Genomic DNA, 57,671 nt, shown 5'->3' on the forward strand with positions numbered 1-57,671 from the left:
GCGGCCAGTGGAAGTCGGTGTACCAGGGCGGCTACGTCGGCGTCTGAGCGCCGGCGACCCGCGCGATCGATCCACCGGGGTAGGAGCGGCGTAAGCCGCGATCCCCGCAGCGGTTCGCGCAAGCGCCGCCTCCCGAAGCCCGCCTTCCCAAGAAGCGGGCCTTCCCGCCCCGCGCACCGCGGCGAATCCCCCTCTGTAGGAGCGGCGCGAGCCGCGACCGCGACAACGCAGCTACGACGCAACTTTCGTCGTGATTGCGTTGTCGCGGTCGCGGCTCGCGCCGCTCCTACAGTCGGGTGCCGACGCTGCGCGTTACAGCTCGCCCAATCCCTCGGCCGCGCCGCCCTCGCCCACCTGCAGCAGCCGCAAGGTATTCGTCGCGCCGTGCTGCTCCATCGTGTCGCCGCTGGTGAAGATCACCCGCTCCGCCACGCCGAGCATGCCCGAGTCGAACAACTGCTTGACCACGTTGCGCGCGGCGTCGCGCGAGGCCATGCCGCGGCTGTCGAAGTCGATGGGGTACACGTCGCGCATCAGCGCCATGCGCCGGCGCGCGCCGGCGTGGCGCGAGAAGGCGTAGATCGGCGCGTTCGAGCGGAAGCGCGAGAGAAAACGCACGGTGCCGCCGGATTCGGTCATCGCCACGATCGCGCGCACGCCGATGTGTTCGGACAGGAACATCGCCGCCATGGCGATGGCCTGATCGGCGCGCTCGAGGTTGCGCGGCGCGGCCTCGAAGTCGGTGTCGTGGTCGAACTGGCGCTCGGCGCCGAGGCAGATGCGCGACATCGCCTCCACCGCCTTGACCGGGTAACGGCCGGCGGCCGATTCCTGCGACAGCATCACCGCGTCGGTGCCGTCGATGACGGCGTTGGCGACGTCGAGCACTTCGGCGCGGGTCGGGATCGGGTTGTCGACCATCGACTGCAGCATCTGCGTCGCGGTGATCACCACGCGGTTGCGCGCCAGCGATTCGCGGATGATCTTCTTCTGCAGGCCCGGCAGTTCGGCGTCGCCGATCTCCACGCCCAGATCGCCGCGCGCGACCATGACCACGTCGCTGGCGTCGACGATCTCGGCCAGATTCTCGATCGCCTCGGCGCGCTCGATCTTCGACACCAGCGCCGCGTCGCTGCCGGCTTCGCGGGCGATGCGGCGGGCGTCGTTCATGTCCTGGGCGTTGCGGCAGAACGAGACGGCGATGAAGTCCACGCCGATCTGCGCGGCCACGCCGATCAATTCCTTGTCGCGCTCGGTCAACGCGCCCAGCGACAGGCCGCCGCCGAGCTTGTTGAGGCCTTTGCGGTCCGACAGCGCGCCGTCGTTGAGCACGGTGGTGACGATGCGGTCGCCGTCGACCGCGCCTACGCGCAGTTGCAGCAGGCCGTCGTCGAGCAGCAGCACATCGCCTGGAGCGACGTCGCCCGGCAGGCCGAGGTAGCTCACGCCGACTTCGCGCAGATTGCCCGGCGGCGGATTTTCCGCGGCGATCAGGTCGAAGCGGTCGCCGGCCTTGAGCAGCACGCGGCCCTCGGCGAAACGCTCGATGCGGATCTTCGGCCCCGGCAGGTCGGCGAGGATGCCGACTTCCACGCCGACCCGCTGCGCGGCCTCGCGCACGGCCTGGGCGCGGGCGACTTGCGAGGACGGATCGCCATGAGAGAAATTCAGGCGGACTACGTCGACGCCGGCCTTGAGCAGGGCGTCGAGCACGCCCGGCGGGTCGGTGGCCGGGCCGAGCGTGGCGAGGATCTTGGTGCGTCGCGGGCTGTGAGACTGAGACATGGCGGACTCTCTGGACTGCCGGCCACGCTAGCATAGCTTGGGCGCATTGCGCGGCCTTGGCCGTGCTATGGGCGACACGTTCGCACGACCTCGACGCTGCAACGTCCGTGCAATCATCGGCGCGGAAGTCCGGGCCCGTCCTCACGTACCGCACCGCATCGTCGCCGCGCAGCCACCGACTCATCCTCCACTTCTTCCGTATCGGAACTCCCATGTCGTCACCGCTTTCGCCGCGCAGTCAGGCCATCTCCGATTTCATCTCCGCCCTCGACGGCTTTCCCGAGCTGCAAGGCCCGCGCGTGCGCCTGCGCGGCCCGCGCGAGAGCGACGACGCGGCGCTGTTCGCGATCTTCGGCGACGAACGCGTCGCCCGCTATTGGAGCCGCCCGCCGATGCAAGACATCGGCGAAGCGCAAGAGCGCATCGCCCAGATCCTCGCCAGCGCGGCCGAACGCAAGCTCATCAACTGGGCCATCGCCGACGAGAACGACGCCCTGGTCGGCACCTGCACCTTGTTCCGCTTCGACCCCGCGCACCGCCGCGCCGAGATCGGCTACGCCCTCAATCCCGCCCACTGGGGCCGCGGCCTGGCCAGCGAAGCGGTGCGGCTGGCGCTGGATTGGGCGGTCGACGCGGCCGGCTTCCACCGCATCGACGCCAGCATCGATCCCGACAACCTGCCCTCGCGCGCGCTGCTGCACCGCCTGGGGTTCGTGACCGAAGGCGTGCTGCGCGAAAGCTTTTTCGTCGGCGACAAGGTCACCGACAGCGAGCTTTTGGGCTTGCTCGCGGCCGATTGGCTGAAGCTGCGCGAAAACGCGGCGGCGACGGCGCGCTGAGAACGCGGCAACGCGGGATCGCCGGAGCCCGCGCGTTTGCGCGGGCCCCGGCGCAATCTCAGCCGTGCCAATGCGAGCAACGGATGACCTCGCAAAAATTGCCGCGCCGGAACTGCGGATCCTTATCGGCCAGCACATCGGCCTTGACGTTGCCGAAGGTGGTCTGCGGCTTGTGCCGGATGCCGTCGTAGAACGCCTGCAGGATGTCCTCCTTGAACTTCGGCGTGCGCGGGAACGCGCGCACGACCGCCTCGCGCTCGGCTTGCGGGTAGCGCTCGTAGGCCAGCCCGAGCACGTCCATCTCCACGCCGGCGGTGACCAGGGCCACGACCGGGTGCATGTGCTGGGGAATCCCCGGCGTCGTATGCAGCGCGATCGCGGTCCACACGGTGTAGGCGTCCTGCTCGCCGATGCCGTGGGCGAGCAGGAAATCGCGCGCGGCATGCGCGCCGTCGACCTCGAAGCGCTCATCGGCGCTGCTGTAGCTCGGCATCAGGCCGACGTCGTGGAACATCGCGCCAGCGTAGAGCAGTTCGCGGTCGAACTTCAGGCCCTCGCGCAAACCGGCGAGCGCGCCGAACTGGTAGACGCGGCTGGAATGGTTGAACAGCAGTTCGGTTTCGGTATCGCGGACGAACTCGGTGATCGCGCGCGCCAGCGCGCTGTCGGGAACCGCGGCGGCGGCGGGAAGGACGGACATGGCGGGAATCCTGCGACTGGGGATTCCAGCTTAGGAACGCCTCCGCCCGTCCTCAATTCGCGCAATACTTAAATTTAGGACAAACCCGGACGAAGCGGACGCCGATGCGCGCGAAGACCAAAACCGTGGCGATGCTGGCCCTGCCCGGCGTCCAGTTGCTCGACGTGTCCGGGCCGCTGGACGTGTTCGCCGAAGCCAACGCGCAGGCCGGGCGCGAGGTCTATCGACTGTGGATCGTGGCCGCGCAGGCCGGCCCGCTCGCGAGTTCCTCGGGCGCGCGCTTGCTGCCCGACCGGGTGATCGGCCGCGATGCCGACGAGCCCATCGACACGCTGCTCGTCGCCGGCCGCCCCAACGCCGCGGAACTGCCGTCCGACCGCCGCCTGATCGACTGGCTGCGCCTGCGCGCGCCGAAGACGCGCCGTTACGGTTCGGTGTGCAGCGGCGCGTTCCTGCTCGCCGCGGCCGGCTTGCTCGACGGCCGCCGCGCGACCACGCATTGGGCGGTGGCCGCGCAGCTCGCGCAGCGCTTTCCGCGCGTCGCAGTCGAAGCCGACGCGATCCAAGTGCGCGACGGCCCGGTGCGCACCGCCGCCGGCGTCACCGCCGGGCTCGATCTGGCCTTGGCCTTGGTCGAAGAAGATCTCGGCCGCGACCTCGCCATGCGCGTGGCCAGCCAGTTGGTGATGTTCTTCAAGCGGCCCGGCGGGCAACTGCAGTTCAGCCGCGGCGGCGACGCGGTGCCGGCCGGGCGCGCGGCATTGCAGGAGTTGCAGCGCTGGATCGCGGCGCATCCCGCGCTCGATCACAGCGTGGCGCGGCTGGCCGAACGCATGGGCTTGAGTCCGCGGCATTTCTCGCGCTTGTTCCGCGCCGAAGTCGGGGTGTCGCCGGCGTCGTGGGTCGAGCAGGCGCGCGTCGGCGCGGCGCGGCAGCGGCTGGAACAAGGGCGCGAGGCGCCCAAGCAAGTCGCCGCGCACTGCGGCTTCTCCGATGCCGACGCCTTGCGGCGCGCGTTCGCGCGGCAGGTCGGAGTGACGCCGGCGGACTACCGCAAGCGCTTCGCGGGCGGCGCGGCGTAAGCGCGCGCCGAGCGAAACCGGCGCGGCGCCGACCGGCGAAATCGTGGGAGGAGCTTCGCTCCGACGCGCTCGTTCCCGCCTTCGCGGCTCGGGACCGAAGCATCGGGACCGAAGCCCCTCCCATCGCGCCGGTCCCTTGGCGGTCCGCTCCTGGCCCCTCCCCAAAACGACAAGGTCGCGCCGCGCGCCGGCGCCGCGATCACGGGCTCGCGGCGGGCGCGCGGCAGCGAAACGGTCAGTCGCAGACCCAGGTCGTGCGCTCGTAACGTTCGGTGGTGATGCCCCATTGCAGATACTGCCCGCTGCATTGCGCGGAGGCCCCGCCGACGAGTTCGCCGGCGGCGTCGTAATACCGGATCGTGTATCCCTGGTAGGGCGGTGCGGCGTGTACGCCGAGGGCGGCGCCGGCGGCCAGGACCAGGGCGAAGACTGCGAGAGCGGCTTTGCGCATGACTCGAACTCCTTCGATCAGTAGGAAGAAACCGGCCGCACGCGCACCGCCTCGTCGCGGCGATGGCGGGCGCGGCCGGCGGACGGGCTCAGCTTTCGACCGCGCAGCCCTGAGTGAAGCGCTTGTTGCTGCCGCTGGTGTCGCCCCAACGGCCGTCGGCGGCGCCGCAACCGGCGGTCCACTTGCCGATCTGCGCGCCTTCGGCGTTGTAGTAAATCCAGGTGCCCTGCCAGCTGTTGGCGACGGCGGCGAACGACACGGTGCCCGCCAGCGCCACGGCGAAGGCCGCGGCGAAGAATCCGATACGACGCATGCTGTTGCTCTCCCGAGTTCGCGGCGCTCATTCGCCGCGCAAGCAACCTAGCCGAGCGCGGACGCGCCGGGGGAACGCGGCTGTCATGCGCGCTGTCATGCGTTTGTGCAAGCGTGATTGGTTTGGCTTTTGGCCGCGTTGGCGCATGCGCAAAACGCGCGAATGCGGAAGGGGCTCGAATCGCGATGCCGCATTGCGGCATCGGACTCGAGCCCCTTTCCTGTCGCAAAGCTTACAAACAGATCGTCGGCGAATCTTTCCAGCGCCCGGTGGTGACGCCCCACTGGCTGAAGTGCTCGTTGTCGCAATCGTTGACCCAATGGCCGACCACGCGTCCCTGGTCGTCGTAGAAGTCGCGCTCGTAACCCGGCGCCAGCGGCGGATAGCGCGGCAGCGATACGGCGCTGGTCGCCATCAGCGACACCAGCACGCTCAGGGCGGCGGCTTGAAGCATACGGCTCATCGCTCGTTACTCCGGTAGGCGGCCTCCTTGGCCGCCCACCGACGCTAGCACGCGCGTTCGCATCGCCGCGCGCGGCGGCGGCGTGACCGCAATCGCACAACCGCTGCGGCGCGCGCGCCCGGCGACGAACGGGCGGTTGCGCAAAAAAAAAGCGGCCGCGATGCGGCCGCTTCGTTATTTCCACGCTCGCGCGGAACTCAGGCGGCGAGCAATTCCGGCAACTGCGCCGGCGCGGCGGCGATACTCCGCGCACCGGCTTCGCGCAGCTCCTGCTCGCTGCCGAACCCCCACAGCACGCCGACGCCGGCCATGCCGTGCTGGGCCGCGCCTTCGATGTCCATGCGCCGGTCGCCGATCATCACGCACTGCGCCGGCGCCAGGCCGAAGCGGCTCAGCGCTTCGGCGATCAGCTCGACCTTATGGGTCAGACGGCCGTCGTCGGTGCAGCCGACGATGTCCTCGAAGTGCGCGCCGAACGGCAGATGCTGGAGGATCTTGCGCGCGTTGTTCTCGTTCTTGGCGGTGACCACGGCCATGCGGTAACCGGCCGCGCGCAAGCCGTCGAGCAGATCGGCGATGCCGTCGTAGACGCTGTGCTCGGTCCAGCCTTCGCGGCCGTAGCGCTCCAGATACAGCGCCACGGCCTGCTCGACTTTGTCCTCGTCGCCCAGCAGCGGCAGAAAGCTGGTGCGCAGCGCCGGACCGATCCACGCGCGCAGCGCCTGCGCGTCGGGGACCGGATGGCGCATGGTTTCCAAGGCATACGCGATCGAGCGGGTGATGCCGACCGAAGAGTCGATCAGGGTGCCGTCGAGATCGAAGAACAACACCGGTTGCGTCGCGCTCATCGCTCAGCCCGCGCGCTGCTTGAGCGCGGCCACGGCCGGCAGTTCCTTGCCTTCCAGGAATTCCAGGAACGCGCCGCCGCCGGTGGAGATGTAGCTCACCTCCTCGGCGATGCCGTACTTGTCGACCGCCGCGAGCGTGTCGCCGCCGCCGGCGATGGAGAACGCCTTCGACGCGGCGATCGCGCGCGCCAGCACTTCGGTGCCCTTGCCGAACGCGTCGAACTCGAACACGCCGACCGGGCCGTTCCACACCACGGTGCCGGCCTGGGCGATCATTTCGGCGTAGCGCGCGGCGGTGTCCGGGCCGATGTCGAGGATCATGTCGTCCGCGCCCACCGCGTCGACCGCCTTGACCGTGGCCGGCGCGTCGGCGGCGAAGGCCGGGGCGACGACCACGTCGGTCGGCACCGGGATGTCGGCGCCGCGCGCCTTGGCGTCGGCCATGATCTTCTTGGCGGTGTCGATCAGATCGTTCTCGACCAGCGACTTGCCGACGCTGTGGCCCATCGCGGCGATGAAGGTGTTGGCGATGCCGCCGCCGACGATCAGCTGATCGACCTTAGACACCAGCGAGGACAGCAGTTCCAGCTTGGTCGAGACCTTGGAGCCGGCGACGATCGCCAGCAGCGGCCGCGCCGGGTTGTCCAGCGCCTTGGCCAGCGCGTCGAGCTCGGCCATCAGCAGCGGGCCGCCGGCGGCGGTCTTGGCGAAACGGATCGCGCCGTGGGTCGAGGCCTGCGCGCGGTGCGCGGTGCCGAACGCATCCATGACGAACACGTCGCACAGCGCGGCGTATTGCTTCGACAGGGCTTCGTCGTCCTTGCCCTCGCCGACGTTCATGCGGCAATTCTCCAGCAGCACCAACCGGCCCGGCTGGACCTCGACGCCGCCGACCCAATCCTTGATCAGCGGCACCTCGATGCCGAGCAGTTCGGACAGGCGCTTAGCCACCGGCGCGAGCGAATCGGCCTCGCTCCACTGGCCTTCCTTCGGCCGGCCCAGGTGCGAGGTCACCATCACCGCTGCGCCTTTCTCCAGCGCCAGCTTCAGCGTCGGGAGGGCGGCGAGGATGCGCTGCTCGGAGGTGATGCGGCCGTCGTCGATGGGGACATTGAGATCTTCGCGGATCAACACTCGCTTGCCGGCGAGATCTAGGTCGGTCATGCGGACGATGGACACGGGGCCTCCAGGGGCGATGCGGCGGGGATGGGGGGTACGCGGCCGGGCCGCGGCCGGCTCGGGGGCGCGGCTTGGGGTGGCTATTGTCGCGGGCACAGGGGGCGAAATAAACCTCGCGCTGCTGAATGGCCGGCTTTGCTGGCCGCGCGTTGGTCCCCCGCCACAGTCCGCGCGCAATGATCCGTGGCCGATAGCAGGCGAAAATCCAGATCAATCGTGGGGTTCGGGCGTCGCCAAGCGCAGGCTGCGCACCACGATATAACGCGACGGCACCTCATCCGGCACGAATTCAAACGTCCCGGAAACTTCGATTTGTGTTGCTTTCGCCGACGGCTGGGGATACCCGGCCCATACCCGTTTCATGACTTCGTCCACATCGGCGCGACCTTGCAACCTGGCCGGAATGTCGAGCGCCACGACCGATTCCGAGCATCCCTCGTCGTACATCACGGCAGCGTAGTGGCTCGCGCCCCTGATCTTGGCGAGCACATCGACCCGCCGTCCGGAATGCGCTGCGGATTGCGCGATCAGCGCGCAGAGATCGACCCGCGCATCATCCTGCGACACGGGCCGCAGACCGCTGCATGCGCAGAGGCCCGCAACGGCCGCGACCCCAAGGAACCGGCGCGCGCACCGCGTCAACATGCCCCGCCCTGCTGACACCAGTCCTGCACCGATTTCTCCGCCATCTGCTCGACTCGAGCATCGTCGATGCCTTTATACGAAGACCACAGGCGGTAACTGGAGCCGTTGTACTGCATACCGCGATGGACTTGTCCGTGCAAATTGAAGGCGCTGGTCTCCATACTCTTGGCTTGTTCCCGATTCTTCGGCATGCCATTGGCACGCTGCCATAAACCGTGATCGCCTTCGTGGCCCATGATCCCGGCCAACTCGGGCCGGAACTTGTCGGAGCCCGTGCCGCCCGACTGCTCGGAAATCGCCTTGAGCGAGACGTTTATCCTGACAACGCCATTGGTGGTGCGGGTCCCTGCCAGGCGGCTGACATCCCTCACGGTGACCTCTACGCCATTCTTCTTGCCGGCCTCCCCGAACATATCGACGACCTGGGTTAGCCTCGTGCGCTCGCTGGAGCCTTCTGGCAACCCTTCGGCCGCCTGGCGCGCCTTTTGCAACGCGTCTTCGACCGTCGCGCAAGACGGCTTCGACCCAGCGCAAGTGTAGCGGCCGTCCGGATCCACGAACCGATAGGGGTTGTTGTTTGCATACCAATAACGGTTGAAATTGACACCGGATCCGGCTCCCACAACGACCGGGTCGGGCGAAACAAACCGGCCGATCCCCGGATCGTAGTAGCGCTGCTGCATATACCACAGTTGAGTCGATTCATCGCCGACATGTCCGGTATAGCCGGGGCCACTTTGCATGCCCCCTTGCTCTGTCGCTCCGAACGGTTCGTAGATGCGCCATTCGACTACGTTTTGATTCGCGTCGGTTATCGCCATCGGCGAACCCAGCGCATCGGTATGAATGTATTCCACCACGGTCTGCGCGGAAGAATTCAATGAAAAAAGCATTCCTATTGTGATTGCTGCGCTCACTGCCGTCTTCATGCCGAATCCCATGCGATTCTGCGTCACGCAACGATATCGCAATCGACAAACTACGCGACGCGCAGCCCGTCACTGGCCATCTGATGTCGATTACAGCCGGCGCGAACAGCGGTGTTATTAATTCGCCGACGCCTTTCCCGACCGCAACAAACTCATCGCAAACCCCACCACGATCAACGCCCCACCCACCAACACCGCCCACAACAGCCACGAACGCCAATCGCGCACCGGCTCCGGCGCCGCCAACGCCGCGGCGCCGGCCAAGTCGCTGGCCGCGCCCAAGGTCGCATCGGCCGGCCGCCATTCCGCGCCGCGCGAACCGCGCAGCGCTTCGACCAGTTGCGCCAACGGCGAATCCGCGCGCGCGGCGCGGCCGCTGCCGGCCACCAAGGCATACGGCGCTTGGCCTTGGGCCAAAAACACCGCCACTTCCGGCCGATAGCCCAAACGCAACACCGGCTCGCCCGGCACCGCGCCGCTCGCGCGCAAGCGCCACAAGCGGTCGCGCGTGGTTCCGGCGAGCTGTCGCGCGGCGGAACGGTCGCCCGCGCCCTGCCCCGCCACCGCATACGCCATCCACGGCCCGGCCTGCGCCTGCCAGCCGTCGTCTTCGCTGTCGCGGCTGTCCAGGCGCCATTGCAGCGCGTGGTTGCCGGGCAGCGCGACGTCGGCCTGTTGGATCGGGAAACGTCCGTCGAGGCGATACTCGAACGCGACGCTGCCGTCCTTGAGCTCGACCCGCGCGCCCTTGAGTTCGCGCCATTGCAGCGGCGCGGCGGCCGCGCCCGCGGCCAGCTCGGCTTCGACCGCGACGATCTTCGCCGCGCGCTGCGGATCGTTCGGCGTCAAACGCAGATAGCGCGCCTGTTCGCCGACCGCGTCGAACGCGATGCGGCGCTGTTGCAAGCGACGCCCGCCCTGCTCCAGATCGACCAGTCGGCCGCTGCTGCCGACGCTGCGCCAATGATCGAGATCGTCGCTGGCTTCGACCGAGTACGCCGCGTCCAGCGCCGCGCCCGGCGTCCATTGCAGTTGCAGCGCCTGGATCGGCCCGCGCAGCGCGCTGGCGTCGATCAGCAGCGCGGTCTGCGGCAGCTTCGCCGCGTCGCCGGCGGTGCTGCGCGCTTCGACCCGGCGCAGGCGGCCGTCGGTTTCCACTTCGCTGATCAGCTCCCACCCCTGCGCCGCGCCCGACGCCGCGGCCGGCAGCGGGAACCACGGCAGCGATGCGCGCTGCGGCGCGCGCGCCAGCGGCTGTTCGGGCGCGAACACTTCGGTGGGCACGCTGGCGCCGCTGGCGTCGATCACGTCGAGGTCGCGCAACTGCGCGCTTTGCGCTTGCGCGTACACGGCCGGATCGAGCACGACGCGGTAGGCGCCGCCGTCCTCGCGGCTCAGTTGCAGCGGCCATTGCCGCGCGTAGTCCTGACGCGGCGCGGCCGTCAGCGGCAGGGCCAAAGTCAGCAGGGCGAGAGCGAGAAAGCGAGGCTTCATGCGGAGGCGTCCTGCGCGCGGCGTTCGTCGGAGTCGGAGTCGGAGTCGGGATCGTGTTCGGCGAGCGCCTCGCGCGCCGGCGGCGCCGGCGCGAAGTAACCCACCAGCGTGCACAACAAACCGTAGGCGATGAACGAGGCGATGCCGAGCAGATTGCCCAGATGGCTGCGGTCGACGAACACCAGCTTCGCCAGCACCACGCCCATCAGCACCGCGCCGGCCAGCCACAGCCCGCGTTGGCCGCGGCGCGAGCCGGCGATCCAGCCGGCCACGCCGAGCACGCTCCACACCACGGTCAGGCTGGTCTGTACCAGGCTGGCAGAGAACATCGACGGCCCCCAACTGGTGCCGCCCCAGAAGTGCGCGCTACGCAGCACTTCCACGGTGATCAGCACGAAGCCCGCCAAGGCCAGCAGCGGCACGCGGCGCTGGCGCAGCGGCGCGCCCACCAGCGGCGAGCCCAGCCACGCGCCCAACAGCAGCAGCGTCGCCCACTGCGCCAAGCTCAAGGGATTGAGCAGCGGCAGCCACATCAGCGGACGCGGATCGCCGTCGGCGCTCAGATACACCGCCACCGCCAGCGTCAGCACCACGACGAAGGACGCGGTCGCGCCGGCGCGCCATTGCGCGAAGCGCTGCGCCACCGGCGCGCCGATCCACTGCGGCCGCCACAAGCAAGCCGCAGCGATCGCCAAGGCCGGCAGCATCACCGCCGCCGCGATCCAGCCCAAGCCGAAGGCCTCGCCGCGGTCGAGCCAGATGCCCAGGCTCATGCCCAGCGCCACGGCCCACGACCACAACCAGCCCAGATGCGCGAACGCCAGTTCGCCCTGCGCGCGCTCGCGCAACGCCGACAGGCTGCGCCAGCCCAGCGCCGCGTACGCCGCCCAGGCCAGCCAGCCCCAATCGCGCAGCGGCCACTGGTGGTCGGCGATCTGGCCGAGCGCGAACAGCAGCGCCGCGCCCATCGCCAGCATCGCGGTCGCCGACAGCGCCTTCCACGTATGACGGGCGTAGGCTTCCGCGGCGAGCCAGCCGGTCGCGGCCACCAGCACCAGCCCCGCATCGATGCGCGAACCGTCGCCGACGAAATCGACGATCTGGCTGACGAACGCGCCCAGCCACCAGGCCAGACCCCACAGGTAATAGAGCGCCGCCAGCGCCTTGACCTCGACGCTGCGCCGGTAGCTCGCCGCGCTGGCCAAGCCCGCCAGCGCGATCAACAGCGCGCCGGCGAAGTTGGCGTTGAGCAGCGGCTGCTGCGCCTCCCACACGGTGTCGCTGGCGCCGATGGCGAACGCCATCGCCGCGGCCACTTGCAAGCCCGCGCCGGTCAGCTGCGGCAGCAAGCGCTGCTGGCGCAAGCCCAGCCACGCCAGCGCCGCACCTTCCAGCGCGAACACGCAGGCGGTGGCTTCCGCGGCCAGCGCCAGCGGCACCGCCAAGGTCGCGAAGCCGACCGCGAGCAACGCGTACGGCGTGCTCAGCGCAAGGAAGCGCCGGTCGCGGCGCAGCCACCACGCCAACGCGGCGTACAGCGCGCCCAGGCCGAGCGCACAGAACGCCAGCGGCATGCGCGCGCCTTCGAGCAAGCCGGCTTGCAAGGCGAAAGCGACCAGCGGCGTGCCGAACACCAGACAGCCGTCGATCAGATCGCGCCGGCCGGCGGCGCGGCGGCGCGCGTACAGCACCGGGATCAGCAGATAGAAGGCGAAGAACAGCAGCAGGAACGGTTCGGTGGTCGAGTAGTGCTCCGGCCGGTACTTGAGCACGCCCCACACCGTGCCGATGCCCCAGGTGAAGGCGAAGCCCAGCAAGTTCAGCGCGCGCCACGGCCGCCACCAAGCGATGGCGAAGATGCCCGCGTTGAGCACGGCGTAGTAACCGAACAGCGCGACGTGGCTGCCCGAACCGGTGGACAGCCAGATCGGCGCGAGGAAGCCGGCGAGGATCGCGAACACCGCCAGCGCCAGCGCGTTCTGCTTCACCGACAGCACGCCGGTGCCGGCCACCAGCACCACGCTCAATGCGAACGCGGCGCCGGCCGGGATCATGCCGTAGAGCTTGAACGCGGCGAACACCACCAACAGCAGCACGCCGATCGCGCCGCCTTGCAGGCTCAGCGCGAAGATCCGCTTGCGTTCGCGCTGGCGCCAGCCGAACACCAGCCCGGCCATCGCGGCGAAGGCGACGCCGGCGAGGCGCAGTTCGACCGGCACCCGCACCCAGCCTTGGTCGCTGGCGTACTTGAGCAGCGCGGCGACGCCGGCGAGCAACACCAGCATGCCGACCTTGACCGGCACGTTGCCCTCGGTGAACCAGCGCCGCAGCCAGCGCGCGCCGACGGTGAAGATGTCCGGCGGCGGCGGCGGAACGGCCGGCGCGCGCGGGCGCGGCGGCGGCGCGGGCTGGGCCGGCGCGGCGGCGGCGGGCAGCGCCGGCGGCTGCGCGGGGCGCGGGGCGGGCGGTTCGGGCGGCGTCGCGCCGGAGGGAAGCGGCGGCGGCGATGCGGATGGAATCGGTGCGGCGGATGGCGCCACGGGTTTCGCGGCCAGCGACGGCGCGGCGGCCTGCGCCGCGGCGTCCGCCTGCGCGCGCGCCGCGACCTCGCGCGCGGCGCGCTTGATCCGGTCGTCCAGGGTCTCCTCGCTGCCCGCCGGTTCGGCCAATTCGCTCAGGCGCTCGACTTCGCGCTCCAGCCCGCGCACCCGCCCGCGCAGAGACGCGAGCTGGACCAGCGCCACCACCAGCAGCACCGGCACCGCCAACACGACGAGCACGAGCAAGACAATCAGCGATTCCATCACGGTTTCCCCTATCCTTATGCGGGGCACGTTACACCAAGCGCGGCACGCTGCGGGGGTGTCCTTCACCCCATGCAGATCTTGCTGACTCACCACATATCGCGTTGACGAAATCGACGAACCCCACTATGTTGTGTCCGTCGGTGCCGGTCGAGAGACCGGCTGAAAAGGGAAGCCGGTAGGGAAGCGGCCGCGGAACATCGCGGCGGCCTCCGAAGCCGGCGCTGCCCCGCAGCGGTATGGGAAACGAACGGGTCATGGCACTGGGCGCGGCTAGCGTCTGGGAAGCGGCCCGTAAGGAACCGGAGGCCCCAGAGCGCAGAACGGTGAGAAGTGGACGGGCGAGTCGTCGCCTACTGCTCACCGCTCTGCGCTCTTTAGTCTCCGCCGGTCCCGAGCCCGAAGACCTGCCGACAGCCGCGCGTCGCACAACCGCGCGGTCCCGGCCCAATGGAGTCTTCGGGGGAAGACCGGCCGGTGTCGCGGCACGACGGAGCCACCGTCGCGTCCGACCGCTTCGGCGCCATGCGCGGAGCGGCACGTGCCCGGAACGGTCCGGCGCGCGCGACACCCAGCCAGCGCTCCGATGCTCCGCGCCCGCGGGGGCGCGGCCGTGCCGTTCGCGACGCCGCCCTGCGGCCCGTCGCCGATGGCGCGTCCGTGTTCTCCGCACCGTGCACCCACGCCCCGGAGCAATGCCATGACCACTCTCGCAACCGATCCGTCCGTCGCCCCCGCCGCGGACGCCGCCACCGTCCCCGCGTCCCCGTCCGCGCGCGCCGCGCAGGACGCCCCCGGCTTCGCCCTGACCCCGCCGGCCGCCAACCTCACCATGAGCGTGACCAAGCGCAGCGGCCGCCGCGAACCGGTCGACCTCAACAAGATCGTGCGCGCGGTGACCCGCTGCGCCGAAGGCTTGTACTCGGTCGATCCGATGCGCGTGTCCACCCGCACCATCTCCGGCCTGTACGATGGCGCGACCACGCGCGAACTCGACGAGCTGTCGATCCGCACCGCCGCGCTGCTGACCGCCGAGGAACCCGAGTACGGCCGCCTCGCCGCGCGCCTGCTCGCCGGGGTGATCGAGAAGGAAGTCGCCGGGATCGAAATCCACGCGTTCTCGCAGTCGGTCCAGCGCGGCTTCGACCTGGGCCTGATCAACCAGCGCCTGCTCGACTTCGTCCAGGCCAACGCGCGCAAGCTCAACGACGCGATCGACCGCAACCTCGACGCCAAGTTCGACTACTTCGGCCTGCGCACGCTGTACGACCGCTACCTGCTGCGCCACCCGACCGCGCGCACCGTCATCGAGACCCCGCAGCAGTTCTTCCTGCGCATCGCCTGCGCGCTGAGCGAGGACGTGGCCGACGCGTTGGCGCTGTACCGGCGCATGGCCCAGCTCGATTACATCCCGTCCTCGCCGACCCTGTTCAACTCCGGCACCACCCACGAGCAGCTGTCGAGCTGCTTCCTGCTGGATTCGCCGGAAGATTCGCTGGAAGCGATCTACAAGCGCTACATGGACGTGGCCAAGCTGAGCAAGTTCAGCGGCGGCATCGGCCTGAGCTACACCCGCATCCGCGCGCGCGGCTCGCTGATCCGTTCCACCAACGGCCTGAGCAACGGCATCGTGCCGTGGCTGAAGACGCTCGACGCCTCGGTCGCCGCGGTCAACCAGGGCGGCAAGCGCAAGGGCGCGGCCTGCGTGTACCTGGAGCCGTGGCACGCCGACATCGAAGAGTTCCTGGAACTGCGCGACAACACCGGCGACGAGGCGCGCCGCACCCACAACCTCAACCTCGCCAACTGGATTCCCGACGAATTCATGCGCCGGGTCGAGGCCGACGCGGAGTGGTCGCTGTTCGACCCGGCCAAGGTGCCGCAGCTGACCGACCTGTGGGGCGAGTCGTTCGAACGCGCCTACCACGCCGCCGAAGCCGCCGGCCTCGCCGTCAAGAAGGTCAAGGCGCGCGACATCTACGCGCGGATGATGCGCACCCTGGCCCAGACCGGCAACGGCTGGATGAACTTCAAGGACAAGTCCAACCGCGCCTGCAACCAGACCCTGCGCGACGGCAACGTGGTGCACCTGTCCAACCTGTGCACCGAAATCCTGGAAGTGACCTCGCAGGACGAGACCGCGGTGTGCAACCTCGGCTCGATCAACCTCTCGCACCACGTCGAGATGTTCGAAGACGGCAAGGGCGCGTTCGATTTCGAGAAACTGGCCGAAACCGTGCGTCTGGCCGTGCGCCAGCTCGACCGCGTGATCGACCTGAACTTCTACCCGATCGAAACCGCGCGCCGCGCCAACCTGCGCTGGCGTCCGGTCGGCCTGGGCGCGATGGGCCTGCAGGACGTGTTCTTCAAGCTGCGCCTGCCGTTCGATTCCGAGCCCGCGCGCAAGCTCGGCCGCGAGATCGCCGAAGCCATCTACTTCCACGCCCTGTCGGCGTCGAACGAACTGGCGATGGAGCACGGCAAGCACCCGTCCTTCGACGACACCCGCGCCAGCGGCGGCGAACTGCAGTTCGAAGCCTGGGGCATGGAGCCCTCGCAGCCGGAGCGTTGGACCGAACTGCGCGCGCGGATCAAGCAGCACGGCCTGCGCAACTCGCTGCTGGTGGCGATCGCCCCGACCGCGACCATCGCCTCCATCGCCGGTTGCTACGAGTGCATCGAGCCGCAGGTGTCGAACCTGTTCAAGCGCGAGACCCTCTCGGGCGACTTCCTGGTGGTCAACAAGTACCTGGTCGAGGAGCTCAAGAAGCTCGGCCTGTGGACCCCGGAGATGCGCGACCGGATCAAGATGGCCGAAGGCTCGATCCAGGGCGTCGCCGAGATCCCCGAATCGCTGCGTCAGGTCTACCGCACCGCGTGGGAACTGCCGATGCGCTCGCTGATCGACATGGCCGCCGACCGCGGCGCCTTCATCGACCAGAGCCAGTCGCTGAACCTCTTCATCGAGAGCCCGAACATCGGCCAGCTCAGCTCGATGTACATGTACGCGTGGAAGAAGGGCCTGAAGACCACGTATTACCTGCGCTCGCGTCCGGCGACCAAGATCGCCAAGACCACGGTCAGCGCGCCGGCCGCCGCGCCGGTGGCGCCGAAGCCGGAATATTCCGAGAGCGACGCGATCGCGTGCTCGCTGGAAAATCCGGAAGCCTGCGAAGCCTGCCAGTAACTCGCCGCAAAGCCCCTCTCCCGCCCGCGGGAGAGGGGTTGGGGTGAGGGCCGCCACGCCCCACCGCCCTCATCCGCCCTTCGGGCACCTTCTTCCGCGCACGGGAGAAGGAAAAGCATCAAGGAAACACCTATGTCCATCGCCCCGCCCCGCCTGCTCGACCCCGGTTTCGATCTCACCCTGCGCCCGATGCGCTACGCGCAGTTCTACGAGATGTACCGCGACGCCATCCGCAACACCTGGACCGTCGAGGAAGTGGATTTCTCCCAGGACGTCAACGACCTCAAGCACAAGTTCGGTCCGGCCGAGCGGCATCTGGTCGAGCGTCTGGTCGCGTTCTTCGCCACCGGCGACAGCATCGTCGCCAACAATCTGGTGTTGAACCTCTACCAGCACATCAACGCGCCGGAAGCGCGCATGTACCTGTCGCGCCAGCTGTACGAAGAAGCGCTGCACGTGCAGTTCTACCTGACCCTGCTCGACACCTACCTGCCCGACCCGAACGAACGCGCCAAAGCCTTCGACGCGGTCGAGAACATTCCCTCGATCCGCGCCAAGGCCGAGTTCTGCTTCCGCTGGATCGACTCGATCCAGGACGTGAAGCGGGTCGAGACGCGCGAGCAGCGCCGCCAGTTCCTGCTCAACCTGATCTGCTTCGCCGGCTGCATCGAAGGCTTGTTCTTCTTCGCCGCCTTCGCCTACGTCTACTACCTGCGCTCGCGCGGCCTGCTCAACGGTTTGGCTTCGGGCACCAACTGGGTGTTCCGCGACGAGAGCTGCCACATGGCGTTCGCGTTCGAGGTGATCCGCACCGCGCGCGAGGAAGAGCCGGACCTGTTCGACGACGAGCTGCGCGCGCAAGTGGTGAAGATGTTCGAAGAAGCGGTGGACTGCGAATACCTGTTCGCCCAGGACGTGCTGTCCGGCGGCGTGGTCGGCCTGTCGCTGAAGGACATGCGCCAGTACCTGGAGTATTGCGCCGACCAGCGCATGGTCCAGCTCGGCATGCCCAAGCACTTCGGCGCGACCAATCCGTTCGCGTTCATGGACCTGCAGGACGTGCAGGAAGTGACCAACTTCTTCGAGCGGCGCGTGTCGGCGTATCAGGTCGGCGTGCAGGGCGAAGTGGCGTTCGACGAAGCGTTCTGACGCTCCGAGCCCCTCTTCCCAGCTAAGCCCCTCTCCCGCTTGCGGGGGAGGGTTTGGGGTGAGGGCACACGCTCCGGCCCCGCATTTTCGCAACCTGCTTTCCCTCACCCCGACCCTCTCTCGCAAATGGGAGAGGGAGCACGCGCTCCGGAATGTTCGACCTCATCTCATCCCCCAACACAGACACCTCCGCCATGACCGAAGCCCGCATGACCGAGATCGTCTTCCCCGACCACACCAACCACCTGGGCACGCTGTTCGGCGGCCAGGCGCTGGCGTGGATGGACAAGGCCGCCTTCATCGCCGCCTCGCGCTATGCGCGCCGCACCGTGGTCACCGCGCGCTCGGAGCAGATCGATTTCCACCTGCCGGTGCCCAAGGGCGCGTTGGTGGAACTGATCGCGCGCGTGGTCGAAACCGGCCGCACCTCGATGCAGGTCGAGGTGGAGATGATCCGCGAGGACTTGCTCACCGGCGAATCGCAGTTGGCCACGCGCGGGCGCTTCACCATGATCGCGCTCGATGTCGAGGGCAAACCCACCGCGGTACCGGCGCTGCCGGGCGTCTGAGCGCGCGCCGCGCGCCGACGCGGCCACCGATGCAACACAGCGATCCGGCGCGACGACGCGCCGGCGCAAGCTGCGGATATTCCGGAGCGCGGGCGATTCCTAGAGTCGCCGCACCTCCACAACGGATACCGCGCGATGCCACTGGACCACTACCGCACCCTCGGCCGCTCCGGCCTGCGCATCAGCCCGATCTGCCTGGGCACCATGACCTTTGGCGACGATTGGGGCTGGGGCAGCGACGAAACCCAAGCGCGGCACGTGTTCGACGCCTACCTCGAACGCGGCGGCAATTACTTCGACACCGCCAATTTCTACACCGGCGGCAGCTCGGAAACCCTGCTCGGCCGCTTCGCCCAAGGCCGCCGCGATCGGTTGGTGATCGCGACCAAGTTCTCGCTGTGCACCGACCCGGGCGATCCCAACGCCGGCGGCAATCACCGCAAGAACCTGCGCCGCTCGGTCGAGGACAGCCTGCGCCGGCTCGATACCGACTACATCGACTTGCTGTATCTGCACGCCTGGGACGCGACCACGCCGGTCGAGGAAGTGATGCGCGGCTTCGACGATCTGGTCCGCGCCGGCAAGGTGCTCTATGCCGGCGTGTCCGACCTGCCCGCGTGGCAGGCCGCGCGCATGCAGACCCTGGCCGAGTTGCGCGGCTGGTCGCCGCTGGTGGCGCTGCAGACCGAATACAGCCTCGCCCAGCGCGAGAGCGAGCGCGAACTGTTGCCGATGGCGCGCGAGCTCGGCCTCGGCGTGAGCGCGTGGTCGCCGCTGGCCTCGGGCGTGTTGACCGGCAAGTACTCGCGCGCCGACTTGGATCCCGCCACGGCGCAAGGCCGGCGCGCGGTCGCCATCGGCAACGGCGCCTTGACCGAGCGGGCGCTGGACATTGCCGAGGTCGTGGTCGAGATCGCGCGCGAACTCGACCGGCCGGCGGCGCAGGTCGCGCTGGCGTGGACGCTGCAGCGGCCGGGCGCGATCGTGCCGGTGATCGGGGCGCGCACCGAAGCGCAGTTGCTGCAGAACCTGGGCGCGTTGGAGATCGAACTCGGCACGGCGCAGATCGAGCGGTTGGAACAAGCCAGCGCCATCGCGTTGGGGTTTCCGCACGATTTCCTGGCCTTGCCCGGGATCGTCGGCGCGATGTTTGGCGGCGCGCAGGTGCGGCGGGATTGGTGAGGTCTGCGTAGAGGCGAATGCCGGCGCGGAACGGCGCGGCGGCTGATTCGCCGCACCCTCCCAGCCGCCACCGGCCTCCCTAACCCCGTCATTCCGGCGAAAGCCGGAATCCATTTTGATTTTGCCGTCCAGCTTTTCCGCCGACGCAAGAGCAACGGCAAAATGGATTCCGGCTTTCGCCGGAATGACGGGGTTGGGGGATGCCGGGCGTTCGGGGCATGAGCTGCGCGACCTGCAAGGCGCCCCTCATGGCACGACCTCAAGGCACGGCCTCAGGACACGACCTCAAGACGCGGCCTCAGGACACAGCCTCAAGACGCAGCCTCAGGCCACGAAGGGCAGCAACGACGCGGCCTCAGAAGAACCGGTAATCCACGGTCAAACTCACCGTCCGCGGCGCGCCCGGCGCGTTGAACCCATCCACCGACCCGTGCGCCGACGCGAAATACCGCTTATCGAACGCGTTCTCCAGGCGCAAACGCCAATCCCACGGCCCGCTGCGGTAACGCGCGTTGAAATCGAAACGCGTGAACGCCGGCAGCGCACTGAGGTTGGTCGGCGCGGCGTACTGCAACGACACGTGCTGCGCCAGCGCGCCGACGCTGAAGCCGCCGCCGAGCGCGTACTCGGCGTACAGCGACGCGCTGTGGCGCGGCGTCAGCGGCGAGACCTTGCCCTGGAACGGCACGCCGCCGGCGGCGTTGTTGGACTTGGTGATGCGCCCGTCGAGGTACGCGTACCCCGCATAAAGATCCAAACGCTGATCCAGCAGCGAAGCCGCCAGCCCCACCTCGGCGCCGCGCGTGCGCTGGGTGCCGACGCCGATCTGCCGGCGCGGGTCGAGCGGGTCGGTGGTCTTGATGTGTTCGCGTTCGCTTTCGAACACCGCCGCGTCGAAGCTCAGCAAACCGTCGGCGCGGGCGAACTTGTAGCCGAGCTCGCGATTGGCCGTGGTTTCCGGGCTCAGGTCGACGTTGACCGTGCTCAGCGGCAGGCTCTCGGCCGAAGGCTGGAACGATTCGCCCCAGCTCGCGTACAGCGAATGCTGCGGCGCCGGCATCCAGATCAGGCCCAGGCGCGGGCTCCATTCGCGGTCGCTGCGGTCCAGCCGCGGCGCGTTGGCGTTGAGGCGGTCGCGGGTCTGCTGGCGGTAATCGTCGTAGCGCACGCCCAGCACCGCTTTCCACTGCTCGTTCAACGCGATCTGATCCTGCACGTACACCGCCGCGTTGCGCAGCCGGCTGCGCGCGGCCGCTTCGGCGCGCGGGTTGAACACCGGGCGGTCGAGCACCGGCGCGAGCAGGTCGATGTTGGTCGCGCGGCCGCCGTAGCTGGCCTGATCCTTGCGCTCGTAGCTGTATTCGCCGCCGATCAGCACGCGGTGGCGGCCGCCTTCGTACGTCACGTCGGTCTGCGCGAACCACGCGCGCTGGTCGCGGTCGTTGCCGGCGTGGCGGCGCGCGGACAGCCAGCGGCCGTTGCTGAGGAAAGGATTGCCGGTGATCAGGGTGTTGCGGCGGCGCAGTTCGTAATCGGTGCCGCGCAGGGTCGCGCGCAGTTCCCACTGCGGCGCCAGCGACTTGCTGTAGACCGCGTTGAACACGTTGACGCGGGCGCGGCTGTAATCGTCGCGGCGCGCGTCGGCCGAGCCGTAGTAGGTATCGATCGGCACGTCGACCGGCCGGCCGAACAGGCTCGGGATGCCGAAGTCGGTGACGCGTTCGTCGCGCTGCGCGCTGGCTTGCAGCAGCAACTGGCCGCCGCCGAGGTCGAAGCGGTACGACGGCGCGATCAGCCAGCGCTCGATGAAGCCCTGATCGCGGAAGGTGTCGGAATCCTCCAGCGCGGCGACAATGCGGCCGGCGCCCGGGCCGAGCGCGCCGGTGGCGTCGAATTCGCCGCGACGGCCGCCTTCGCTGTCGGCGTACAGGCGCAGCGAGGCCTGCGCGGTGTCCAGCGGCTGCTTGCTGATGCGGTTGACCAGGCCGCCGGACGAGCCGCGGCCGAACAGCATCGCCGCCGGGCCTTTGAGCACTTCGATGCGCTCGACATTGGCGAGATCGCGGAAGTACATCGCATCGTCGCGCACGCCGTCGAGGTATTGATCGGCCAGCGCGCTGAAGCCGCGGATGAAGACCTGATCGCGCTGGCCGTCGCCGTTGTTGAGCGAGACGCCGGGCACCAGCGCCAGCATCTCGTTGAGCGAGCGTCCGCCCTGGGCGTCGATCAGCGCGCGCGGCAGCACGGTCACCGCTTGCGGGGTTTCCAGCAGCGGCGTGTCGGTCTTGGTCGCGCTGACGCTGCGCTGGGCGCCGAACTTCGGCGCGGCCGCGCCGTGCACCTGGATTTGGTCGAGCTCGTGCACCGGCGGCGCGGCGTCGGCAGCGGCGGTGGAAGCCGCGTCGGCGGCCGCGGCGAGCGGCGCGAAGCACAGCGGAGCCAGGGCCAGCGCGAGACGCGCCGGCGCCAGCCGGAGAGGCGAAACGGACATGCGTACAGCTCCTGCGGAGCGGGTCCGGTGGAACGCACGGACCCGCGAAAACGTCGTTGGCTGGAGCCCCGCGGGCGCTCTGGCTGGTTGGGCCGCGATTGTCCGGCAGGCGCGCGGGGGCCGCAAGTCGGCGGCGGCCGCGGATGGGTGCGGGCGGCGGCGCCGCGAGCCGTACGCTCCTGCGCGCGACGGCGCCGCGAGCCGCACGCACGCATGCGGGCGGCGGCGAAGCGCTTACTTCGCCGACTTCTCGGGCTTGTCGGCCTTGGCCGGCTTATCGCCGCTCTTGGCGTCGGCGAGCTTGCCCTCGATGGGCTTGCCGTCCTCGCCCACCGCGGTTTCCTCCAGCAACGGCGGCGGCAGATCGCGCGCGTACAGATCCGCCGGGCTGTCGCCCGGGCAGGTCTTGTCGGGGAAACCGAACTTCGCCTGCAATTGCTCGGCGCACTCGGGCATCGACTCGAAGCTCTTGCCGGTGCCCATGCACTGCTCGTCGAAGGCGCGGCGGAACGACTCGCGGCGGCGGACGAAATCGTCGCCGCACTTGCGCGCCAGGCGGATGCGGTCGAGGTCGTCCTGGGCGGCGTTGGTGCCGTCCAAGCCGTATTGCTTGAGTTCGTCCGGGGTGAGGATGCGCAGGTCGCGGTTGGCCACGGTCATCATCAGGTCCGAGACCGCGGTGGCGACGCCGTTGCGCTCCAGGTAATCGCGCACCTGCTGGTTGATCTGGCGCAGCTCGCGGCTGAGTTCGGCGCGCGAGGTGGCGGTGGAGCGGTCGCGCATCAGCCGGTGGATGCCGACCTTGCCCTCGATCGAACGGGTGTCGCCGGCCGCCAGCACCAGCACGCAAGCGCTGTGGCAGACCGACTCCTCGCGCACCCAGATCGCCCAGCCCGACTCGGCGATGGTGTCGCCGGCGCGCAGCGCCTCTTCGACGTGGCCGCCGCTGGAATCGATGTCGAGGATGCGGGTCGGGATCTCCATGCGCGCGGCCATCGCCGCCACCCGCTGCGCCAGCGCGGTGAAGCCGGTGCCGATCTTGCCTTGGTAGCGCACCCGCACCACGCCGCGCTGCTGGCACGGCGACATCGCGTCGACCAGGCTGAAGAAATCCAGCGAGGCGAGCTTGTCGCCGTCGCCGAAGCGCGGGTAGTCGTATTCGCAGCTGATCCGGGCGACGCCGCCGTCGAGCTTGGCCGGCGGCCAGTAGGTGCCCTTGAGGATGTCCTCCTCGCTGACCGCCGCCGGCGCGGGCTTGGGGGTGTCGTTCTGGCTGCCCAGGGTCACCGGCGCCGCGGTTTGCGCCGGCTCGCTCTTGCCGCACGCGGCCAAGGCCAGCGCGCACAGCAACGCCAGCGAAGCGAGCAGGAACCCGCGGGCGGGGAACGGGGAGCGTTGCGGAAACATGTGTCGAGCCACCGGAGTCGGAATCGCGCGGGACCGTCCTGGCCCGCGCCGCGCGCTGCGCTGTCGCAAACGTTAGCCGTAGCCTGGGCCAAGCTCAACGAGGCGCGCGCGCGGAAGCGGGCGCGCCTTCATCTTGGGCGGGGGCGGATGAACCCCGGCCGAGGGAAACCCGGGGTTCGGCGCAGCCGACAGGTGCGGCAAAAGCGCGCCGATCGCGGCGATCCGGGCCGAACGTATCGGCCGCCCACCCCGCGCGGCGCACGCTCCGGACGCGGCGCCCCAGCCTCGCCGCACCCGACGACGCGACCGCGCCCACCGCCGTTTTCGTCATTTGACTTCGCCCTGCCCGCTGCGTACCTTGGCCTCGTCTCGGTGAACATCGCTTCATGCAGATAAAGCGATGGGACACGCCGGCCACGGTTCGCGCCGCGGCCGGCCAGAGGGAATCCGGTGCGAATCCGGAGCTGCCCCGCAGCGGTATGGGAAACGAACGGGTCTTGGCACTGGGCGCGGTTGGGCTTGGGAAGCGACCCTGTAGGCATGGAGCTAGGAGATAGCGTTTAGGAGTTGGGAGATAGCGAGAGCCAGAGCTTTTGCTATCTCCTAACTCCTATCCGCCACCTCCTAGCTCCAAAGTCCCGAGCCCGAAGACCTGCCGCGACCGGAAGGTCCGCCTTCCGTCCGACTCCGGCCCCGCCACGCCGTCGCGCCCGCGCGACGTCCGCGGCGGGCCGGCTCGCCCGCGGGGGCGGAGGTCGAAGCCACTGGAATTCGTCGGGCCCGGCGCGAACGCGCGCGGGCCGGCGCGGCCGTGGTCTCCTTCGTTGCCCTGCGTCATGCCCACGCATCGCAGGTATTCATCATGATCAGCGTCACCACTCTCGGCTTCCCGCGCATCGGCGCGCGGCGCGAGCTCAAGCAAGCCCTGGAATCGTTCTGGAACGGCGACAGCGACGCGGCCGCGCTGCAAGCCGCCGCCGCCGCGCTGCGCGAGCGCCATTGGCGCCTGTCGGCCGCCGCCGGCGCCGACAGCGTGCCGTGCAACGATTTCTCGCTCTACGACCACGTGCTCGACACGGCGCTGCTGTTCGACGCCATCCCGGCCTCGCACCGCGCCGCGTTCGAGGAGGATCCGCTCACCGGCTACTTCGCCCTCGCCCGCGGCCTGCAGGACGGCCGCCGCGATCTGCGCGCGCTGGAAATGACCAAGTGGTTCGACACCAACTACCACTATCTGGTCCCGCAGTTCGAGCCCAAGCAACGCTTCGCCCTGCGCGCCGACAAGCCGTTGGCCGAACTGGCGCAGGCGCGCGCGCTCGGTCTCGACGCGCGGCCGGTGCTGCTCGGCCCGGTCACCCTGCTCAAGCTCGGCAAGCGCAGCGACGGCGGCGATCCGCGCGAACTGCTCGACGCGCTGCTGCCGGCCTACGCCGAGTTGCTGGCCCAGCTCAAAGCCGCGGGCGCGAGTTGGGTGCAGATCGACGAACCGGCGCTGGCGCTCGATCTCGACGATACCGACCGCGCCGCGTACCGCCGCGCCTTCGACGCCCTCGCCCAGGCCGATTCGCCGCAACGCTTGCTCGCCACCTACTTCGGCGCGCTCGGCGACAACGCCGCGTGGGCCGCGCAGTTGCCGGTGCAGGCGCTGCATCTGGATCTGGTGCGCGCGCCGCAGCAACTCGAAGCGGTGTTGCCGCAACTGCCCGACGACCGCGCGCTGAGCCTGGGCGTGGTCGACGGCCGCAACATCTGGCGCGCCGACCTCGACGCCGCGCTGAGCCTCGCCCGCCGCGCCGGCGACCGCGCGCGCTGGCTGGCGCCGTCGTGTTCGCTCTTGCACGTGCCGACCGATATCGAACTCGAACGCAAGCTGCCCGGCCCGCTCAAGCAGTGGATGGCCTACGCGAAACAAAAGATCGAAGAGCTGCACCTGATCGCCGGCGCGCTGGCCGGCGACGCCGCGGCCGAAGGCGAACTGGCGAAGGCCGCCAGCGCGCGCGCCGCGCGGCTGGCCTCGCCGCTGCTGCGCAACGCGCAGGTGCGCAAGCGCCTGGCCGAAGTCGAGCCGGCGATGACCCGCCGCGCCAGCGCGTACCCGCAACGCGCGCGCGTGCAGCAGGAGCGGCTGCAACTGCCGCTGTTCCCGACCACGACCATCGGCTCGTTCCCGCAGACCGCGCAAGTGCGCCACGCCCGCGCCGAACACAAGGCCGGCCGCCTCGACGACGCCGGCTACCGCGCCTTCCTAGAAAACGAAACCGTGCAGTGCCTGCGCGAGCAGGAAGCGCTCGGCCTCGACATGCTCGTGCACGGCGAATTCGAGCGCAACGACATGGTCGAGTACTTCGGCGAACAACTCGACGGCTTCGCCTTCACCTCGCACGGTTGGGTGCAGAGCTACGGCTCGCGCTGCGTCAAGCCGCCAGTGCTGTTCGGCGACGTGGCGCGGCCCAAGCCGATGACGGTGCGGTGGAGCCGTTTCGCCCAGGACCACGCGAGCAAACCGGTCAAGGGCATGCTGACCGGGCCGGTGACGATCCTGCAGTGGTCGTTCGTGCGCGACGACCAGCCGCGCGCCGACAGTTGCCGGCAGATCGCACTGGCCTTGCGCGAGGAGGTGCTGGACCTGGAAGCCGCCGGCATCGCCGCGATCCAGATCGACGAACCCGCGCTGCGCGAAGGCCTGCCGCTGCGCCGCACCGATTGGCCGGCGTATCTGGCCTGGGCCGGCGAAAGCTTCCGCCTCGCCGCCAGCGGCGTGGACGATGCGACCCAGATCCACACCCACATGTGCTACGCCGAGTTCAACGACATCATCGACGCGGTCGCCGCGCTCGACGCCGACGTGATCTCGATCGAGACCTCGCGCTCGCGCATGGAGTTGCTCGACGCGTTCGTGCGCTACCGCTATCCCAACGGCATCGGCCCGGGCGTGTACGACATCCATTCGCCGCGCGTGCCCGACCGGGCCGAGATGTTCGAGCTGCTCGACAAGGCGCTGGACGTGCTGGAACCGGCGCAGTTGTGGGTCAACCCCGACTGCGGTTTGAAGACCCGCGGTTGGCCGGAAGTGCGCGCGGCGTTGCGGGCGATGGTGGCCGCGGCCGAGGGTCTGCGCGAGGCGGCGCGCGCGCAAGCGTGAACCGCGCGGACGCGCCGCTGCGCGGCGGCGCGTCCGCGTTCGGGTCGATGGCGCCTCGGGCGGCCGCGTTCTGTGCGCCGGTTCGGAGTCGGTCGCGGCGGATTCGGGGCGGCCGATCCGCAAGGGCCGGGTCGAAGCGGCCGGTCCGCCGCGGCGCGTTCGCAGCGACCGGCCGGAAGCGGGCGATGCCCCGGCGACCGCGCCCGAACGCCCCGATTCCGTCACCGCTGTCGGCCGGGATCGCGCCGCCCGCCCGAACCCCTTCGCCTAAAAACTGAACCCGTTGCGTCCGCGCCGCTTGACCCGATACAGCGCCGCATCCGCGCGATCCATCGCCGCGTCCAGCTCCTCCGCCGCCGCGGCGAACGCCACGCCGATGCTGCAGGTCAGGCGGCCGTGTTCGCTGTCGCGATGCTCGATGGCCGCGCGATGGACGCCGAGCAAGGCCGCGCGCGCCGTTTCGATCGCCCGCGCCACCGACGCCTCGGGCATCAGCACGCAGAACTCCTCGCCGCCGGTGCGCACCAGCGCGTCGCTCTCCTCGCGGATCTGCGCGCGGATCGCCGCCACCGCCGCGCGCAGGGCGTCGTCGCCGGCGCGATGGCCGTAGCGGTCGTTGTAGGCCTTGAAGTGATCGACATCGATCAGCAGCACCGCCACGCCGCGGCGCGGCGCGCGCGCGATCAGCGCTTGCACGAACTCCTCGCCGCCGCGGCGGTTGCACGCGCCGGTCAGGGGATCGGTGCGCGCCACCCGGTCCAGTTCGGTCAGCGCCTCGCGCAACTGCGCGGTGCGCTGCACCACCTCGTTCTCGCGCTCGGCCAGGCTCTGGCGCAGTTCGGCGTGGGCATGGTCGAGCCGCGCCGACAGATCGACGATGGCGTCGAGCACCGGCTGCAGTTCCTCGGGCATCGGCGCGTGCGCCGGCGCGCCGTCGGGATCGGGCGGCGCGCCGGCGGCGAGCGCGCGCAAGCGTTGCAGCAGCAGCGACGAGGCGCGGCCGAGCGTGCGCGCATACCAGCCGAACGCCAGCGCTGCGCCGAGCACGGCCAGCAGCAGCGCTTGGCTCATGAACACCACCCGCTCCATCGCCTCGCGCGCGGCGCGTTCGCGCGGGCCGACCGCGTACACCGTCCAGCCGTCGCGCGCGCGGGCGCGGGCGACGAACGCGCGCGCGCCGCCGGGCATCACCGCCAACCCGCGGCGTTCGGCGGGACCGTCGAGTTCGCCGAGCGCCGCGGCGAAACGGCTGTCGGCGGCGCGCTGCATGAAGCGCAGGCCCATCGCCGCGCTGGCGTGGATGACGCGGCCGCTGCGGTCGAGCAGCACGGTCTCGAAGTCGCCGCGCGCACCGTCGTCGTACAGTTGCTCCGGGCTCAGCGAGGCCTCGATCACGCCGTCGAACGCACCGTCGCGAAAGCGCGGCACCGACACCACCACTAGCGGATCGCTGCCGATGCCGCGGCCGACGAAGGCGTCGGACACGTAGTCGCGGCCGGTGCGCGCCGGCACCCGGAAATAATCGCGATAGGCCACGTCCAGGCCGATCGCGCGCGGCACCACCTTCGCCGGCGCGGCGCCGATCACCTTGCCGCGCGCATCGGTGGCGATGAGGGTCAGGATCGAGGGATAGCGCCGCTGCAGTTCGGCCATCTCCAGGTTCCAGTCGAGGTCGTGGCGCCGCCCGGCCGCGGCCAGCACGTTGAGGCTGGCGCGCAGCGCGATCAGGCTGTCGTCGAGTTCGCGCGCGAGCATTTGCGCGCCGACGTCCAAGCGGCGGTCGATCTCGACCAACTCGGTGCGGTAGCGGCTCCAGATCATCGCCGAGCCGAACAACAGGCTCGGCAAGGCCACCGCCAGCGTCAGCAGACGAATGAACTGGCCGTACAACCCGCGCCCGGCCGGGCGCAGTCCGGAGGGTCCGTTTGTGGATTTTTTGCGGCCTCCAAAACGAAACAGCCCCGCCGGAGCGGGGCTGTTTCGTTTTGGGGGCGCCGACGTTCGCCGCCGCCCGGACTCGCCGGGCGACGCGCGATCGGGTGGCCGGGGCTGTTCCATCGCCCGATCTCCCTGCCTGGGTCGGTGGCCGCGCGGCTTACTTGCCGGCGACGACCTTGACCATTTCCAGGCACTTGTTGGAGTAGCCCCACTCGTTGTCGTACCAGCTCACCAGCTTGACGAAGGTGCCGTCGAGCGCGATGCCGGCTTCGGCGTCGAAGATCGAGGTGCGCGCGTCGCCGCGGAAGTCGGTCGCCACGACCTTGTCCTCGGTGTAGCCCAGCACGCCCTTGAGCGCGCCTTCCGACTGCGCCTTCATTTCCGCGCAGATTTCGGCGTAGGTGGCGTCCTTGTTCAACTCGACGGTCAGATCGACCACCGACACGTCCGAGGTCGGCACGCGGAACGACATGCCGGTGAGCTTCTTGTTGAGCTCCGGGATCACCACGCCGACGGCCTTGGCCGCGCCGGTGCTGGACGGGATGATGTTCTCCAGGATGCCGCGGCCGCCGCGCCAGTCCTTGTTGGACGGGCCGTCGACGGTCTTCTGGGTGGCGGTGGCGGCGTGCACGGTGGTCATCAGGCCGCGCTTGATGCCCCACTTGTCGTTGAGCACCTTGGCCAGCGGCGCCAGGCAGTTGGTCGTGCACGAAGCGTTCGACACGATCGCCTCGCCCTTGTAGGTGGCGTGGTTGACGCCGTAGACGAACATCGGCGTGTCGTCCTTCGACGGCGCCGACAGCACCACCTTCTTGGCGCCGGCGTCGAGGTGCTTCTGCGCGGTGGTCTTGTCCAGGAACAGGCCGGTGGATTCGATGACGACGTCGGCGCCGACTTCGTCCCACTTGAGGTTGGCCGGGTCGCGTTCCTGGGTCAGGCGGATCTTCTTGCCGTTGACGACCAGGGTGTTGCCTTCGACCGCGACGGTGCCCTTGAAGCGGCCGTGCACGGAGTCGTACTGCAGCATGTAGGCCAGGTAGTCCGGCTCCAGCAGGTCGTTGATGGCGACGATTTCGATATCGCCCTCGAAGTTCTGCACGGCCGCGCGCAACACGTTGCGCCCGATGCGGCCGAAGCCGTTGATGCCTACCTTGATCGTCATTGAGGAGCTCCTGCGGCCGCCGGGGCGGGTCGAAGTGGGGAAACCGCCATTCTAGCAAGGCGGGGCCGGCGTCGCAGTCCGGCAACGCCACGGCCGAGAGCGACGGTGAGCCGCACCCGGACTGCGATGGCAATCAAGGTTTGCCATTTTCTTGCGCATTTAGAGTGCGCGGCAGGCCTCGGCCTGTTCAGAAAACCAAGTATTCCGTACTCACTTGTAGGGGGACTCAAGGAATGAACCATCGACTGATCGGCGGCCTCGTCGCCGCCGCGTTCGCTTGTGCGGCCCATCCGGCCCTGGCCCAGCAGGCCGGCAACTTCACCGTCGGCGTCGGCGCCCACCAAGTCCAGCCCAAGTCCAACAACGGCAGCCTGCTCGGTGGTACCGCCCAGCTCGAGATCGGCGACAACGTCCAGCCGACCTTCACCTTCGAATACTTCTTCCGCGACAACCTCGGCATCGAAGTGCTGGCGGCGACGCCGTTCAAGCACGACATCGAGATCAAGGGCCTGGGCAAGGTCGCCACGACCAAGCACCTGCCGCCGACGTTCTCGCTGCAATACCACTGGAACAGCCAGGGCGTGGTCTCGCCGTTCGTCGGCGTGGGCGTGAACTACACGACCTTCTTCAGCGAGAAGACCACCGGCCCGCTGCGCGGCGCCAAGCTCAAGCTGGAGGATTCGGTCGGCGTGGCCGCGCACGTGGGCGTGGACTTCCAGCTCAACGAGCGCGGCGCGATCCGGGTCGACGCGCGCTGGATGGACATCGGCAGCGACGTCAAGCTCAACGGCACGAAGATCGGCAAGGCCAACATCGATCCGTTCGTGTACGGCCTGGCGTACGTGTTCAAGTTCTGAGGATCGCCGGCGGCGCCGAGGCCGCCGCCGCGACACGGGGCCGCGCCGGTTCGCCGGGCGCGGCCTTCGTTTTTATGGAGGCGTTGCCGGCGGGTCGGCCACGACGACGGGCGAGTCGGCGAAAGCCGGCTTGCGCGCGAGGTCCGACGCGCGCGTCCCGAACCGCCGCCGTCCGCCGCACCGCCAGCTTCGGACAGCGGCGCCGCCCGCGCGCTCCGGTACAGTGCGCGCCATGACCGAACCCCGTACGTCCGCTTCCGCCCGCCGCTTGCTCGGCGCCGCCGCCCTCGCGCTCGCCCTGCCGCTGCCGGCTTTGGCCTGGGGCCCGCAAGGCCACCGCCTCGTCGCCGAACTGGCCTGGGCCGAAATGTCGCCCGCCGCGCGCGCCGAAGCGACCAAGCTGCTCGCCGGCGAGCCCGACCCGAGCCTGCCCGGCATCGCCAACTGGGCCGACGAACTGCGCGCCAACGACCCCGACCTGGGCAAGCGCAGCGCCAAGTGGCATTACGTCAACCTGCCCGAGGACGGCGACTGCCATTACGACGCCGCCCGCGATTGCCCCGGCGGCAATTGCGCGGTCGGCGCCATCGTCGCGCAGACCGCGATCCTGGCCGACCGCAGCAAATCCCAGGCCGAGCGTTTGCAGGCGCTGAAGTTCGTCGTGCACATCGTCGGCGACGTGCACCAGCCGCTGCACGCCGGCTACGCCCGCGACAAGGGCGGCAACGACTTCCAGCTCGCCATTCCCGGCCAGCCCGAGCGCCCCGGCGGCTACGGCGCCAACCTGCACTCGCTGTGGGACAGCGGCATGCTGAGCATGAGCAAGCTCGGCGACGAGAAGTATCTGGCCAAGCTGCAGCGCATCGACGTGCCCGCGGTCAGCGCCGTCGGCCTGCCGCCGCCGGCCGCCGACTGGGCCGAGGAATCGTGCAAACTGGTGCGGCAGCCGGGCTTCTACCCGCCCACCCACAAGCTGGCCCCGGACTACGTCGCCACCTGGCGGCCGCTGGCCGAGACCCAGCTGCGCCTGGGCGGCGAACACCTGGCCAAAGTGCTCGACGCCGCGCTGGCGCCGGGCCGCTGACCGCCGCGGCGCGCTGCGCCGCCCCGGCCCTCGCGGCGCGCGCCGCGCGGGCCTCGCCGCACAGAGAGCCGCCGCCATGCCGCCGGGCCCCAACGCCATCGCCGCGCCGCAGGTCAGCGCTTTCCATCACCGCGACACCGGCACCTGGAGCTATCTGGTCGCCGATCCGTCGACCCGCGCGGCCGCCATCGTCGACCCGGTGCTGGACTTCGACGCGCGCTCCGGCCGCACCGGCCTGGACAGCGCGGCCGCGCTGCTCGCGCGCGCCGCCGCCGACGGCCTGCGCATCGACTGGCTGCTGGAAACCCACGCCCACGCCGATCACCTCAGCGGCGCCCACGCGCTGCGCGAACGCTTGCAGGCCCAGACCGGCGGCGCACCGCGGCTGGCGATCGGCCGCCGCATCAATGAGGTGCGGCGCGTATTCGCGCCGCTGTTCGGCCTGCCCGACGGCGACGACGGCGCGTTCGATCATCTGTTCGACGACGACGAGGAGTTCGCGCTCGGCGCGCTGCCGGCGCGCGCGATCCCGGTGCCGGGCCACACCCAGGACAGCCTCGCTTATCTGATCGGCGACGCGCTGTTCGTCGGCGATTCGCTGTTCATGCCCGACAGCGGCACCGCCCGCTGCGATTTCCCCGGCGGCGACGCGGCGATGCTGTACCAATCGATCCAGCGCCTGTACCGCCTGCCCGAGGCCACCCGCGTGTTCGTCTGCCACGACTACGGCAAGGACGGGCGCGAGCCGGCCTGCGAGACCAGCATCGGCGCGCAGAAACACGCCAACGCGCACGTGCGCGCCGACACCGCCGAGGCCGAGTTCGTCGGCCTGCGCGAAGCGCGCGACCGCACCCTCGCGGTGCCGGCGTTGATCCTGCCGGCGTTGCAGGTCAACCTGCGCGGCGGCGCGCTGCCGGAGCCGGAGGCCAACGGCGTGCGCTATCTGAAACTGCCGCTCGATCAACTGTGAGGAACCGCATGCGCCGCATCGACCGCCGATCGTTCGTCCTGCCGCTGCTGTTGTTGGGCGCCTGCTTCGCCGCGCAAGCGCACAAGCACGACGGCGCGCCGCACAAGCGCGGCGACGCCGCGGCGGTGCCGCCCGGCGCGGTGGAAGTGAAGCTGGACGAAGCGGTGCTGGCCAAGCTGCCGCAGGTGAAGGCCGAAGGCATGGCGCACGGCCGCAAGCTGGCCTGCGAAGGCGTGGCCCTGGTCGACCTGCTGCGCGCCAGCGGCGCGATGCCGGCCGAACCGCTGCGCGGCGCGCAGCTCTCGCGCATGGCCCAGGTGCGCGCCCGCGACGGCTACCGCGCCGCGTTCTCGCTCGGCGAACTCGACCCGAGCCTGGGCAACCGCCCGGTGGTGCTGACCCGCCGCTGCAACGGCGCCGAACTGCCGGCCGAGGACGGCCCGTGGCGCTTGATCGTGCCGGGCGAATCGCGGCCGGCGCGGTGGGTGCGGCAGGTGGAATCGATCCGGGTGAGCGACGCGGAGGTTTGAGGCGCTTTATCGAAGCATCGCGCTGAAGTCTCTGGATCCCCGCCTGCGCGGGGATGACGTACTGGAAGAGGCGCGACGGAATCCACTTGAACCCAATCCGCCCGAACGGAATCCGTTCGATCGCAATCCGTTCGACCGCCCTGCCCGCCCAACAACGCTGGCCGCGCCTCCCACCCGGCCGTCGTTCCCGCGAACGCGGGAACCCAGGGCTTCATCCAGACAGACTTTCCGATCCGACGCTTTTCGCCCGGACCGCGGCGATTTGAGATCGACCGTCCCGCCCGCGAAACCGCCCGGGCGACGCATTCCCGTCCCACTCCCGGGTTACTCTGAACCCCTCTCCACGCCGGCTCCGCCCATGAACCTCCGCCGCCGCGTCCTCGGCGCTCTGTGCGCTCTCGGTTTCGCCCTCGCCGCCACCGCCGCGCCGGCGCAGGCGCAGAAAACGCCGCTCACGGTGTTCGCCGCCGCCAGCCTCAAGGAATCGCTCGACGAAGCCGCTGCGGCCTACGAGAAGCAGACCGGCCAGCCGGTGCGCGCCTCCTACGCCGCCAGCTCCGCGCTGGCGCGGCAGATCGAACAGGGCGCGCCGGCGGATCTGTTCTTCTCCGCCGACTTGGACTGGATGGATTACCTGCAGCAGCGCCAGTTGCTCGTCGACGCCACCCGCCGCAACGTGCTCGGCAACACCTTGGTGCTGATCGCGCCGAAGGACAGCCAGGCCAAGCCGCTCGCGCTCAAGCCCGGCGTCGATCTGCGCCCGCTGCTCGGCGACGGCCGCCTCGCGCTGGCGCTGACCGCGAGCGTGCCGGCCGGCAAGTACGCGCGCGCCGCGTTCGAGAAACTTGGCGTGTGGGAGCAACTGCAGCCGCGCGTGGCCGAAGGCGAGAACGTGCGCGCCGCGCTGATGCTGGTCGCGCGCGGCGAAGCGCCGCTGGGCGTGGTCTACGGCAGCGACGCGCAAGCCGAACCCAAGGTGCGGGTGCTGGCGACCTTCCCCGCCGACAGCCACGCGCCGATCGTCTATCCCGTGGCCGTGGTCAAGGCCAGCGCCGCCCCGGGCGCGGCCGGGTTCGCGCAATGGCTGCGCGGCAAGCAGGCCGCGGCGATCTTCCGCCGTCACGGCTTCGCGCCGCTGCCGTGAGCCGCGCCGCGGTCCGATGCGCGCGCGATCCGAATGAGCGTCGAACCCGAATGAACGCCGGAACCGAATGAGCGCCGGACCCAAATGAGCGCTGGATTCGCCGGCTTCAGCGACGCCGAGCTGACCGCGATCGCGCTCAGCCTGAAAGTCGCCGCCGCCGCCACCGTCTGCAGCCTGCCGTTCGGCGTCGCGGTCGGCTGGCTGCTGGCGCGCACGCGCTTTCCCGGCAAGCTGCTGGTCGACACGCTGATGTACTTGCCGCTGGTGTTGCCGCCGGTGGTCACCGGCTACGCGCTGCTGATCGGCTTCGGCGCGCAGGGGCCGATCGGGCGTTTTCTGTCCGAGCACTTCGGAATCGTGTTCGCGTTCCGCTGGACCGGCGCGGCGCTGGCCAGCGCGATCATGGGCTTCCCGCTGATGGTGCGCGCGATCCGGCTGTCGATCGAGGCGGTGGACCCACGCCTGGAACAAGCCGCCGCCACGCTCGGCGCCAACCCGTGGCGGGTGTTTTTCGGAGTGACGCTGCCGCTGGCCTGGCCCGGGCTGTTGGCCGGCGCGGTGCTGTGCTTCGCCAAGGCGCTGGGCGAATTCGGCGCCACGATCACCTTCGTGTCCAACATCGCCGGCGAAACCCAGACCTTGTCGTCGGCGATCTGGGGCTTGATGCAAACGCCCGGCGCCGAATCCGGCGTGCTGCGCCTGGCCCTGGTCGCGGTCGCGCTGTCGTTCGCCGCGGTGTTCGTGTCCGAATGGCTGGTGCAGCGCCAACGCGCGGGAACGCAGCGATGAACGCGGCGAGCGCCGGTTTCGACATCGACATCGAACTGAGCCGCGGCTCGTTCCGGCGCGCGTTCGCGATCCGCAGCCCATCGCGCGTGGTCGCCGTGGTCGGCGACTCCGGCGCGGGCAAGACCTCGCTGCTGCACGCCATCGCCGGCCTGCTGCGGCCCACGCGCGGACGCATCGTCGTCGCCGGCGACACCTTGTTCGACCGCGACCGCCGCATCGACCTGCCCGCGCACCGCCGCCGCATCGGCTACGTGTTCCAGGACGCGCGCCTGTTCCCGCACCTGGACGTGCGCGCCAACCTGCTCTACGGCCTGCGCGGAGCGGCCGCGCGCGAACGCCGCTTCGAGTTGGCCGACATCGTCGAACTGCTCGGCATCGAGCATCTGCTCGCGCGCGGCACCGCGGGCTTATCGGGCGGCGAAACGCAGCGCGTCGCCCTCGGCCGCGCGCTGCTGTCGCAGCCGCGCATCCTGCTGCTGGACGAACCGCTGTCGATGCTCGACATGAACCGCCGCGACGAGTTGCTGCCGTATCTGCAGCGCGTGCGCGACGAGAGCGGCTTGCCGATGATCTACGTCAGCCATTATCCCGAGGAAGTGCGGCGGATTGCGGAGGATGTGCATCGGGTGGGGTGAGGCGCGCAGAAGATAGCGAATAGAAGATAGGAGATAGCGAGAAACCGGGCTTTTGCTATCTCCTATCTTCTATCCGCTATCTCCCACCCCGCTCCCACCCGCCCTCATCGCCTTGACGGGCCCGATGCCATACTCGGGCGATGACCGAGTCCGCCCGCGAAACCCAGCCGTTCCAGTCCCTCGCCGACGCCGTCGAGTTTCTCTACCGACGCGTCGACGGCCCGCTGCACGTCGGCGCGCCGCTCGGCCTGGGCAAGCCGCACCGCCTGCTCAACGCGCTGTACGAGCGCGCCGAGCGCGAGCCCTCGCGGCGCCTGCATCTGTACACCGCGCTGTCGCTGGATCCGCCCGGCGCCGGCAAGGGCTTGGAGGCGCGGTTCCTGCGCCCGTTCGCGCAGCGCCATTTCGGCGACGACTATCCGCGGCTGGCCTACGTGCAGGCGCTCAAGCGCAACGCGTTGCCGGCGCATATGGAAGTCGAGGAGTTCTATCTGCAATCGGGCGCGCTGCTCAACGCGCAGGCGGCGCAGCGCCGTTACGCCAGCCTCAACTACACCCACGTCGCCCGCGCGCTGGCCGACCGCGGGGTCAACGCGGTGGTGCAGAAGGTCGCGCCGGATCCGGCCGGCAGCGGCCGCTTGTCGCTGTCGTGCAATACCGACCTGACTTTCGACGCGATCGACGCCATCGTCGCGCGCGGCTTGCCACGGCCGGTGCTGATCGCCGAAGTCGATCCGCTGCTGCCGTGGCTCGGCGGCAGCGCGGCGGTGGACGCATCGTTCTTCGACGCGGTGGTGACGCCGCCGGGTCCGTATCCGAAGTTGTTCGGCTTGCCGCGGCAACCGGTGAGCGACGCGGATTACGCGATCGGGTTCCATGCCAGCACCTTGGTGCGCGACGGCGGGACCTTGCAGATCGGGATCGGGACGTTGGCGGATGCGCTTTGCCATGCGCTGGTGTTGCGGCATACGGACAATGCGGCGTATTGGCGGGTGTTGGGGGCGTTGGGGTACGCGCAGGGCGGGGAGTCGAGGGATGCGGGAATTTCGCCGCGGCAAGATGTCGCTTCGGGTGAAGTTGACCTCTCCGGCACCCGTAACGCGAAGGCGCCAATGGCGCCGCTCGGTCCGTTTGGCGTCGGGCTTTTTGGCTGCAGCGAAATGCTCAACGAAGGCTTCCGCCGCCTCGTCGAAGTCGGCGTCATCAAGCGCAAGGTGATCGACGATCTCGACTTCATGCGCCGCCTGCACGAGGGGCGCGCCGACGCGGCCGACCTGGAGCGGCTCGAGCGCGAAGGCGAGTACCTGCAAGGCGGCTTCTATCTGGGCTCGCAGGACTTCTACGACTGGCTGCGCGACATGCCCGAGCACGAGCGCCGCGGCATCAGCATGCGCCGCATCAGCGAGGTCAACGAACTCTACGGCGGCAACGAAACGCTGGAACGCCTGCAACGCCGCGACGCGCGCTTCTTCAACAGCTGCATGATGGCCACCGCGCTCGGCGCGGCGGTCTCCGACACGCTCGACGACGGGCGCGTGGTGTCCGGCGTGGGCGGGCAATACAACTTCGTCGCGATGGCCCATGCCCTGCCCGACGCGCGCTCGGCGCTGATGCTGCGCGCCACTCGCGACAGCGGCGGCGAAACCCGTTCCAACGTGGTGTGGAACTACGCGCAGACGACGATCCCGCGCCATCTGCGCGACGTCTACGTCACCGAGTACGGCATCGCCGACTTGCGCGGCAAGACCGACGAAGACTGCATCCTGGCGATGGCCGGCGTGGCCGCGGCCGGCCACCAGTTCCCGCTGCTGCAGGCGGCGATGCGCAGCGGCAAACTGCCGTCCGCGCATTACCGCCTCAGCGACCGCAACACGCCGCGCCGGCTGAGCGAAGCGCTGGCGCCGCTGCGCAAGGCCGGCGCGCTGCCCGACTACCCGCTCGGCAGCGACTTCACCGCGGTCGAGCAGCGACTGGTCAAAGCCTTGGCGTGGCTCAAGGCGAACACCGCCGGCAACGGCGCGAAGGCGCGCACCGTGCTCAAGGCTTTGTTCTCGTCCGGCGCCGTCGATGCCGAAGCGATGCAGCGAATGGGATTGGAGCGGCCGCGCGGTTTCGGCGAGCGGATCGAGGCGCGGCTGGTCGCGCTGGCCTTGCGCGAGACCGCCTGACGCGCGCGATCGCGCGCGCGCCGCGTTCCGACGCCCGCGCGCGGATTTCCCCTAGGCCGGTGTCGGACCACGGCCGATAACCGCCCTCGCCCGCAGCCGCGATGCTGCGGGCATGAACCCGACGCACGACGCCCGCCTCGATCCGACGCCTACCCCGCCCCCGGACGCCCGGCGCATCCACGTGGTCACTGCCACCTGCATCCGCCGCCGCCGCATCTTCGCCAGCGACCATGTCGCGCGCATCGCGGCGGCGTCCATCGTCGATCCGGACAAATGGCTGGGCGCGCAGTTGCTGTGTTGGGTGTTGATGCCGGACCACTGGCTCGGCCTGATCCAACTCGGCGAAGGCATCCGCCTGGAAAGCGTGGTCGCTTCGATGAAAGGCCGCGCGGCGCGTGCGGTCAACCGCGCTTTGAATCGGAAAGGCTATGTGTGGATGCCGGGCTTTCACGGCGAAGCCTTGCGCGAACAAGAAGACCCGCTGGAGGCCGCGCGCCGCCTCGTCGCGCAGCCCCGGCGCGCGGGATTGGTGCAGCGAACCGGCGACTACCCTTATTGGGACGCGGTCTGGACGCAGCGACGAACCGGGGAACTGAAACCGCTGCCCTACGCGCTCGCGTGGCCTCGCACGCCGCCGGACGGCTCGCCCTCGTCCGCCGGAACGCTCGATGCCGCAGATGAGTTTCGCGCCGCGCCACCAAGCGATACGGCCACCGCGCCGACGCCGTCGTCGATACCGGATTCGCTGTCGGACCCGCCGCATGCGCCGCGCCGGTCGCCGATGCCGCCGGGAGAGATCCGAACGCGCCGTACGGCAGCGACGCCACGAACGACCCAGCAGCCGAACACTAAGAGCGCGCGCAAAAATGAATCGGCGCCATAACAAAACGGGGACGCCTGGCGTCCCCGTTCGGTCGCCGCCCCGCGTGCGGGGCGGCCGATGCAAAACCCGATCAGCCCAGCTTCTTGACTGTGGCGACCACGCGGTCGACGGTGAAGCCGAAGTACGGGAACAGCGCTTCGGCCGGAGCCGAGGCGCCGAAGCGGTCGATGCCGACCACGTCGCCGTCCAGGCCGACGTACTTGCGCCAGAAGTCGCTGACGCCGGCTTCGATGGCCACACGCTTGCGCACCGCGTTCGGCAGCACCGACTCGCGGTAGTCCAGCGGCTGACGGTCGAACACGTCGGTCGAGGGCATCGACACCACGCGCACCTTGACGCCGTCGGCGGTCAGCGCATCGGCGGCCTGAGTGGCGAGGCCGACTTCCGAACCGGTCGCCAGCAGGATCACCTCCGGCGCGCCGTCGCTGTCGCGCAGCACGTAGCCGCCGCGCTCGATCCGCTCGACCTGCTGCGCATCGCGCGGCTGGTGCGGCAGGTTCTGGCGCGAGAACACCAGACAGCTCGGACCGTCCAGGCGGGTGATCGCCGCCTTCCACGCCGCCGTCGATTCGACCGCGTCGCACGGGCGCCACACGTCGTTGTGCGGGATGTAGCGCAGGCTGGCGAGGTGTTCGATCGGCTGGTGGGTCGGGCCGTCCTCGCCCAGGCCGATGGAGTCGTGGGTGTAGACGTGGATCACGTGCGCGCCCATCAGCGCGCTCATGCGCACCGCGTTGCGGGCGTAGTCGCTGAACACCAGGAAGGTCGCGTCGAACGGAATGAAGCCGCCGTGCAGGTTCAAGCCGTTGCTGATCGCGCTCATGCCGAACTCGCGCACGCCGTAGTAGACGTAGTTCGCGTTCGGATCGTTGCTCGCGACCGACTTGCTGGCCTTCCACAAGGTCAGGTTGGAATGCGCCAGATCGGCCGAGCCGCCGATCAGTTCCGGCAGCAGCGGCGCGAAGGTTTCGATCGCCATCTGCGAGGCCTTGCGCGAGGCGATGGTCTGGCCGTCGGCCTGCAGCTTGGCGATGTAGGCGTCGGCCTGGGCGGCGAAGTCGGCCGGCAGCTCGCCGGCGATGCGGCGCTGCAGTTCGGCGGCTTCGGCCGGGAACTGCGCGGCGTAGGCGTCGAAGGCCTGCTGCCACTGCGCCTGGGCGCCGGCGTGGTCGCGGTTGCGCCAGCCGGCGTAGATGTCCTGCGGGATCTCGAATTCGGCGTACGGCCATTGCAGCGCGGCGCGGGTCGCGGCGACTTCGTCCTTGCCCAGCGGCGCGCCGTGCGAGGACTCCTTGCCGGCCTTGGCGGGCGAACCGAAGCCGATCGTGGTGCGGCAGCAGATCAGGGTCGGCTTGTCGCCGTGCTTGAGCGCGGTTTCGATCGCGGTCTTGATCTCGACCGGGTCCTGGCCGTTGACCTTGCGGATCACGCGCCAGCCGTAGGCCTCGAAGCGCGCCGCGGTGTCGTCGGTGAACCAGCCGTCGGTGTTGCCGTCGATGGAGATCTTGTTGTCGTCCCAGAACGCGACCAGCTTGCCCAGACCCCAGGTGCCGGCCAGCGACGCGACTTCGTGCGAGATGCCTTCCATCAGGCAGCCGTCGCCCAGGAACACCCAGGTGCGGTGATCGACGACGGTGTGGCCTTCGCGATTGAAGCGCTGGGCCAGGATCTTCTCCGCCAGCGCCATGCCGACCGCGTTGGCCAGGCCCTGGCCGAGCGGGCCGGTGGTGGTCTCCACGCCCACGGTCTCGAAGTTCTCCGGGTGGCCCGGGGTCTTGGAGTGCAGCTGACGGAAGCGCTTGAGCTCCTCGATCGGCAGGTCGTAACCGGCCAGATGCAGCAGCGCGTACTGCAGCATCGAGCCGTGGCCGTTGGAGAGGATGAAGCGGTCGCGGTTGAACCACTTCGGATCGGCCGGGTTGTGGCTCAGGAAGTCGTTCCACAGCACTTCGGCGATGTCGGCCATGCCCATCGGCATGCCGGGGTGGCCGGAGTTGGCGGCCTGCACCGCGTCGATGGCGAGGAAACGGATGGCGTTGGCAAGATCGCGGCGGCTGGGCGTCGTCATGGGGCTCGGGCGGCTGAGGCTGGGAGGCGGAGCGGAGAACCGGCCCGGACACTGATCCGTTCTGGGCGGCGGGCCGGCGAAGAGCCGTCATTGTCCCATCCCGGGACGGCCCTGTCGCCCCGAACCCGTTCAGCGGGCGGCCGCGAGGGCGCCGAAGCGGGCTCGCGCGTCCCGAATCGGCAGATTCGGCACGCAGGCCCCTGTAGGAGCGACGCGAGTGGCGACCAACCGAAGCGACGCAGCCCCGCCGCCCCCTCCGAAGCCGCAGATATTCCCCGGCATTCCGGCGAAAGCCGGAGCCCACAAGGTTCTGCTGTCGCCGTTTGCCTTGACGCATCCCCACGAAAAGCACACGCCCCGCGGCCCCGGAGGGCGTGCGCAGGATGCGCACGCGCGCCATGGGGCATGGATGCCCCTTATGGCGCGGCCCCGCGCTGCTGCGAGCCATAGTGGCTCTTGATTCGAAAACAGGGGAAAGCCCTTTCTTTGGTTACTTTCTTTGTGGCTTTGGACAAAGAAAGTGACCCGGCCGCTTGCGGACGGAAGCTTTAGATCTTGCTTGTCTTCGCTCGTAGCGACAGCAAAATCCTATGGATTCCGGCTTTCGCCAGAACGACGGGCCGGGGGATCTGCGGCTGCGGGATCGTGCCGGCGGGGCTGCGACGCGTCGGTTGGTCGCGACTCGCGTCGCTCCTACAGGGCGCTTACGCGACAGCGACACTCCCGCCACAACGAAAAAGCCCGCCGGACGGCGGGCTTTTCGGAACCGGCGGATCAATCCGCCAACGTCTCCGCCGTCGGATCCTCCACCCCGCGGGACACCATCGAGGCGATGGCGATGTCGCCGGTGACGTTGAGCGTGGTCCGGCACATGTCGAGGAAGTGGTTGACGCCGAGGATCAGGCCGATGCCTTCCGGCGGCACCTTGACCATCGCGCAGATCATCGCCACCACCGGCAGCGAGCCCGAGGGGACGCCGGCGGTGCCGATGCCGCCGAGGATGCACACCAGCATCACCATCACCTGCTGGCCCAAGGTCAGGTCCACGCCGAAGAACTGGGCGAGGAAGATCACCGTCACGCCCTCGAACAGCGCGGTGCCGTTCTGGTTGGCGGTCGCGCCCACGGTCAGCACGAAGCGCGAGATGCGCCGCGGCAGCTTGAGCTCGTCGGCCACGCGCAGCGCGGTCGGCAGGGTCGCGTTGCTGGAAGCGGTAGAGAACGCCAGCACCATCGCTTCCTGCGCGCCCTTGAAGAACGCCATCGGCGAGCGCCCGCCGATGAATTTGAGCGCCAGCGAATAGGTCACGAACATGTGGATGGCCAGCGCCGAGACCACCACCGCGACGTACTTGGCCAGCTTGAACAGCAGGTCCCAGCCGAACTGCGAGGACAGGTTGAACATGAAGCAGAACACCGCGTACGGCGCCAGCTTGATGACCAGCCCGATCAGGGTCATCGAAATCTCGAACAGGCCCTGGATGCCGTCGCGCAGCGTGTCGACCGCCTTGGACTTGGTCAGCACCATGCCCACGCCGATCATCAGGGCGAAGAACATCACCGCCAGGATCGCGTCGTCGGCCGCGGCTTGCACCACGTTGCTGGGCACGATCGACACCAGCATCTGGATGCCCTTGGGCGCGTCGGTGCTGCCCTTGACGATGCTCTGCGCGCGCTCGGCGTTTTCGCTCATCAACTGCTGCGCCTGCGCCGGATCCATGCCGGCGCCGGGCTGGAACAGGTTGACCATCACCAGGCCCAGCACCACGGCCAGGCCCGACATCACGATGGTCAAACCCAGCGTGCGCCAGCCGACCCGGCCGAACGAGCGGATGTCGCCCATCTCGCTCACGCCCATCACCAGCGCCGAGAACAGCAGCGGGATCACCAGCATGAAGATCAGGCGCAGGAAGATTTCGCCGGCGGGGCCGGTGATCACTTCGGTGAACAGCTTGAGCAGCGATTCGCAGCGCCAGCCGGTCGCGCCGGCTTCGCAGGCTTGGCCGCCCAGTTGCGCCCAGCTCACGCTGCCGATGCCGGCGGCATAGACGATCAGGCCCAGGCCCAGGCCGGCGAGGAAGCCGATCGCCATTTTCCAGTGCAGCGGCAGCGGCTTGCGCGCGTTCGCGGTTTCGCTCATGGATTCGCTCGTTACGGGCCCGGCCAAAACAGCGGGCAGGATACACCAGGGGGTCGAAAACGCCCGGACGGTGGGGTTTGGAGGCGCCGCGGCGTGCGTCGAAGCGGGTTTTGCGCTAGTGCGCGGCAGTTCGCGGCAGCGGCGGCGACGGGTTCGTGGCGATTCGGCGTGGACGCGGCGAGGCGGACGCCCTCGCCGGCCGTTTTGGCCCGTCGCCATCCGCCGAAACCGCGATGGGCGAGCGTCGAAGCTTCGTGTGGGCCGCGCATTACCCGCGTGGTCAGCGAGAGTCGCGCTTGCCGGGAGCGACGTTCGCCGAAAGCCGCTTGGCTCGTCGCCATCTGCCAGAGCCGCGATGAGCGAACGTCGAGGCTCCGTGCGGGCCGCGCACGCCAGCGTGGTCAGCGAGCGTCGCGCTTGCCGGGAGCGACGTTCGTCGAAAGCCGCTTTGGCCCGTCGCCGTCTGCCGGAGCCGCAATGGGCGAACGTCGGGGCTCCGTGCGGGCCGCGCATCGCCAGCGTGGTCAGCGAAGCGTCGCGCTTGCCGGGAGCGACGTTCGCCGAAAACCGCTTTGACCCGTCGCCGTCTGCCGGTGCCGCGATGGGCGAACGTCGGGGCTCCGTGCGGGCCGCGCATCGCCAGCGTGGTCAGCGAGCGTCGCGCTTGCCGGGAGCGGCGCTTGCCGAAAGCCGCGCTTAGCGAGCGCCGCGCTCGGCAGCCGCCGAATCCTCTGAAGACCGCGGCGGTCGGAACCGCCATGCCCGCCCCCGCAACCTCGTCGCGCCCGCTCGACCGGCAACGCGGCTCCGCAGCCGCGCCGCGATCATTTCTTCGGCGGATACAGCGGCGGCAACGCCGAAGGCCGTTGCGCCGAGCTCTGCCGCCACTGCGGCCCTTGCGCGAACGCGGCGCGCAAGCGGTTGCGCGCGTCGACGCCGTCGCCGCTGCCCCAGCGCGCGCGGCGCAAGGCTTGCACGGCGTCGCGCTGGGCCGGATCGAGCAGGCGTTCGACCAGTTCGTCGTCGTCGGCCGCCGGCGGCGTGGCGAGGCCGCGCAGCACGCTGGCGATGTGGTCGAAATCGCCGCGGTCGATCAGCTCGCGCAACGCCGGCAGGTTCAACTTCAGCGTGGCCGGCGCGCTCTGGCCCGGCGCGGCGCCGGCGGCGGCCGCGACCGGCGCGATCGCGGCGCGCTGCGCGCGCAGCTGCAACGCCCACACCAGCGTGCCCAGCCACAGCAGCGCGAACAGCACCGCGGCGACCGCCCAGCCCTTGTGCACCGCGCCCGGCGCGGCGGCGGGTGCGTCGGCCTCGGCCGGCGCGGTCGCGGCGGCGTTGGCGGCGTCGTTGCGCGCCGCGGCCACGGCCGGGTTCGCGGCCGGCGCGGCCGAGCCGGTGCCGCCGATGCCGCGGCCCACGGTCCAGCTCAGCGGCGGCAGGCTGGCGGTGCGCGCGGCGCGTGCGGTCACGTCCCACCAATCCAGGCGCAGGCCGTCCAGGCGCACCTCGCCTTCGCGCGAGGGCACCAGCGAGAACTTGCGGGTCAGCTTCACCCGCGGCCGGCCGCCGACGAAGGTCTCGTCGGCCTGGACCGGATCGGCGAACACCTGCACGCCGTCGATCGGCGGCAGTTGCAGTTCCGGCATCTGCGCCAGACCCGCGCCGTCGACGCTGGCCTCGACGATCACGCTGGCCGAGTTGCCCACGCGCAATTGCTGCGGGGTCGAACGGTAGCTCAGGGTGAGGCTGCGCAGCGGCAGCCACGGCTGCGGCGCGTCGGCCGGCGCCGGCCGCACCTGCAGCGCGCGCACCCGGCTGACCGCGCGGCGCGCGTCGCCGCCGGAGCCGGTGAGCTGTTCGATCAAGGTCGTGCCGACCCGGCCCTCGAACACCGCCGCCGGCATGGTCAGGGTGCCGCTGCGCTCGGGCACCAGCAGGAAGCGGCGTTCGACCACGGTGTAGACCTGGCCGTTGATCGTGCGCTGGTACTGCACGTCGTCGCCGATCTTGGTCAGCGAAGCGCCGTCGGGCACGGCCTGATCGATCTTGCCGCCGAGCACCTGGCTCGCGGCGTACAGCCGCACCACCCAACCCACCGCCTGCTGCACGTAGGGATTGTTGTCGTCGGGCACCGCGTCGATGAACACATCGCCGGTGCCGGTCGGCTGATCCGGCGGCGGCGCCGGCGCGGCTTCGACGAACAACTCCAGCGCCTGGGTGCGCGCGCCGGCGAAGTTGAGCGCGGGAATGCCGATGCGGCCGCTGCGCAGCGGCCGCAGCTGGACGCTGTAGCGGGTGCGCGCGATCAAGCCGCGGTCGCTGGGCTCGATGCGGGTGTCTTCGCTGGTGCCGACGGTCTCGAAGTTCGCCGCCAGCGGCGCGAAGTCCGGCGCGTGGGCGACGTTGGCGGTGGTCTCCACGTTCAAGGTGACCGTCTCGCCGGCGCGGATGCTGGTGCGGTCCAGCCACGCGCGCGTTTGCGCCGACGCGACGGCGCTGAGGCCGAGCAGCAACACGCACACGACGAGTTTGAGCAAGTAACGCGGCATCGGCCTCAATCCCCTTCCAGCGCCGACATCTGCCGGCGCGCGTATTCGATCTTGAATCTCTCCCGCAGCAGGCTGCCGGGGTCGTCGGGCACGCGCTTGAGCCAGGCGTCGTTGGCTTGCTGGCGCTCGCGCTGGGCCGGCGTGCGCGCCGCCTCGCGTTCGCCCGGCGGCGGCTTGCCCTGCTGCGCGCGCTGGCGTTCGAGCTCGCGCTGCATCTGCTCGCGCTGAGCCTGATCGGCGCGGCGCTGCGCTTCGGGGTCGTCGGCGGGCTTTTTCTGCGGGTTCTGCTGGCCGTCCTGGTCGGGCTTCTGCGGCCGATCCTGCGGCTTGTCGTCGGGCTTTTGCTGCGGGTTCTGTTGCGGCGGGGACGGCTGCCGGTCCTGGTTCTGCTGCGAACCCGAGGACGGCTTGGGCTGATTCTTGCTGTCCTGGTTCTGTGGCGGCCGCCGCTTCATCGCTTCCTCGACCGCGCGCTTGTTGGCGATCGCGTCGTCCATGCCCGGCTGCTGCTTGAGCGCGCGATCGTAGGCGGCGATGGCTTCGGGATAGCGGCCCTGGCGCGCCAGCGCGTTGCCGAGGTTGTATTGCGCGTCGGCGCCTTGGCCGCGCTGGTAGAGCTCGGCGGCGCGCTCGAACTGGCCGGCGCGATAAGCGCCGTTGCCTTCGACGATGCGTTGGTGCGCGCCCTGGTCGGCGCGCTGCCACAGCGACTGCGCCCGCGCCGGCGCGGTCGCCAGCGGCAGGCCCAGGCACAACAGCAGCACCGCCAGCGCGGCGCCGCCGCTGCGGCGGCGGAACGCCAGCAGCGCGAGCAGCAACAGCGGCGGCAGCAGCCAGTAGCCGTCGTCGTCGCGCGCGAGCCGCTTCTCGCCCTGGCCGAGGCCGCCGCCGGCGCTGTCGGCGCGGCCGATGTCGAGCGCGCGCAAGTCGCTGTCGTCGGCGCTGAGCGGGACGTAGCGGCCGCCGCCGGCGCGGGCCAGTTCGGCCAGCGACGGGGCGTCGAGCTTGACCTTGACGATGCGTCCGTCCGGCCGCTGGAACGCGGCGCCGGTGGCGTTGCCCAGGCCCAGCACCGACACCGAGTAACCGTCGCTCGCGGCCTTGGCCGCGGCGCGGTCGGCGGCGCTGTCGCTGCGGTCGGTGATCAGCACGATGCGGCCGCGGTCGAAGCCGCCCTGATGCAGCAGCTTGGCCGACCAGGCGATGGCGCGGTCGGCGTTCTGGCCGTCGCCGGGCATGATGTCCGGCGCCAACGCGTCGAGGAACACCCGCACGTTGTCGGGGTCGTCGGTCAGCGGCGACACGGTGAAGGCGTCGTCGGCGTAGACCACCAGCGCGGTCTGGCCGCTGCCGGCGCGGTGGCGCAGCAGTTCGGCCAGCTTGGCCTTGGCCTGGGCCAGACGGCTCGGCGGCAGGTCGCCGGCGAGGGTGCGGCTGGACAGGTCCAGCGCCACCACCATCGGCGTGCTGCCCTGCCACAGCGGCTGCTCGCCTTGCGACCAGCTCGGCCCGCTCAGCGCCAGCACCGCCAACGCGTACCCCAGCGCGGCCGCGCCGACGAACAGCTGCGAGCGCCGGCCCGGCGCCGCGTCGAGCAGATGCGGCAGCAGGTGCGCGTCGACCGCGCCGCGCCAGACCTCGCTGCGGCGGCGGCCGCGCCACCACCACGCGCCCAGCAGCGGCAGCGCCAGCAACGCCCACAGCCAGTGCGGACGCAGGAAGATCAGCGGCGCCAGATGCTCGAACCAGGACGAGGGATTCATGCGGTCCTCCGTCGCGGCCACAGGAAGGCGAGCAAGGCCAGCGCCAGCGCGCCGGCCAGCGGCACCGGATAGCGCTCGATGCGCGGACGCACCGCCTTGCCTTCGCGCTTGACCGGTTCGAGCCGGTCGATCTCGGCGTAGATGCCGGCCAGCTGGCTGGTGTCGCGGGCGCGGAAGAAACGCCCGCCGGTGAGTTCGGCGATGCGCCGCAGCGCCGGTTCGTCGACCTCGGCGCCGCCGCCGGAGCCGGGCAGGCGCACGCCGAACAGGGTCACGCTGCCGTCGCCGCCGAAGGCGATGGTGTGGATGCGCACGCCTTCGTCGTGGGCGATCTGCGCGGCGCGCATCGGGTCGGGCGTGCCGGGCGTGTTGACGCCGTCGGTGAGCAGGATCAGCACGCGCTCGCGTTCGGGCAGCTGGCGCAGGCGCCGAACCGACAGGCCGATGGCCTCGCCGATGGCGGTTTCCTGCCCGGCCAGGCCGACCAGGCTGTTGCCGAGCTGGTCGCGCACGGTGTCGCGGTCCAGGGTCAGCGGCGCCAGCACGTAGGCGCGGTTGCCGAACACGACCAGGCCGACGCGGTCGCCGACGCGGCGATCGAGGAAGTCGGCCAGCACCGCCTTGGCCGCGGTCAGGCGGTCGACGGTGCGGCGGCCCAGGGTCATGTCGGGTTCGCTCATGCTGCCCGACAGGTCCAGCGCCAGCATCATGCCGCGGCCAACCTGCGGCGGGCGGACCGGCTCGCCGAGCTGCTGCGGCCGCGCCGCGGCCACGCACAGCAAGGCCCAGGCCAGCCACAGCAGCCAACCGGCGCCACCGCCGCGCAGGCTGCGGCCGCCGGCCGCGGCGACCGCGTCGAGGCGCTCGCCGAACGGGACTTTCAACGCGGCCGAGCCGTCGCGCGCGGGCGGCAGCAGCCAGCGCGCGAGCAAGGGCAACGGCAGCGCGGCCAGCCACCACGGCCAAGCCAGGAACTCGCGCCAATCGGCGGACAACGCGGCCAACAGGTTCATAAGAGCCGGGTCATGCGCGCACGCCCATCCATTGCAGGAAACGGCGCCGCGCCAGTTCGCGCAGCGCCTGCGCCTGGGCCGGATCGACCTGACGCCGGTAGCCGCCTTCCAGCAGCAACCGGCCCGGACCGTCGGCGAAATCGCTGCGCTTGCTGCCGCGGTCGAGGAATTCCAACCACGCCTTGCCGCTCAGCGTTTCCGCGGCGCGGTCGCGGCGGCGGCCGGCGCGGCGCAGCAGTTCGGAGATCGCCGCGACTTGCGCGGCCGGGGTGGTGGCGGCGGCCAGCGCTTCGTCGAACAGACGCTCGGCCTCGCACCGGCGGCGCGCGCGGCGGCGCTGCCACCACCACGCCGTCAGCCCGACCGCGGCCAGGATCGCCAAGACCAGCCACCAGCCCGGCGCCAGCGGCCACCACGACGGCGCGCCGGGCAGATGCACGTCGCGCAAGGCCAGGGTCGGTTGCCCCGCCGCCATCACGCCACCAGCGGCCGCGCGCGGCCCAGCAGCGGCAGCCAGGATTCGCTGGCCGCGTCGGTCGACAGCGCCTGCACGCGCACGCCGCGCGCCGGCAGTTTTTCCAGCGCCGCTTCGACCGGGCCGACGAAATTGGCGTGCCAGCGCTGACGCTGCGCCGGCGCGCCCAGGTCCAGCTCGATGCGCTGGCCGTCGCGGCTGAAGGGCAGCGCGGCGGCGGGCGGCGCGGTTTCGATCGGGTCGGTCAGCAGCAGCACGATCACTTCGTGGTGCTGGGCCAGCACCGCCCAGCGCCGCTGCGGCAACGCCGCGACGCTGCCGGGTTCGGCCAGCACCACCATGCGCGAACCGGGGCGCAGCAGGCGCGCGGCGTGGTCGAGGGCGACCTCGAGCCCGGCGTCCTCGGCCGGCGGCTGGGCGTACCAGCGCACCATCGCGTCAAGCACGCGCAGCGCGCCGCGCGGGCCGCTGCCGGGATTCACCGGCGGCTCGCGCAGGCTGCCGCGCAGCGCGGCGATGCGGTCGCCGTCGCGCGCCGCGGCCCAGGCCGCGACCGCGCCGGCGCGCGCGGCCTGCACCGACTTGAAGCGCACGCGGGTGCCGAAGTACATCGCCGGCGCGGTGTCGGCGACGATCAGGCTCAAGCGCTCGCGCTCAGCCTGGAACAATTTGGTGTGGGCGCGGCCGGTGCGCGCGGTCAGCCGCCAGTCGATGTGGCGGGCGTCGTCGCCGTTGGAGTATTCGCGCGATTCGGCGTACTCCATGCCGCGCCCGCGCAGCGGCGACAACGCCTGCCCGCTGACGCCGTGGCGGCCTTGGCGGGCGCTGCGGCGGCCGCTCGCGGCGGCGCGCAGCGCCACCAGTTCCGCCAACGTCGGCGCGATTCCTTCGCTCATCGATCCGTCCCGAAGCCCATGTCCGTTGCCGCGTGCGACCGTCGCGATGCGACGATCAAGGCAGCGGCACCTTCTTGAGCAGTTCGCCGAGCAGGCGGTCGCCGTCCCAGCCTTCGGCGGTGGCCTCGTAGCTCGGCAGGATGCGGTGGCGCAGCACGTCCGGTGCGATCGCGCGCACGTCGTCGGGGGTGACGAAGTCGCGGCCGGCCAGCCACGCATGCGCGCGCGCGCAGCGCTCCAGCGCGATCGAGCCGCGCGGGCTCGCGCCCCAGGCGATGCGCCGGGCGAGCGCGGCGTCGTAGCGGGCGGCGTCGCGCGAGGCCAGCACGATTTCGACCAGATAACGCTCCACCGCCGGCGCCACGTGCAGGTCCAGCACCGCCGAACGCGCGGCGAACACGTCGGCCAGCGGCATCCGCGCGACCGGCGCGGGTTCGGGCTTGAGCGTCTGCCGCGCGCGTTCGCGCGCCAGCCGCAGGATTTCGGCCTCGGCCGCGGCCTCGGGGTAGCCGATGCGCACGTGCATGAGGAACCGGTCGAGCTGGGCCTCGGGCAGCGGGAAGGTGCCCTCCTGCTCGATCGGGTTCTGCGTGGCCATCACCAGGAACAGCGGCGGCAGCGCGTAGGTGGCGCGGCCGACGGTGACCTGGCGCTCGCCCATCGCTTCCAGCAGCGCCGACTGCACCTTGGCCGGCGCGCGGTTGATTTCGTCGGCAAGCAGGATCGGGTGGAAGATCGGGCCGGCCTGGAATTCGAAGCGGCCTTCCTGCGGGCGCCACACCTCGGTGCCGGTGAGGTCGGCTGGCAGCAGGTCGGGGGTGAACTGGACGCGGGCGAAATCGGCTTCCAGGCGCGCGGCCAGCGCGCGCACGGCGCTGGTCTTGGCCAGCCCGGGCGCGCCTTCGACCAGCAAGTGGCCGTCGGCGAGCAGGGCGATCAGCAGGCGCTCGATCAGTTCGGCCTGACCGACGATCTCGACGGCGAGGGCGTCGCGCAGCTGCTTGAAGGCGTCGTGCAGGCGGGCGACATCGGCGGGGGCGACGGGGTGTTGGGGGCGATCGGTAGCGCTGTCCATCCGGAATCCATTGCGGGCGAAACGGGCAAGCGTGCGGGGCACGGCTTGCAGCGGTCGGGGCGATTTTGACCGAAGTTCGGCCCCGAGGTTCAACGGGCGGCGCGACGCGGCGGCTTTGCCCGCGATTTCGACGGCCTGCGCCCGACGTTAACAGGTCGGCGAAAGGTTCCGCGAGCGCTCCACGGCGGCCGCGGCGTCGGCGCCGGGCCGCATACGCCGCCGGCCGGCGCCCATCCGGGGCGGCGGCCGCGACGGTCCCACAAACGCGAAGAGGGCCCGAAGGCCCTCTCCAGCGGCACGCGGCGCGTCAGCGCTGCGCGACCTTCATCACCTTCGGCGTCACGAAGATCAGCAGCTCGGCCTTGTCCTTGCTGCGGCTCTTCTTCTTGAACAGGTTGCCGAGGAACGGGATGTCGGCCAGGAACGGCACCTTCTGCAGATCGGTGCGGTCCTTGAACTCGTACACGCCGCCGATCACGACGGTCTGGCCGTCTTCCACCAGCACCGCGGTGTTGATGTTGCGCTTGTTGATCTGCGGCACGTCGCCGATCGAGGTGTTGATGTAACCGTCGATCTCGTCCTTCTTGACGTCGAGGTTCAGGAACACGCGGCCGTCGTTGGTGATGGTCGGGTTGACCTTCATCTCCATCAGCACGTCCTTGAACTGGACGTTCGGGATCGGGATGTTGTTGCCGCCCTGCTGCGGGGCGATGGTCACGTAGCCGACTTCCTTACCCTGGCTGATCACCGCCTCGCGCTGGTTGCTGGTGACCACGCGCGGGTTGGACACGACTTCGCCGCGACCTTCGGTCTGCATCGCGGTGAATTCCATATCCAGGTTGACGTACTTGCCCAGGATGGTGAAGGCGAGCGCGCCGGCCGGATTCACCCGGGCCAGATTGGTGTTGAGGCTGGCCGGGAACAGGAACGCCGGGTTGGTGATGGTCTGCAGCAGGTTGCGGGCCTGATCGCGCAACGCGGTGCCCTTGGCGATGTCGCCGCGGGCTTCGGCGTCGACCGCGTCCTGAATCAGGCCGCGCGACTGCTTGCCGATCAGGTCGTTCTTGGCCGCGGTGTTGCGGTAGTTGTTGATGCTGTCCAGCGTGCCGCTGGTGATCACGTCGCCCTTCTGGCCCGACACGCCGAAACGCGCGCCCAGATCGCGGGCGAAGCTTTCGGTGGCGATGACGATGCGGGCTTCGATCAGGACCTGATCGACCGGACGGTCGATGACCTTGATCAACTCCTTCATCTGCGCGACTTTCTTCGGAATGTCGCTGATCATCAGGGTGTTGGTGCGCTCGTCCGCCACCAAGCGTCCGCGCGGCGAGAGGAAGCCGTTCTCGTTGCTGGTGCCGCCGCCGCTGCCGTTGCCGCCACCGCTGCTGCCGCCGATGCCCTTGGCCTCGGTCAGTGCCTTATAGATCTGTGCGGCGTTGTGGTAGTTGACCTGCACGTACTCCGTGACCAGGTCGACGCGGTTGTCGAGCGCGATGCGCGCGTCCTCGCGGTCCTGCTCGTACTTGGCCACTTCGGCCTGCGGCGCGACCCACACCACGTTGCCGCTGCGGCGCTTGTCCAAGCCCTTGGCCTGCAGGACGATGTCCAGCGCCTGATCCCACGGCACGTTGACCAGACGCAGGGTCACATTGCCCTGCACGGTGTCGGCGGCGACGATGTTGAGGTTGGATTCCTCGGCGACCAACTGCAGCACGGTGCGCACCGGCACGTCCTGGAAGTTGAAGGTCACCGGGCGGCCGGAGTAGCTGCGCACGCCGGCGACGTTGCTGCCGCCGATCGTGCCCGAGGTCGGCGCGGCGTTGGACGCCGGCTTCGCGCCGGCGGCGCCGACCGCGCGGTTGCCCGCGTCGGCGCTGCGCGGCACGACTTCGACGATGTAGTCGCGGCCGGTCTGGTAGGCCATCGTGTCGTAGGCGCCGGAGGTGTTGAGCACCAGCTGCGAGCCGGTGCCGCTGGCGCGCGCGTCGATGCGCTGGACCGGGGTGGCGAAGTCGGCGACGTTGAGCGGGCGCTGCAGCTCCGCCGGCAACTTGGCGTTGCCCACGTCGATGGTCACCTGCGAGCCCTGGCTGCGCATGTCGGGGACCGCGCCGTCGCCGCTGAAGCGCACGATCAGCTTGCCGGAGCCGCCGTCGCCGCGCTTGAAGTCGATGTTGGCGACCGCGATCGCGCCGGGCAGTTGCTTGGCCGGGTCAAAGCTCGGGGTCGGTGCGACCGCGGGGGCCGGCGCCATGGCCGGCTTGGCCGCGGCGGCGACCGGTTCGGCGGCGTTGACCGCGCTGATGCCGGCCAGCAGACCGAGCGCGAGCCCGGCCAGACGGGGCGCGGCCATGCGGGCGCCGGATGCCATGGGGCGTCGGTCCGACGGCATGCGGTTGGCGTTGAATACGATCATCATGCAATCCCCTTATTGATCTTCCAGCGCCACGGAAGCCGGACGTTCCAGCCAGCCGCCTGCGCCATCCGGCACCAGTTCCACCAAGTCGATGCGCTCCTCAGACACGCCGGTCACACGACCGTCGTTCTGCCCCATGTACGCACCGGGTCGAACACGATAAGTCACTTTGTCCGGCGCCATCACCAGCGCCACGACGTTCTTGCCGCTGCCCAAGGTGCCGACCATGTCCAGGCCGTCGAGCGGGAACGCTTCGAGCGGCTGCTTGCGGCGCACCTTGTCCGGACGCGGGCCGGAGCTGGTGTCCTCGTCGGTGAAGGCGGTGCTGAACGGGTCGCGCATGTCTTGCGCGGCGTATTCGAACGTCTCGAACTGCTGCATCACCGGCAGCGGATCCAGCGGCGGCGCCGGGCGCGCCTTGACCTCGGCGACCCACTTCTCGAGGTTGGGCGCCTCGCCGGGCGTGCTGGTGATGCTGCGGAAACAACCGGTGGCCGACAGCGCCAGGACCACGGCGCAGGCGGCGGCCAGGCGGGAGACCGATCGCGACGAAGCTTGCTCGCGCATGATCAGGTGCCCTCCTTCTTGTCGGCGGGCTTGGACGCGGCGCCGGCGGAACCGTCGGCGGGCGGGCTCTGAGCGGCCATCTCTTCCTCGTCCAGATAACGATAGGTCTTGACCGTGCCGGCCAGTTCCAGCGGGCTGTTCGGGGTGATGCCGCCCGCGGCGTCCTTATTGTTGTTGCCCTTGGGCTTCAGCGAGATGTCGTGCATGGTCATGATGACCACGCGCGGCAGCGAGGCCACGCCGCTGACGAAGGCGCCGAACTGATGGTAGGTACCAACCATGCGCAGGGCGATCGGCTTCTCGGCGTAGAACTCCTTGGGAACTTCCGCGCCGGGCTGGAACAGTTCGTTGGAGATGCCGGTGGCCAGCGCGGTCTGCGAGATGTCGACGATCAGGTCGGGCATTTCGGTCTTGCTGGGCAGCTGGCGCAGCATCTGCTGCAGTTGCTGTTCCATCTGCGCGAGCTGCTGCTTGAGCGGCTCCAGGTTGGCGGCGCGGCCCTGCTTGGTCTCGAAGGTCTGGCGCAGCTCGGATTCCTTGCGCTCCAGGCCTTCCAGCTCGGTGCGCTTGTCGCTGACGAACAGGTACCAGGCCAGGCCGACGATGATCAGGCCGACCACCGCGCAGAACACGATCTGCGCCTGCTTCGGCCAGCTGCCGATGTTGTTGAAGTCCAAGTTCTTCATCGAAGCCTTCTTGCTCACGACGCGGCTCCAGTCTTGGTGGGGGCGGCCGCGGGCGCGGCGGGCTTGGCCGGAGCGGCGGCGGGCGCGGCGGGCTTGGCCGCCGGCTGCGCGGCCGGCGCGGCGGGCGCCTGACCGGGCTTGGCCGCAGCCGGAGCGCCCGGAGCGGCGCCTGCCGGAGCGGCACCCGCCGGGGCGGCGGCCGGAGCGGCCGTGCCGTTAGCCGGAGCGCCGGCGGCCGGAGCGGCGGCGGGCGCATCGGGGATGCCGTCGCCGTCCTCGTCCTTGGGCGCGTTCGGATTGGCCAGCTTCACGGTCAGCTTGAACTCGTACGGCAAGCCCTTACCACCACCGTCCTTCGCTTCGATGATGGTCAGGTCCGGCTTGGTCATCCAGCCGGAGGTCTCGAGCGTGCGCATGTAGGTACTGACGCGGGCGTTGGACTGCGCGCGGCCTTCCAGGGTCAGCGTCTCGGCGTCCTGCTTGATCGCGGTCAGCACCGCGCCGTCGGGGATGGTGCGCACCAGCGAATCGAACAGGTGCACCATCTGCGAACGGTTGGACTGCAGCTTCTCGATCACTTCCTTGCGCGCGAGCAGCTTGGACTTCTTCTTGTCGAGCTCCTCGATCTCCTTGATCTTCTTGTCGACTTCGACGATCTGGCCGTCGAGGAAATCGTTGCGCTTCTGCTGGCCGCTGATTTCGTTGCTGTAATAGAAAACGATCAGCACCGACAGCGCCGCCGCGGCCAGGGCCGACAGGCCCAGCATCGCGCCGAATTCCTTCTGCCGGGCCTTGCGGCGCTCGGCGCGCCACGGGAGGAGGTTGATGCGTGCCATCAGTCGAAGCTCCTCAGGGCCAGGCCGCAGGCGATCATCAGCGCGGGAGCGTCCTGCGCCAGCGCGTGCGCCTGCACGCGCGGCCCCAGGGTCATGTGGGCGAGCGGGTTGGCGACCGTGGTCGGAATGCCGAGCTGCTCTTCCACCATTTCGGCGATGCGCGGAATCGAGGCGCCGCCGCCGGCCAGAACGATCTGGTCGACCCGGTTGAACTCGCTGCCGGCATAGAAGAACTGCAGCAGGCGGCTGACCTGCTGGACCATGGCTTCCTTGAACGGCTCCAGCACCTCGGCCTGATAGCTCTCCGGCAGCCCGCCCTGGCGCTTGGCCAGACCGGCTTCCTCGTAGCTCAGGCCGTAGCGGCGCATGACCTCGTCGGTCAGCTGCTTGCCGCCGAACACCTGTTCGCGGTGATAGAGGCTGCGGCCGTTGCGCAACACGTTGAGCGTGGTCATCGTCGCGCCGGAGTCGACCAGGGCGACCAGACCGTCGCGCGGGCTGCTCAGCGTGTCGGCCAGCAGCGCGAACGCGTTCTCGATCGCGAAGGCTTCCACGTCCATGACCCTGGGCGTCAGGCCGCCGAGCTCGAGCGCCGAGGCGCGCACCTCGACGTTCTCGGAACGCGAGGCCGCGAGCAGCACCTGGACCATGTCCGGGCTGCCCGGCATCGGGCCGAGCACCTCGAAATCGTGGTTGACCTCATCGATCGGATACGGCACGTAATTGGCCGCTTCCAGCTCGACCTGCGACTCCAGATCGTCCCCGTCCAGGTCGGCCGGCATGCCGATCACGCGGGTGATCACCGAGGAACCGGCGACCGCCGCGGCGGCGTGCTTGACGCGGGTCCCCGAGCGGGCCACGGCGCGCTTGATCGCCTCGCCCACCGCTTCGACCTCGACGATGTTCTTTTCCACCACCGCGTTCGGCGGCAACGGCTCGACCGCGTAATGCTCAACGCGGTAGCGATTGCCCGCACGCGAAAGTTGCAGCAACTTTACCGCGGTCGAACTGATGTCCACGCCGACGAGAGCCGGCTGGCTTTTTGTGATGAGTCCCACAGTTATCTCCCCATGCCACAAGCGCTTACGCGCACTTCGTGTGGCCCCGGCTTAGATAACGGACTTTTCACAGGCTGGCAACCACTTCTTTCACGATTGCCAACCCAGTCGTGCTTTTTTGACCTTCGGCGTCACGTGACCGCCACCGTCAGTCCACCGGAGTGACACCTGCCATGACTGCGACCGGGACCACGCTTCGGCGGCCTCCGCGCAGCCAGGGCATGCGTCGCGGCGTCCGTCCGGAGGCGCAAACCCCGGTTCAGCCGATCCTGCTTGCGCGCCCGCGCCGCGATCCGTGCGGGCCGCTGCAAATCGCATGCAAAACGCCACCGCGCAGTGCGTCCGCGTTCACAGCTCGCGCAAGCCGTAACACTTGCCCGTGAGACTGCGTGAGCGCCCGCGCCCCGCGCCGGCCCGCGCCCCGCCCTCGCGTGCCCGACGGACGGTCGCCGCGGCGGCGTCCCGGCCCGGCGCCGGCGGGGTGCCGCACCGCGTCACCCGCCCCGCCGACGAACCGGGAACCGGGTCGCGTTCCGGCCTCCTCTATACTTCCCCGCCACGACCACACGACACCCGGAAGCCCAATAGATGTCCCGACTTCGCCGTTGGCTGCGCTGGGCGCTGTACGCGTTCATCGGCGCGGCCCTGCTGGGCGCGATCGCGCTCGGCACGCTGTACTACCTGATCGTGCCCAAGCTCCCGGACGTCGAGACCCTGCGCACGATCGAGCTGCAGGAGCCGATGTACGTCTACGCCCGCGACGGCCGCCTGATGGCGATGTTCGGCGAGACCCGGCGCTACCCGGTGGCGATCGAGGACGTGCCCGACCGCCTCAAGAACGCGTTCATCGCGATCGAGGACTCGCGCTTCTACACCCACCACGGCATCGACTACAAAGGCATCGCCCGCGCGGTGTGGCTGCTGGCCACCACCGACGACAAGCGCGTGCCCGGCGGCTCGACCATCACCCAGCAGGTCGCGCGCCAGTACTTCCTGAGCTCGGAATACAGCTACAAGCGCAAGCTCGGCGAGATGCTGCTGGCGATGCGCATGGAGCGCGAGCTGAGCAAGGACGAGATCTTCGAGCTGTACTTGAACAAGAGCTTCTTCGGCAACCGCGCCTACGGCGTGGGCGCAGCGGCCGAGTTCTACTACGGCAAGAAGATGAGCGAGCTGAGCCTGGACGAGATGGCCTCGCTCGCCGGCATTCCGAAGTTCCCGTCCAGCGGCAACCCGCTGAGCAATCCCGACCGCGCCAAGATCCGTCGCGACTACATCCTCGACCGCATGGCCGAGCAGAACTTCATCCCG

At 70.0% G+C, this 57,671-nt stretch carries 46 protein-coding genes and 2 riboswitches (2 of these 48 only partly in view); of the genes, 18 read left to right on the top strand and 28 right to left on the bottom strand.

Annotated features, from left to right (window positions below; translation table 11 throughout):
- Positions 1–47, top strand: the 3' end of a protein-coding gene (locus J5226_RS24600; RefSeq protein ID WP_215837711.1) for a hypothetical protein. It extends 1,264 nt beyond the left edge of the window; the window shows 47 of its 1,311 coding nt (coding positions 1,265–1,311); the start codon falls outside the window, past its left edge; its stop codon occupies positions 45–47.
- A gap of 265 nt (positions 48–312) precedes the next feature.
- On the opposite strand, the gene pyk is transcribed toward J5226_RS24600, so the two are convergent.
- Complete coding sequence (pyk, locus tag J5226_RS24605) at positions 313–1,785, bottom strand: pyruvate kinase (RefSeq protein WP_215837712.1); 1,473 nt, start codon at positions 1,783–1,785, stop codon at positions 313–315.
- 212 nt (positions 1,786–1,997) lie between these two features.
- On the opposite strand from pyk, the gene J5226_RS24610 reads away from it, so the two are divergent.
- Positions 1,998–2,624, top strand: a complete 627-nt coding sequence (locus J5226_RS24610; RefSeq protein ID WP_215837713.1) for a GNAT family N-acetyltransferase — start codon at positions 1,998–2,000, stop codon at positions 2,622–2,624.
- Positions 2,625–2,682: 58 nt separating this feature from the next.
- Here J5226_RS24610 and J5226_RS24615 read toward each other — a convergent pair whose 3' ends face one another.
- Positions 2,683–3,324, bottom strand: a complete 642-nt coding sequence (locus tag J5226_RS24615) for an HD domain-containing protein (protein WP_215837714.1) — start codon at positions 3,322–3,324, stop codon at positions 2,683–2,685.
- Positions 3,325–3,428: 104 nt separating this feature from the next.
- On the opposite strand from J5226_RS24615, the gene J5226_RS24620 reads away from it, so the two are divergent.
- A complete protein-coding gene (locus J5226_RS24620) occupies positions 3,429–4,406 on the top strand; it encodes a helix-turn-helix domain-containing protein (RefSeq protein WP_215837715.1) in 978 nt (325 codons plus the stop codon).
- Between the two features lie 235 nt (positions 4,407–4,641).
- Here J5226_RS24620 and J5226_RS24625 read toward each other — a convergent pair whose 3' ends face one another.
- The 9 genes from J5226_RS24625 to J5226_RS24665 all read right to left on the bottom strand — a co-directional run bounded on the left by J5226_RS24625 (position 4,642) and on the right by J5226_RS24665 (position 13,532).
- Entirely contained in the window at positions 4,642–4,857 is a 216-nt protein-coding gene (locus J5226_RS24625) for a DUF6289 family protein (protein ID WP_215837716.1), read from the bottom strand.
- 88 nt (positions 4,858–4,945) lie between these two features.
- Positions 4,946–5,170, bottom strand: a complete 225-nt coding sequence (locus tag J5226_RS24630; protein WP_215837717.1) for a DUF6289 family protein — start codon at positions 5,168–5,170, stop codon at positions 4,946–4,948.
- 232 nt (positions 5,171–5,402) lie between these two features.
- Positions 5,403–5,633: a DUF6289 family protein gene (locus J5226_RS24635; RefSeq protein ID WP_215837718.1), complete on the bottom strand. Its 231-nt coding sequence runs from the start codon at positions 5,631–5,633 to the stop codon at positions 5,403–5,405.
- Between the two features lie 197 nt (positions 5,634–5,830).
- Positions 5,831–6,481: an HAD hydrolase-like protein gene (locus J5226_RS24640; protein WP_215837719.1), complete on the bottom strand. Its 651-nt coding sequence runs from the start codon at positions 6,479–6,481 to the stop codon at positions 5,831–5,833.
- Positions 6,482–6,484: 3 nt separating this feature from the next.
- Positions 6,485–7,660, bottom strand: coding sequence for a phosphoglycerate kinase (locus tag J5226_RS24645; RefSeq protein ID WP_215837720.1), 1,176 nt, complete (start codon positions 7,658–7,660; stop codon positions 6,485–6,487).
- Between the two features lie 210 nt (positions 7,661–7,870).
- Entirely contained in the window at positions 7,871–8,227 is a 357-nt protein-coding gene (locus J5226_RS24650) for a hypothetical protein (protein ID WP_215837721.1), read from the bottom strand.
- Positions 8,228–8,298: 71 nt separating this feature from the next.
- On the bottom strand, positions 8,299–9,234 hold the full coding sequence (locus J5226_RS24655; RefSeq protein ID WP_255322933.1) for an RHS repeat-associated core domain-containing protein: 936 nt from the start codon (positions 9,232–9,234) through the stop codon (positions 8,299–8,301).
- Positions 9,235–9,351: 117 nt separating this feature from the next.
- Complete coding sequence (locus J5226_RS24660; protein WP_215837722.1) at positions 9,352–10,728, bottom strand: DUF3999 domain-containing protein; 1,377 nt, start codon at positions 10,726–10,728, stop codon at positions 9,352–9,354.
- Positions 10,725–13,532 carry a DUF2339 domain-containing protein gene (locus J5226_RS24665; protein WP_215837723.1) on the bottom strand — a complete coding sequence of 936 codons (2,808 nt, stop codon included), beginning with the start codon at positions 13,530–13,532 and terminating at the stop codon, positions 10,725–10,727. The genes J5226_RS24660 and J5226_RS24665 overlap by 4 nt, the downstream gene beginning before the upstream one ends.
- A gap of 124 nt (positions 13,533–13,656) precedes the next feature.
- A riboswitch (cobalamin riboswitch) is annotated at positions 13,657–13,962 on the top strand.
- A gap of 402 nt (positions 13,963–14,364) precedes the next feature.
- On the opposite strand from J5226_RS24665, the gene J5226_RS24670 reads away from it, so the two are divergent.
- The 4 genes from J5226_RS24670 (at position 14,365) to J5226_RS24685 (ending at position 19,619) form a co-directional block, all read left to right on the top strand.
- Positions 14,365–16,719, top strand: coding sequence for a ribonucleoside-diphosphate reductase subunit alpha (locus J5226_RS24670; RefSeq protein ID WP_255323142.1), 2,355 nt, complete (start codon positions 14,365–14,367; stop codon positions 16,717–16,719).
- 132 nt (positions 16,720–16,851) lie between these two features.
- Positions 16,852–17,868, top strand: a complete 1,017-nt coding sequence (locus J5226_RS24675; RefSeq protein WP_215837725.1) for a ribonucleotide-diphosphate reductase subunit beta — start codon at positions 16,852–16,854, stop codon at positions 17,866–17,868.
- A 194-nt stretch (positions 17,869–18,062) separates the two neighbouring features.
- Positions 18,063–18,437: an acyl-CoA thioesterase gene (locus J5226_RS24680; protein WP_215837726.1), complete on the top strand. Its 375-nt coding sequence runs from the start codon at positions 18,063–18,065 to the stop codon at positions 18,435–18,437.
- Positions 18,438–18,572: 135 nt separating this feature from the next.
- Positions 18,573–19,619, top strand: coding sequence for an aldo/keto reductase (locus tag J5226_RS24685; protein WP_215837727.1), 1,047 nt, complete (start codon positions 18,573–18,575; stop codon positions 19,617–19,619).
- Between the two features lie 355 nt (positions 19,620–19,974).
- Here the strand turns inward: J5226_RS24685 and J5226_RS24690 are convergent, their stop codons facing one another.
- Positions 19,975–22,110, bottom strand: a complete 2,136-nt coding sequence (locus J5226_RS24690; RefSeq protein ID WP_215837728.1) for a TonB-dependent siderophore receptor — start codon at positions 22,108–22,110, stop codon at positions 19,975–19,977.
- 234 nt (positions 22,111–22,344) lie between these two features.
- Positions 22,345–23,517, bottom strand: a complete 1,173-nt coding sequence (locus J5226_RS24695; protein WP_255322934.1) for a hypothetical protein — start codon at positions 23,515–23,517, stop codon at positions 22,345–22,347.
- A 400-nt stretch (positions 23,518–23,917) separates the two neighbouring features.
- Positions 23,918–24,192, top strand: a riboswitch (cobalamin riboswitch).
- 187 nt (positions 24,193–24,379) lie between these two features.
- On the opposite strand from J5226_RS24695, the gene metE reads away from it, so the two are divergent.
- Positions 24,380–26,659 (top strand): 5-methyltetrahydropteroyltriglutamate--homocysteine S-methyltransferase, encoded by a 2,280-nt coding sequence (gene metE, locus J5226_RS24700; protein WP_215837729.1) that lies wholly within the window; start codon positions 24,380–24,382, stop codon positions 26,657–26,659.
- 267 nt (positions 26,660–26,926) lie between these two features.
- Here the strand turns inward: metE and J5226_RS24705 are convergent, their stop codons facing one another.
- A complete protein-coding gene (locus J5226_RS24705; protein ID WP_215837730.1) occupies positions 26,927–28,549 on the bottom strand; it encodes a diguanylate cyclase in 1,623 nt (540 codons plus the stop codon).
- Positions 28,550–28,754: 205 nt separating this feature from the next.
- Positions 28,755–29,759: a type I glyceraldehyde-3-phosphate dehydrogenase gene (gene gap / locus J5226_RS24710; RefSeq protein ID WP_215837731.1), complete on the bottom strand. Its 1,005-nt coding sequence runs from the start codon at positions 29,757–29,759 to the stop codon at positions 28,755–28,757.
- 233 nt (positions 29,760–29,992) lie between these two features.
- Here gap and J5226_RS24715 point away from each other — a divergent pair, with 233 nt between their 5' ends.
- The 9 genes from J5226_RS24715 to J5226_RS25540 all read left to right on the top strand — a co-directional run bounded on the left by J5226_RS24715 (position 29,993) and on the right by J5226_RS25540 (position 38,819).
- Positions 29,993–30,616 (top strand): OmpW family outer membrane protein, encoded by a 624-nt coding sequence (locus tag J5226_RS24715; RefSeq protein ID WP_215837732.1) that lies wholly within the window; start codon positions 29,993–29,995, stop codon positions 30,614–30,616.
- 232 nt (positions 30,617–30,848) lie between these two features.
- On the top strand, positions 30,849–31,700 hold the full coding sequence (locus J5226_RS24720; protein WP_215837733.1) for a S1/P1 nuclease: 852 nt from the start codon (positions 30,849–30,851) through the stop codon (positions 31,698–31,700).
- 76 nt (positions 31,701–31,776) lie between these two features.
- Positions 31,777–32,670, top strand: coding sequence for an MBL fold metallo-hydrolase (locus J5226_RS24725; RefSeq protein WP_215837734.1), 894 nt, complete (start codon positions 31,777–31,779; stop codon positions 32,668–32,670).
- Positions 32,671–32,678: 8 nt separating this feature from the next.
- Positions 32,679–33,200: a molybdopterin-dependent oxidoreductase gene (locus J5226_RS24730; protein WP_215837735.1), complete on the top strand. Its 522-nt coding sequence runs from the start codon at positions 32,679–32,681 to the stop codon at positions 33,198–33,200.
- A 358-nt stretch (positions 33,201–33,558) separates the two neighbouring features.
- Positions 33,559–34,344 (top strand): molybdate ABC transporter substrate-binding protein, encoded by a 786-nt coding sequence (gene modA, locus J5226_RS24735; protein WP_215837736.1) that lies wholly within the window; start codon positions 33,559–33,561, stop codon positions 34,342–34,344.
- An 84-nt stretch (positions 34,345–34,428) separates the two neighbouring features.
- Complete coding sequence (gene modB, locus J5226_RS24740; protein WP_215837737.1) at positions 34,429–35,133, top strand: molybdate ABC transporter permease subunit; 705 nt, start codon at positions 34,429–34,431, stop codon at positions 35,131–35,133.
- A complete protein-coding gene (locus J5226_RS24745; protein WP_215837738.1) occupies positions 35,130–35,768 on the top strand; it encodes an ATP-binding cassette domain-containing protein in 639 nt (212 codons plus the stop codon). Before modB ends, J5226_RS24745 begins: the two co-directional genes overlap by 4 nt.
- Before the next feature lie 140 nt (positions 35,769–35,908).
- Positions 35,909–37,936, top strand: coding sequence for an acetyl-CoA hydrolase/transferase C-terminal domain-containing protein (locus J5226_RS24750; protein ID WP_215837739.1), 2,028 nt, complete (start codon positions 35,909–35,911; stop codon positions 37,934–37,936).
- Positions 37,937–38,048: 112 nt separating this feature from the next.
- A complete protein-coding gene (locus tag J5226_RS25540; protein ID WP_255322935.1) occupies positions 38,049–38,819 on the top strand; it encodes a transposase in 771 nt (256 codons plus the stop codon).
- Between the two features lie 70 nt (positions 38,820–38,889).
- Here J5226_RS25540 and tkt read toward each other — a convergent pair whose 3' ends face one another.
- The 13 genes from tkt to J5226_RS24820 form a co-directional block, all read right to left on the bottom strand.
- Entirely contained in the window at positions 38,890–40,887 is a 1,998-nt protein-coding gene (tkt, locus tag J5226_RS24760) for a transketolase (RefSeq protein WP_215837740.1), read from the bottom strand.
- Between the two features lie 774 nt (positions 40,888–41,661).
- The gene (locus tag J5226_RS24765) at positions 41,662–43,026 is read right to left on the bottom strand and encodes a dicarboxylate/amino acid:cation symporter (protein ID WP_215837741.1); all 1,365 of its coding nucleotides are present in this window, start codon (positions 43,024–43,026) and stop codon (positions 41,662–41,664) included.
- A gap of 824 nt (positions 43,027–43,850) precedes the next feature.
- On the bottom strand, positions 43,851–45,575 hold the full coding sequence (locus J5226_RS24770; protein ID WP_215837742.1) for a BatD family protein: 1,725 nt from the start codon (positions 45,573–45,575) through the stop codon (positions 43,851–43,853).
- A 5-nt stretch (positions 45,576–45,580) separates the two neighbouring features.
- Positions 45,581–47,338 (bottom strand): VWA domain-containing protein, encoded by a 1,758-nt coding sequence (locus J5226_RS24775; RefSeq protein ID WP_215837743.1) that lies wholly within the window; start codon positions 47,336–47,338, stop codon positions 45,581–45,583.
- Positions 47,335–48,351, bottom strand: coding sequence for a VWA domain-containing protein (locus tag J5226_RS24780; RefSeq protein WP_215837744.1), 1,017 nt, complete (start codon positions 48,349–48,351; stop codon positions 47,335–47,337). The genes J5226_RS24775 and J5226_RS24780 overlap by 4 nt, the downstream gene beginning before the upstream one ends.
- Positions 48,352–48,361: 10 nt before the next feature.
- The gene (locus J5226_RS24785; RefSeq protein ID WP_215837745.1) at positions 48,362–48,826 is read right to left on the bottom strand and encodes a DUF4381 domain-containing protein; all 465 of its coding nucleotides are present in this window, start codon (positions 48,824–48,826) and stop codon (positions 48,362–48,364) included.
- Complete coding sequence (locus tag J5226_RS24790; protein WP_215837746.1) at positions 48,826–49,722, bottom strand: DUF58 domain-containing protein; 897 nt, start codon at positions 49,720–49,722, stop codon at positions 48,826–48,828. Before J5226_RS24790 ends, J5226_RS24785 begins: the two co-directional genes overlap by 1 nt.
- A 55-nt stretch (positions 49,723–49,777) precedes the next feature.
- Positions 49,778–50,797: a MoxR family ATPase gene (locus J5226_RS24795; protein WP_215837747.1), complete on the bottom strand. Its 1,020-nt coding sequence runs from the start codon at positions 50,795–50,797 to the stop codon at positions 49,778–49,780.
- Positions 50,798–51,104: 307 nt separating this feature from the next.
- Positions 51,105–53,051, bottom strand: a complete 1,947-nt coding sequence (gene pilQ / locus J5226_RS24800; RefSeq protein ID WP_215840566.1) for a type IV pilus secretin PilQ — start codon at positions 53,049–53,051, stop codon at positions 51,105–51,107.
- Between the two features lie 174 nt (positions 53,052–53,225).
- Positions 53,226–53,780, bottom strand: coding sequence for a pilus assembly protein PilP (locus tag J5226_RS24805; RefSeq protein ID WP_215837748.1), 555 nt, complete (start codon positions 53,778–53,780; stop codon positions 53,226–53,228).
- 2 nt (positions 53,781–53,782) lie between these two features.
- On the bottom strand, positions 53,783–54,484 hold the full coding sequence (gene pilO, locus J5226_RS24810) for a type 4a pilus biogenesis protein PilO (RefSeq protein ID WP_215837749.1): 702 nt from the start codon (positions 54,482–54,484) through the stop codon (positions 53,783–53,785).
- A complete protein-coding gene (locus tag J5226_RS24815) occupies positions 54,481–55,302 on the bottom strand; it encodes a PilN domain-containing protein (protein WP_215837750.1) in 822 nt (273 codons plus the stop codon). The genes pilO and J5226_RS24815 overlap by 4 nt, the downstream gene beginning before the upstream one ends.
- Positions 55,302–56,360 carry a pilus assembly protein PilM gene (locus J5226_RS24820; protein ID WP_215837751.1) on the bottom strand — a complete coding sequence of 353 codons (1,059 nt, stop codon included), beginning with the start codon at positions 56,358–56,360 and terminating at the stop codon, positions 55,302–55,304. The genes J5226_RS24815 and J5226_RS24820 overlap by 1 nt, the downstream gene beginning before the upstream one ends.
- Before the next feature lie 588 nt (positions 56,361–56,948).
- Here J5226_RS24820 and J5226_RS24825 point away from each other — a divergent pair.
- Positions 56,949–57,671, top strand: the beginning of a protein-coding gene (locus J5226_RS24825) for a penicillin-binding protein 1A (RefSeq protein WP_215837752.1). Its footprint extends 1,824 nt past the window's final position; the window shows 723 of its 2,547 coding nt (coding positions 1–723); it begins with the start codon at positions 56,949–56,951; the stop codon falls past the right edge of the window.

This window comes from Lysobacter sp. K5869, assembly GCF_018847975.1.
GTDB lineage: Bacteria > Pseudomonadota > Gammaproteobacteria > Xanthomonadales > Xanthomonadaceae > Lysobacter.

What these genes read in the sequence shown, in the direction of transcription:
- pyk (WP_215837712.1), bottom strand. Translation starts at nt 1,785, where the DNA reads ATGTCTCAGTCTCACAGCCCGCGACGCACCAAGATCCTCGCCACGCTC.
- J5226_RS24815 (WP_215837750.1), bottom strand. Translation starts at nt 55,302, where the DNA reads ATGGCACGCATCAACCTCCTCCCGTGGCGCGCCGAGCGCCGCAAGGCC.
- J5226_RS24695 (WP_255322934.1), bottom strand. Translation starts at nt 23,517, where the DNA reads ATGTTTCCGCAACGCTCCCCGTTCCCCGCCCGCGGGTTCCTGCTCGCT.
- J5226_RS24610 (WP_215837713.1), top strand. Translation starts at nt 1,998, where the DNA reads ATGTCGTCACCGCTTTCGCCGCGCAGTCAGGCCATCTCCGATTTCATC.
- J5226_RS24790 (WP_215837746.1), bottom strand. Translation starts at nt 49,722, where the DNA reads ATGAGCGAAGGAATCGCGCCGACGTTGGCGGAACTGGTGGCGCTGCGC.
- J5226_RS24715 (WP_215837732.1), top strand. Translation starts at nt 29,993, where the DNA reads ATGAACCATCGACTGATCGGCGGCCTCGTCGCCGCCGCGTTCGCTTGT.
- J5226_RS24630 (WP_215837717.1), bottom strand. Translation starts at nt 5,170, where the DNA reads ATGCGTCGTATCGGATTCTTCGCCGCGGCCTTCGCCGTGGCGCTGGCG.
- J5226_RS24775 (WP_215837743.1), bottom strand. Translation starts at nt 47,338, where the DNA reads ATGAATCCCTCGTCCTGGTTCGAGCATCTGGCGCCGCTGATCTTCCTG.
- J5226_RS24720 (WP_215837733.1), top strand. Translation starts at nt 30,849, where the DNA reads ATGACCGAACCCCGTACGTCCGCTTCCGCCCGCCGCTTGCTCGGCGCC.
- J5226_RS24745 (WP_215837738.1), top strand. Translation starts at nt 35,130, where the DNA reads ATGAACGCGGCGAGCGCCGGTTTCGACATCGACATCGAACTGAGCCGC.
- J5226_RS24795 (WP_215837747.1), bottom strand. Translation starts at nt 50,797, where the DNA reads ATGGACAGCGCTACCGATCGCCCCCAACACCCCGTCGCCCCCGCCGAT.
- gap (WP_215837731.1), bottom strand. Translation starts at nt 29,759, where the DNA reads ATGACGATCAAGGTAGGCATCAACGGCTTCGGCCGCATCGGGCGCAAC.
- pilQ (WP_215840566.1), bottom strand. Translation starts at nt 53,051, where the DNA reads ATGGCGCCGGCCCCCGCGGTCGCACCGACCCCGAGCTTTGACCCGGCC.
- tkt (WP_215837740.1), bottom strand. Translation starts at nt 40,887, where the DNA reads ATGACGACGCCCAGCCGCCGCGATCTTGCCAACGCCATCCGTTTCCTC.
- J5226_RS24805 (WP_215837748.1), bottom strand. Translation starts at nt 53,780, where the DNA reads ATGCGCGAGCAAGCTTCGTCGCGATCGGTCTCCCGCCTGGCCGCCGCC.
- J5226_RS24685 (WP_215837727.1), top strand. Translation starts at nt 18,573, where the DNA reads ATGCCACTGGACCACTACCGCACCCTCGGCCGCTCCGGCCTGCGCATC.
- J5226_RS24690 (WP_215837728.1), bottom strand. Translation starts at nt 22,110, where the DNA reads ATGTCCGTTTCGCCTCTCCGGCTGGCGCCGGCGCGTCTCGCGCTGGCC.
- J5226_RS24780 (WP_215837744.1), bottom strand. Translation starts at nt 48,351, where the DNA reads ATGAACCTGTTGGCCGCGTTGTCCGCCGATTGGCGCGAGTTCCTGGCT.
- J5226_RS24615 (WP_215837714.1), bottom strand. Translation starts at nt 3,324, where the DNA reads ATGTCCGTCCTTCCCGCCGCCGCCGCGGTTCCCGACAGCGCGCTGGCG.
- J5226_RS24730 (WP_215837735.1), top strand. Translation starts at nt 32,679, where the DNA reads ATGCGCCGCATCGACCGCCGATCGTTCGTCCTGCCGCTGCTGTTGTTG.
- J5226_RS24620 (WP_215837715.1), top strand. Translation starts at nt 3,429, where the DNA reads ATGCGCGCGAAGACCAAAACCGTGGCGATGCTGGCCCTGCCCGGCGTC.
- J5226_RS24675 (WP_215837725.1), top strand. Translation starts at nt 16,852, where the DNA reads ATGTCCATCGCCCCGCCCCGCCTGCTCGACCCCGGTTTCGATCTCACC.
- metE (WP_215837729.1), top strand. Translation starts at nt 24,380, where the DNA reads ATGATCAGCGTCACCACTCTCGGCTTCCCGCGCATCGGCGCGCGGCGC.
- modA (WP_215837736.1), top strand. Translation starts at nt 33,559, where the DNA reads ATGAACCTCCGCCGCCGCGTCCTCGGCGCTCTGTGCGCTCTCGGTTTC.
- J5226_RS24725 (WP_215837734.1), top strand. Translation starts at nt 31,777, where the DNA reads ATGCCGCCGGGCCCCAACGCCATCGCCGCGCCGCAGGTCAGCGCTTTC.
- J5226_RS24680 (WP_215837726.1), top strand. Translation starts at nt 18,063, where the DNA reads ATGACCGAAGCCCGCATGACCGAGATCGTCTTCCCCGACCACACCAAC.
- J5226_RS24665 (WP_215837723.1), bottom strand. Translation starts at nt 13,532, where the DNA reads ATGGAATCGCTGATTGTCTTGCTCGTGCTCGTCGTGTTGGCGGTGCCG.
- J5226_RS24660 (WP_215837722.1), bottom strand. Translation starts at nt 10,728, where the DNA reads ATGAAGCCTCGCTTTCTCGCTCTCGCCCTGCTGACTTTGGCCCTGCCG.
- J5226_RS24640 (WP_215837719.1), bottom strand. Translation starts at nt 6,481, where the DNA reads ATGAGCGCGACGCAACCGGTGTTGTTCTTCGATCTCGACGGCACCCTG.
- J5226_RS24635 (WP_215837718.1), bottom strand. Translation starts at nt 5,633, where the DNA reads ATGAGCCGTATGCTTCAAGCCGCCGCCCTGAGCGTGCTGGTGTCGCTG.
- modB (WP_215837737.1), top strand. Translation starts at nt 34,429, where the DNA reads ATGAGCGCTGGATTCGCCGGCTTCAGCGACGCCGAGCTGACCGCGATC.
- J5226_RS24765 (WP_215837741.1), bottom strand. Translation starts at nt 43,026, where the DNA reads ATGAGCGAAACCGCGAACGCGCGCAAGCCGCTGCCGCTGCACTGGAAA.
- J5226_RS24670 (WP_255323142.1), top strand. Translation starts at nt 14,365, where the DNA reads ATGAGCGTGACCAAGCGCAGCGGCCGCCGCGAACCGGTCGACCTCAAC.
- J5226_RS24750 (WP_215837739.1), top strand. Translation starts at nt 35,909, where the DNA reads ATGACCGAGTCCGCCCGCGAAACCCAGCCGTTCCAGTCCCTCGCCGAC.
- J5226_RS24785 (WP_215837745.1), bottom strand. Translation starts at nt 48,826, where the DNA reads ATGGCGGCGGGGCAACCGACCCTGGCCTTGCGCGACGTGCATCTGCCC.
- J5226_RS24625 (WP_215837716.1), bottom strand. Translation starts at nt 4,857, where the DNA reads ATGCGCAAAGCCGCTCTCGCAGTCTTCGCCCTGGTCCTGGCCGCCGGC.
- J5226_RS25540 (WP_255322935.1), top strand. Translation starts at nt 38,049, where the DNA reads ATGAACCCGACGCACGACGCCCGCCTCGATCCGACGCCTACCCCGCCC.
- J5226_RS24655 (WP_255322933.1), bottom strand. Translation starts at nt 9,234, where the DNA reads ATGAAGACGGCAGTGAGCGCAGCAATCACAATAGGAATGCTTTTTTCA.
- J5226_RS24770 (WP_215837742.1), bottom strand. Translation starts at nt 45,575, where the DNA reads ATGCCGCGTTACTTGCTCAAACTCGTCGTGTGCGTGTTGCTGCTCGGC.